Source organism: Streptacidiphilus jiangxiensis, assembly GCF_900109465.1.
Lineage (GTDB): Bacteria > Actinomycetota > Actinomycetes > Streptomycetales > Streptomycetaceae > Streptacidiphilus > Streptacidiphilus jiangxiensis.
Window position 1 is genome coordinate 1 of record NZ_FOAZ01000013.1, and the last position, 55703, is coordinate 55703.

Annotated in this window: 55 protein-coding genes (1 of these 55 running past the window's edge); 29 read left to right on the forward strand and 26 right to left on the reverse strand. The window is 71.8% G+C overall.

What is annotated here, in order from left to right; all coding sequences use genetic code 11:
• Both BMY61_RS23710 and BMY61_RS23715 read left to right on the forward strand, forming a co-directional pair.
• Positions 1–558: amidohydrolase family protein (locus BMY61_RS23710; protein ID WP_143094485.1), on the forward strand; the 558-nt coding region annotated here is incomplete at its 5' end.
• A gap of 114 nt (positions 559–672) precedes the next feature.
• Entirely contained in the window at positions 673–1059 is a 387-nt protein-coding gene (locus BMY61_RS23715) for a hypothetical protein (protein ID WP_042444031.1), read from the forward strand.
• Between the two features lie 93 nt (positions 1060–1152).
• On the opposite strand, the gene BMY61_RS23720 is transcribed toward BMY61_RS23715, so the two are convergent.
• Positions 1153–2064 (reverse strand): LysR family transcriptional regulator, encoded by a 912-nt coding sequence (locus BMY61_RS23720; protein WP_042444033.1) that lies wholly within the window; start codon positions 2062–2064, stop codon positions 1153–1155.
• 193 nt (positions 2065–2257) lie between these two features.
• On the opposite strand from BMY61_RS23720, the gene BMY61_RS23725 reads away from it, so the two are divergent.
• Positions 2258–2815 (forward strand): DUF6817 domain-containing protein, encoded by a 558-nt coding sequence (locus BMY61_RS23725; RefSeq protein ID WP_042444036.1) that lies wholly within the window; start codon positions 2258–2260, stop codon positions 2813–2815.
• A 24-nt stretch (positions 2816–2839) separates the two neighbouring features.
• Here the strand turns inward: BMY61_RS23725 and BMY61_RS23730 are convergent, their stop codons facing one another.
• Both BMY61_RS23730 and BMY61_RS23735 read right to left on the reverse strand, forming a co-directional pair.
• Positions 2840–3400, reverse strand: coding sequence for a TetR/AcrR family transcriptional regulator (locus tag BMY61_RS23730; protein WP_425314704.1), 561 nt, complete (start codon positions 3398–3400; stop codon positions 2840–2842).
• A 173-nt stretch (positions 3401–3573) separates the two neighbouring features.
• Positions 3574–4854 carry an agmatine deiminase family protein gene (locus tag BMY61_RS23735; protein WP_082014821.1) on the reverse strand — a complete coding sequence of 427 codons (1281 nt, stop codon included), beginning with the start codon at positions 4852–4854 and terminating at the stop codon, positions 3574–3576.
• Positions 4855–4969: 115 nt separating this feature from the next.
• Between BMY61_RS23735 and BMY61_RS23740 the strand changes: the two genes are divergently transcribed.
• Positions 4970–5167 carry a twin-arginine translocase TatA/TatE family subunit gene (locus BMY61_RS23740; RefSeq protein ID WP_042444041.1) on the forward strand — a complete coding sequence of 66 codons (198 nt, stop codon included), beginning with the start codon at positions 4970–4972 and terminating at the stop codon, positions 5165–5167.
• A gap of 93 nt (positions 5168–5260) precedes the next feature.
• Here the strand turns inward: BMY61_RS23740 and BMY61_RS23745 are convergent, their stop codons facing one another.
• Positions 5261–6502: a metallophosphoesterase gene (locus tag BMY61_RS23745; protein WP_082014822.1), complete on the reverse strand. Its 1242-nt coding sequence runs from the start codon at positions 6500–6502 to the stop codon at positions 5261–5263.
• Between the two features lie 259 nt (positions 6503–6761).
• Between BMY61_RS23745 and BMY61_RS23750 the strand changes: the two genes are divergently transcribed.
• Positions 6762–8333, forward strand: a complete 1572-nt coding sequence (locus BMY61_RS23750; protein WP_236655905.1) for a helix-turn-helix domain-containing protein — start codon at positions 6762–6764, stop codon at positions 8331–8333.
• Between the two features lie 124 nt (positions 8334–8457).
• Here BMY61_RS23750 and deoD read toward each other — a convergent pair whose 3' ends face one another.
• Complete coding sequence (deoD, locus tag BMY61_RS23755; protein ID WP_042444045.1) at positions 8458–9168, reverse strand: purine-nucleoside phosphorylase; 711 nt, start codon at positions 9166–9168, stop codon at positions 8458–8460.
• Between the two features lie 111 nt (positions 9169–9279).
• On the opposite strand from deoD, the gene BMY61_RS23760 reads away from it, so the two are divergent.
• The 3 genes from BMY61_RS23760 to BMY61_RS23770 all read left to right on the forward strand — a co-directional run bounded on the left by BMY61_RS23760 (position 9280) and on the right by BMY61_RS23770 (position 14129).
• The gene (locus BMY61_RS23760; RefSeq protein WP_042444047.1) at positions 9280–10137 is read left to right on the forward strand and encodes a class I SAM-dependent methyltransferase; all 858 of its coding nucleotides are present in this window, start codon (positions 9280–9282) and stop codon (positions 10135–10137) included.
• 168 nt (positions 10138–10305) lie between these two features.
• On the forward strand, positions 10306–13041 hold the full coding sequence (locus tag BMY61_RS48445) for a helix-turn-helix transcriptional regulator (RefSeq protein ID WP_042444048.1): 2736 nt from the start codon (positions 10306–10308) through the stop codon (positions 13039–13041).
• A 275-nt stretch (positions 13042–13316) separates the two neighbouring features.
• Positions 13317–14129, forward strand: coding sequence for a hypothetical protein (locus BMY61_RS23770; protein ID WP_042444049.1), 813 nt, complete (start codon positions 13317–13319; stop codon positions 14127–14129).
• Between the two features lie 78 nt (positions 14130–14207).
• On the opposite strand, the gene BMY61_RS47840 is transcribed toward BMY61_RS23770, so the two are convergent.
• The 3 genes from BMY61_RS47840 to BMY61_RS47850 form a co-directional block, all read right to left on the reverse strand.
• A complete protein-coding gene (locus tag BMY61_RS47840; RefSeq protein ID WP_042444051.1) occupies positions 14208–14534 on the reverse strand; it encodes a hypothetical protein in 327 nt (108 codons plus the stop codon).
• A 293-nt stretch (positions 14535–14827) separates the two neighbouring features.
• A complete protein-coding gene (locus tag BMY61_RS47845) occupies positions 14828–14893 on the reverse strand; it encodes a hypothetical protein (protein WP_075004052.1) in 66 nt (21 codons plus the stop codon).
• Entirely contained in the window at positions 14890–15072 is a 183-nt protein-coding gene (locus tag BMY61_RS47850; protein WP_052438441.1) for a winged helix-turn-helix transcriptional regulator, read from the reverse strand. The genes BMY61_RS47845 and BMY61_RS47850 overlap by 4 nt, the downstream gene beginning before the upstream one ends.
• 60 nt (positions 15073–15132) lie before the next feature.
• Between BMY61_RS47850 and BMY61_RS23790 the strand changes: the two genes are divergently transcribed.
• The 5 genes from BMY61_RS23790 (at position 15133) to BMY61_RS23810 (ending at position 19852) form a co-directional block, all read left to right on the forward strand.
• On the forward strand, positions 15133–16608 hold the full coding sequence (locus tag BMY61_RS23790; protein ID WP_063773202.1) for an MFS transporter: 1476 nt from the start codon (positions 15133–15135) through the stop codon (positions 16606–16608).
• A 28-nt stretch (positions 16609–16636) separates the two neighbouring features.
• A complete protein-coding gene (locus tag BMY61_RS23795; RefSeq protein ID WP_042444053.1) occupies positions 16637–17011 on the forward strand; it encodes a hypothetical protein in 375 nt (124 codons plus the stop codon).
• Between the two features lie 62 nt (positions 17012–17073).
• Positions 17074–17826 (forward strand): dienelactone hydrolase family protein, encoded by a 753-nt coding sequence (locus tag BMY61_RS23800; protein ID WP_042444057.1) that lies wholly within the window; start codon positions 17074–17076, stop codon positions 17824–17826.
• Positions 17827–18201: 375 nt separating this feature from the next.
• Positions 18202–19023: a GDSL-type esterase/lipase family protein gene (locus tag BMY61_RS23805; protein WP_143094486.1), complete on the forward strand. Its 822-nt coding sequence runs from the start codon at positions 18202–18204 to the stop codon at positions 19021–19023.
• Positions 19024–19045: 22 nt separating this feature from the next.
• On the forward strand, positions 19046–19852 hold the full coding sequence (locus BMY61_RS23810; RefSeq protein ID WP_042444058.1) for a bestrophin-like domain: 807 nt from the start codon (positions 19046–19048) through the stop codon (positions 19850–19852).
• On the opposite strand, the gene cqsA is transcribed toward BMY61_RS23810, so the two are convergent.
• Positions 19785–21026: an alpha-hydroxyketone-type quorum-sensing autoinducer synthase gene (gene cqsA / locus BMY61_RS23815; RefSeq protein WP_042444060.1), complete on the reverse strand. Its 1242-nt coding sequence runs from the start codon at positions 21024–21026 to the stop codon at positions 19785–19787. The two genes, BMY61_RS23810 and cqsA, sit on opposite strands and share 68 nt — an antisense overlap.
• A gap of 140 nt (positions 21027–21166) precedes the next feature.
• Between cqsA and BMY61_RS23820 the strand changes: the two genes are divergently transcribed.
• From BMY61_RS23820 to BMY61_RS23830, 3 genes are all read left to right on the forward strand, one after another.
• Positions 21167–21724, forward strand: coding sequence for an EF-hand domain-containing protein (locus tag BMY61_RS23820; RefSeq protein ID WP_042444358.1), 558 nt, complete (start codon positions 21167–21169; stop codon positions 21722–21724).
• Between the two features lie 61 nt (positions 21725–21785).
• A complete protein-coding gene (locus tag BMY61_RS23825; protein ID WP_236655906.1) occupies positions 21786–22565 on the forward strand; it encodes a maleylpyruvate isomerase family mycothiol-dependent enzyme in 780 nt (259 codons plus the stop codon).
• A gap of 111 nt (positions 22566–22676) precedes the next feature.
• Complete coding sequence (locus tag BMY61_RS23830) at positions 22677–23027, forward strand: VOC family protein (protein WP_042444064.1); 351 nt, start codon at positions 22677–22679, stop codon at positions 23025–23027.
• A 30-nt stretch (positions 23028–23057) separates the two neighbouring features.
• On the opposite strand, the gene BMY61_RS23835 is transcribed toward BMY61_RS23830, so the two are convergent.
• From BMY61_RS23835 to BMY61_RS23845, 3 genes are all read right to left on the reverse strand, one after another.
• Positions 23058–23405, reverse strand: coding sequence for a hypothetical protein (locus tag BMY61_RS23835; RefSeq protein ID WP_042444066.1), 348 nt, complete (start codon positions 23403–23405; stop codon positions 23058–23060).
• A complete protein-coding gene (locus BMY61_RS23840) occupies positions 23402–24601 on the reverse strand; it encodes a hypothetical protein (RefSeq protein WP_236655907.1) in 1200 nt (399 codons plus the stop codon). Before BMY61_RS23840 ends, BMY61_RS23835 begins: the two co-directional genes overlap by 4 nt.
• 219 nt (positions 24602–24820) lie before the next feature.
• Positions 24821–25558, reverse strand: coding sequence for an SDR family oxidoreductase (locus BMY61_RS23845; RefSeq protein WP_042444068.1), 738 nt, complete (start codon positions 25556–25558; stop codon positions 24821–24823).
• A 93-nt stretch (positions 25559–25651) separates the two neighbouring features.
• Between BMY61_RS23845 and BMY61_RS23850 the strand changes: the two genes are divergently transcribed.
• Positions 25652–26539 (forward strand): LysR family transcriptional regulator, encoded by an 888-nt coding sequence (locus tag BMY61_RS23850; RefSeq protein WP_042444070.1) that lies wholly within the window; start codon positions 25652–25654, stop codon positions 26537–26539.
• A 105-nt stretch (positions 26540–26644) separates the two neighbouring features.
• On the opposite strand, the gene BMY61_RS23855 is transcribed toward BMY61_RS23850, so the two are convergent.
• Together BMY61_RS23855 and BMY61_RS23860 are read right to left on the reverse strand one after the other, a co-directional pair.
• On the reverse strand, positions 26645–28294 hold the full coding sequence (locus BMY61_RS23855) for a hypothetical protein (protein WP_063773203.1): 1650 nt from the start codon (positions 28292–28294) through the stop codon (positions 26645–26647).
• A gap of 108 nt (positions 28295–28402) precedes the next feature.
• Positions 28403–29788 (reverse strand): hypothetical protein, encoded by a 1386-nt coding sequence (locus BMY61_RS23860; RefSeq protein WP_052438444.1) that lies wholly within the window; start codon positions 29786–29788, stop codon positions 28403–28405.
• Between the two features lie 587 nt (positions 29789–30375).
• Here BMY61_RS23860 and BMY61_RS23865 point away from each other — a divergent pair.
• Both BMY61_RS23865 and BMY61_RS23870 read left to right on the forward strand, forming a co-directional pair.
• On the forward strand, positions 30376–30777 hold the full coding sequence (locus tag BMY61_RS23865) for a hypothetical protein (protein WP_042444072.1): 402 nt from the start codon (positions 30376–30378) through the stop codon (positions 30775–30777).
• Between the two features lie 578 nt (positions 30778–31355).
• Complete coding sequence (locus BMY61_RS23870; RefSeq protein ID WP_143094490.1) at positions 31356–31925, forward strand: lipocalin/fatty acid-binding family protein; 570 nt, start codon at positions 31356–31358, stop codon at positions 31923–31925.
• 34 nt (positions 31926–31959) lie between these two features.
• Here the strand turns inward: BMY61_RS23870 and BMY61_RS23875 are convergent, their stop codons facing one another.
• The 4 genes from BMY61_RS23875 to BMY61_RS23890 form a co-directional block, all read right to left on the reverse strand.
• On the reverse strand, positions 31960–32598 hold the full coding sequence (locus BMY61_RS23875) for a class I SAM-dependent methyltransferase (protein WP_082014823.1): 639 nt from the start codon (positions 32596–32598) through the stop codon (positions 31960–31962).
• A gap of 108 nt (positions 32599–32706) precedes the next feature.
• Complete coding sequence (locus BMY61_RS23880; RefSeq protein WP_042444076.1) at positions 32707–33603, reverse strand: YwqG family protein; 897 nt, start codon at positions 33601–33603, stop codon at positions 32707–32709.
• A 112-nt stretch (positions 33604–33715) separates the two neighbouring features.
• A complete protein-coding gene (locus BMY61_RS23885; RefSeq protein WP_042444078.1) occupies positions 33716–34264 on the reverse strand; it encodes a hypothetical protein in 549 nt (182 codons plus the stop codon).
• Between the two features lie 300 nt (positions 34265–34564).
• Positions 34565–35161: a TetR/AcrR family transcriptional regulator gene (locus BMY61_RS23890; protein ID WP_042444080.1), complete on the reverse strand. Its 597-nt coding sequence runs from the start codon at positions 35159–35161 to the stop codon at positions 34565–34567.
• A 151-nt stretch (positions 35162–35312) separates the two neighbouring features.
• Between BMY61_RS23890 and BMY61_RS23895 the strand changes: the two genes are divergently transcribed.
• From BMY61_RS23895 to BMY61_RS23910, 4 genes are read left to right on the forward strand one after another with little or no spacing between them, the layout of a single operon-like run.
• On the forward strand, positions 35313–36848 hold the full coding sequence (locus BMY61_RS23895) for an AMP-binding protein (RefSeq protein ID WP_042444082.1): 1536 nt from the start codon (positions 35313–35315) through the stop codon (positions 36846–36848).
• Positions 36849–36875: 27 nt separating this feature from the next.
• Positions 36876–38057: an acyl-CoA dehydrogenase family protein gene (locus BMY61_RS23900; protein WP_042444083.1), complete on the forward strand. Its 1182-nt coding sequence runs from the start codon at positions 36876–36878 to the stop codon at positions 38055–38057.
• A 60-nt stretch (positions 38058–38117) separates the two neighbouring features.
• A complete protein-coding gene (locus tag BMY61_RS23905; RefSeq protein ID WP_201777539.1) occupies positions 38118–39374 on the forward strand; it encodes a M20 metallopeptidase family protein in 1257 nt (418 codons plus the stop codon).
• Positions 39371–40807 carry an MFS transporter gene (locus BMY61_RS23910; protein ID WP_042444085.1) on the forward strand — a complete coding sequence of 479 codons (1437 nt, stop codon included), beginning with the start codon at positions 39371–39373 and terminating at the stop codon, positions 40805–40807. Before BMY61_RS23905 ends, BMY61_RS23910 begins: the two co-directional genes overlap by 4 nt.
• Positions 40808–40850: 43 nt before the next feature.
• Here BMY61_RS23910 and BMY61_RS23915 read toward each other — a convergent pair whose 3' ends face one another.
• The 8 genes from BMY61_RS23915 to BMY61_RS23950 form a co-directional block, all read right to left on the reverse strand.
• A complete protein-coding gene (locus BMY61_RS23915) occupies positions 40851–42032 on the reverse strand; it encodes a Gfo/Idh/MocA family protein (protein WP_042444373.1) in 1182 nt (393 codons plus the stop codon).
• 46 nt (positions 42033–42078) lie between these two features.
• Positions 42079–42951, reverse strand: coding sequence for a carbohydrate ABC transporter permease (locus BMY61_RS23920; RefSeq protein ID WP_042444087.1), 873 nt, complete (start codon positions 42949–42951; stop codon positions 42079–42081).
• The gene (locus tag BMY61_RS23925) at positions 42944–43918 is read right to left on the reverse strand and encodes a carbohydrate ABC transporter permease (RefSeq protein ID WP_201777540.1); all 975 of its coding nucleotides are present in this window, start codon (positions 43916–43918) and stop codon (positions 42944–42946) included. The genes BMY61_RS23920 and BMY61_RS23925 overlap by 8 nt, the downstream gene beginning before the upstream one ends.
• A 2-nt stretch (positions 43919–43920) precedes the next feature.
• Positions 43921–45189: an ABC transporter substrate-binding protein gene (locus BMY61_RS23930; protein WP_042444089.1), complete on the reverse strand. Its 1269-nt coding sequence runs from the start codon at positions 45187–45189 to the stop codon at positions 43921–43923.
• Between the two features lie 182 nt (positions 45190–45371).
• A complete protein-coding gene (locus BMY61_RS23935; protein ID WP_042444091.1) occupies positions 45372–46508 on the reverse strand; it encodes an ROK family transcriptional regulator in 1137 nt (378 codons plus the stop codon).
• A 157-nt stretch (positions 46509–46665) separates the two neighbouring features.
• A complete protein-coding gene (locus tag BMY61_RS23940; protein WP_042444093.1) occupies positions 46666–48369 on the reverse strand; it encodes a class I adenylate-forming enzyme family protein in 1704 nt (567 codons plus the stop codon).
• A 16-nt stretch (positions 48370–48385) separates the two neighbouring features.
• A complete protein-coding gene (locus BMY61_RS23945) occupies positions 48386–49150 on the reverse strand; it encodes a crotonase/enoyl-CoA hydratase family protein (protein ID WP_042444095.1) in 765 nt (254 codons plus the stop codon).
• Positions 49151–49213: 63 nt separating this feature from the next.
• Positions 49214–50389 (reverse strand): thiolase family protein, encoded by a 1176-nt coding sequence (locus BMY61_RS23950; protein WP_042444097.1) that lies wholly within the window; start codon positions 50387–50389, stop codon positions 49214–49216.
• Between the two features lie 154 nt (positions 50390–50543).
• Between BMY61_RS23950 and BMY61_RS23955 the strand changes: the two genes are divergently transcribed.
• The 6 genes in view from BMY61_RS23955 to BMY61_RS23980 are tightly spaced (at most 55 nt apart) and all read left to right on the forward strand, a layout consistent with a single transcriptional unit that may run on beyond the window.
• On the forward strand, positions 50544–51308 hold the full coding sequence (locus BMY61_RS23955; protein ID WP_042444099.1) for an SDR family NAD(P)-dependent oxidoreductase: 765 nt from the start codon (positions 50544–50546) through the stop codon (positions 51306–51308).
• Positions 51309–51340: 32 nt separating this feature from the next.
• The gene (locus tag BMY61_RS23960; RefSeq protein ID WP_042444100.1) at positions 51341–52123 is read left to right on the forward strand and encodes an enoyl-CoA hydratase/isomerase family protein; all 783 of its coding nucleotides are present in this window, start codon (positions 51341–51343) and stop codon (positions 52121–52123) included.
• A 55-nt stretch (positions 52124–52178) separates the two neighbouring features.
• Positions 52179–53300, forward strand: a complete 1122-nt coding sequence (locus BMY61_RS45165) for an acyl-CoA dehydrogenase family protein (protein ID WP_052438445.1) — start codon at positions 52179–52181, stop codon at positions 53298–53300.
• Positions 53297–54295, forward strand: coding sequence for an acyl-CoA dehydrogenase family protein (locus tag BMY61_RS45170; protein ID WP_052438446.1), 999 nt, complete (start codon positions 53297–53299; stop codon positions 54293–54295). The genes BMY61_RS45165 and BMY61_RS45170 overlap by 4 nt, the downstream gene beginning before the upstream one ends.
• 47 nt (positions 54296–54342) lie before the next feature.
• On the forward strand, positions 54343–55500 hold the full coding sequence (locus tag BMY61_RS23975; protein ID WP_042444102.1) for an acyl-CoA dehydrogenase family protein: 1158 nt from the start codon (positions 54343–54345) through the stop codon (positions 55498–55500).
• Between the two features lie 4 nt (positions 55501–55504).
• Positions 55505–55703, forward strand: partial view of a hypothetical protein gene (locus BMY61_RS23980; protein ID WP_042444104.1) — the start only. Its footprint extends 203 nt past the window's final position; 199 of the gene's 402 nt are visible here — the first part of the coding sequence; it begins with the start codon at positions 55505–55507; its stop codon lies off the right edge, out of view.

The window sequence follows — 55703 nt, forward strand, 5'->3', positions numbered from 1 at the left end:
GGCCCCCTCGACGGCGAAGGCAGCTACGGGACCACCGACTCCGGCGACGACAACGAACGCGTCCTGCGCTACATCGCCAAACTGACGATCAACCCCGCCATCGCCCACGGCCTCGCCCACGAGATCGGCTCCATCGAGGTCGGCAAACTCGCCGACATCGTCCTCTGGCGCCCCGACCACTTCGGCGCCAAACCCCAACTCGTCCTCAAGTCCGGGTTCCCCGCCTACGGCGTCACCGGCGACCCCAACGCCTCCACCGACCGCTGCGAACCCCTCGTCCTCGGCCCCCAGTTCGGCGCCCACGGCGCCACCGCCGCCGACATCTCCGTCGCCTTCGTCGCCCGCGCCGCCGTCTCAGGCGGCGACCAACTCCCCACCCGCCGCCGCCGCGTCGCCGTCCAACACACCCGCGGCATCGGCCCCAAGGACATGCTCCGCAACCACCGCCTCGGCGCCGTCGACGTCAACCCCACCACCGGCCTGGTCACCCTCGACGGAGACCCCCTCCAGTCCGAGCCGGCGGACTCGGTCGCGCTCAGTCGGCTCTACTTCCTCTAGACGACGAGAATGGCTGCGGCGAGGGTGTCCTCATCGCTCGTCACAAGACGAGCTTGGACACCCTCGTTCTCGTCTCCGCAGGCCCCCCTTGGACCACACCATCAGGAGGAACCGGTGTCATACCCGCCACCGCTCACCCCCGAGGAGAAGCTCGCCGACGCGAAGCAGCTGTTGAGCCTCCCGCGCATCGTCGTGATCTGCGGCTCCACCCGCTTCATGAGCGAGATGACCCAGGCCGACCTGCGCGAGACCAAAGCCGGAAAGATTGTCGTCAAGCCGGGCTTTGACATGAAGTCGCCGCACGAATGGTCCCACCCCGCCGAAGCCGAGGCGCTGAAGGCTCGACTCGACGATCTGCACCGGGCGAAGATCCGGCTCGCCGATGAGGTGCTCGTGGTCGGCGACTACATCGGGGACAGCACCCGAGCCGAAATCGCCTACGCCCGGTCGCTGGGCAGGCCCGTGCGCTTCACGCACCCCCAGGTCGACCCTGACGCCTGACCACCCGCTGCCACCTCGACGACCAGGCCGGAGTCCCCGGTGCCTCCTGGTGAGTGAGCCGCCTCTCCTGCCGAATTGATCGCGACGCCCACGTCACTCGATTCGGGCTCCGGCGGTCTGCCTGCGCCAGTGGTCCGTCACGGCGTCGGTGAAGGCCCGGGCCAGCGGCGAGAGCGCGTCCCAACTGCGCACCGACCAGCCCACGCTGAGGGCGGGCAGGGCAGGGATGGGGATCAGCCGCAGGTCCGGGTGATCGGCACCGGACCAGGCCGGGAGAGCGGGGACGACGGCGAGGCCGAGCCCGAGTTCGGCCAGCAGGATCGCGGTGTCCCAGTCGGTGACGCTGGTGTCGAACACCGGCCGGATCCCGGCTTCGCCGAGCCAGGCGCCGAGTTGCAGCCGGGAGGTGGAGTTCTGCGGCAACCCGATCAGCCGGGCGTCCTGAAGGTCCGCCGGTTCGACCCGGTCCTTGGCCGCCAGCGGGCTGGACGCCGAAACGGCCAACGCCCAGGGGACTTCGACCACGGGCCGCTGCTCGACGGCACGGTCGGTCGGCCCCAGCGTGATCCAGGCGAGGTCGACGCGGCCCGCGGCGAGCGCGTCGAAACAGCCGCGGCTGGAGGTCGCGGTCTCGAACTCCAGGCTGGCGCGCGGAAAGCGGCGCCGGAAGTCGACGACCGCCGCGGACATGAAGTGGCGGATGGTCGTGGCGCCGGTCGTGACCCGCACCGACCCGCCGTCCGCGCGCGCGGCCCCCTCGATCCGGCGCAGGGCGTGGTCGATGCCGCCGAGGCCCTCGGTGACCGCCGCGCTGAGCATGCGCCCGGCCGGGGTGGGCACCACGCCCCGGGGGTGCCGCTCCACCAGGCTCAGGCCCACCTCCCGCTCCAACCGCTTCACGTGCTGGCTGACCGCGGACTGCGTGCAGGACAGCTCCCGGGCCGCAGCACTCAGGGAGCCGGCCCGGCAGACGGCGGCGAAGACGCGGAGGTCGTCGAGGGTCACGGGGATCCAAGATATTGCTTGGGTGGATCGCAGTAAATCCGCTGATTGACTTGGATCTCGGGCACGCTTGATCATTGCTTCAGGGCCCAGGGCGGCAACCCGCCTGTCGCTCACCGGATCCGGACGTGGTGCGGCGAGGGGCAGGCGGGTGTCGACCCGCCCGCGTTCTGACGACCCGAGAGGCGCGACGACGATGGGGCGATCCACACCGGCCGAGGACCTGCTGCGCGCCCGTGGCGCCGCTGAGACGGAGCATCCGGGCGGCACCCTGCTCGACCACCTGACCCGCGTCACCCGCCTGCTGGCCGGGTGGGGCGCCGGGCCGGACGTGCAGGCGGCGGGTTTGTGTCATGCCATGTACGGGACGGACGGGTTCGACCACGCCCTGATGGGCCCGGACGAGCGCCCCCTGCTGGCCGAGGCGATCGGCGAGCGTGCCGAGGCACTCGCCTACCTCTACGCCAGCTGCGACCGGGGTTTCGTGTATCCGCGGCTGGCCGGCGGCGGCCTGCCGGTCGTCTTCCGCGACCGCTTCACCGGCCGGGAGCACACCCCGCCGGCACCGGACCTGTGTGCCTTCATGGAGATCACCGCCGCCAACGAACTCGACGTCCTGGCACACAACCCCGCTCTCGCCGACCGCTACGGCCCTTTCCTGCAGCGGCTGTTCGCGCGGGCGGGCCATCTGCTGACCGTGCCCGCCCAGGAGGCCTGCGAGCAGCGGCTCGGGCGGTACGCCGCGCCCGGGTGAGCGCCCGCGTCACGCCGGAGCCGGTCAGGCCGCCAGGCGGGCCAGCTCCGCGTCGACGGCGCCGACGACGAGGTCGCGGGCGTGGCGGAGCGGGAGGCTGCCGCTGAGCCAGCGGCTGCTGAGGCCCTCGACCAGGGCCGTGAGGCGCTCCGCGGACATGGCCAGCGCCGCCGCCCCCGCCTGCGGGTGGACGTGGCCGAGCAGCTCGGCGACGTCCTGGACCCAGACGAGGGTGGACTTGGCCACGTCCTCCTGGAGGTCGGGCTCGAAGACGGCGCAGGCCCGCAGCTCACCCCAGGCCGTGCTGTTCTCCCGGACCTCCAGGTCGTCCTGGAACTCCAACAGCAGCGTCTCCAGGAGCTCGCCGCGGGCGTCCAGCGGGGGCGCGTCCGGGTCGCGTTCTCCGGTGTAGCGGTCCGCCCGGTCGTTGATGAACTCCAGCGTGGCGCGGAGGATGCCCATGCGGTTCTTGAAGTGGTAGTAGATCAGCGCCGTGGACACACCGGCCTCGGCGGCGAGCTCCTCCACCCGCAGGCCCCGCACGCCGCGACGGGCGATGACCCGCGCGGCGGCCTCCAATAGCATCGTCCTGCGGTCGGCCACGCCCCGGCCATCCTCTCGCATGTGGTCCTGGTGGGAGGTCTACTCCTTCTGACTGAAATTGTAGTCCGTGTGCGACAGGGATCTCCAGGACGTCTCACGAGCCGGGCGGAGGCCGGGTCACTGCGCGGGTTGCCGCGCGGGTTGCCGCGGGCGGGCTACGGCGCCGGTTGGGGCTGCGTGACGCAGTGGATGCCGCCGCCGCCCAGGCCGATGTAGTCGATGTTGATCTGCTCGATCACCCTGCCGGGGAACATGCCGGCCAGCACCGCCTTGGCGTTCGCGTCGCTCGTGGTGTCGCCGAACTGCGCGGAGATCACCGCTCCGTTGCAGACGTAGTAGTTGGCATAGGAGTCGACGAAGTTCGTGCTGGTCTGCCGGATGTAGTTGTAGTCCGGCGCCTGCAGCTTGGTGACCTGCATGGCGGTGCCCTGGGCGTTGGCGGCCGCCGACAGCAGGTTGTACTGCTGCTGCTCGTCGTTGGACCAGATGTCCGCGGGGTCGGCCGGGTTGGGTGTCTGGACCAGGGCGGTGCCCGCGCCGACGAAGCGCGAGGTCGCGTCCACGTGGTCGTTGGTGATGTCCTGGCCGGAGATGCCCGGGAACCAGATGACCTTGGTGGCGCCGTACGCGGCGCACATGGCGCTCTCCAGTTGGGCCTGGGTCATGTTCGGGTTGCGCTTGGGGTCGACGATGCTGCTCTGTGTCGCCATCAGCGTGCCGAGACCGTCGGCCTCGATGGCGCCGCCCTCGCTGACGAACCCGGCTGCCGTGAACGGCACCCCGGCGTAGGCGGCGACGAGCTGCGCGACCTTGGCGTCGTTGGTGACCGTCTGCTGGCCGCCCCACCCGTTGAAGTTGAGGCCCACCGCGTCGAGGCCGCCCGCGCCGTTGGTCCGGAAGACCGGGCCGGAGTCGCGCATCCAGCAGTCGTTGACGGGGATCGAGGTGATCACGGTGACGTTGGGGTTGGTGCAGGCCGCCCGCGCGGACGAGGCGCTCGCCGGGTTCGCGCACATGATCACGGGCTCGTACTTGGCGATCGTGTTCGCCACCCGGGCGATGTTCGACTGGATCTGGGCGACGGAGGGCGACGAGCCGCGCCGGCCCCCGGCGCCGCCGGTCCAGATGGTCGGGTCGTCCGGCCAGGCCATCCAGGTGCGGGTGTGCTTCGCGCTGTCGATCGGCACCGCGAACGTCCCCGTGCCGCCTCCGGTGGACGTCGGGGTGGGCGTCGGGGTCGGCGACGGCGAGCCGCACGGGTCGGGGACGGTCGCGGCCCGGGCCTGCTGCGAGCCGCTGTTCGCCGCCCACACCACGCCGACGGTCGTCAGTCCCGCGATCGCCAGAAAGCCACGACGGTCCATCCGTCGACCCTGTCGCGCCGCCGGCTCCGGCGTCTCCTCGGCGGACTCCACCGGCTCCACGTGATCGGTCATGTCGTGCCTCCATGTTCGACATCCGACGGGCTTCCCGTCGGCTGCCGCGAAAGCTATAACTGACCAAGCGCTCGGTCAATAGTTGGGACGGGCGGACCGAACGAAAGGGAATCCGATGCTCGAGAACCGCGGGTTGGAGATCGTCGTCATCGCCGTCGTCGTGCTGCTGCTCTTCAGCGCGAAGCGCCTGCCCGACTCCGCCCGCGCCCTGGGCAGATCACTGCGGATCCTCAAGTCCGAGGTCGGCGCGATGCGTCCGGGAAGTCCGGAGAGTCCGGAGAGTCTGGAGCAGCACGACCACACGGCTCGATAGCGCCCGCACGCGCCGGTCAACGCCTCGGTGTGCGGGCGGAACAAGGAGGGACGCGGGCGCTCACTGCGGCAGCCCGCGCACGCCGACCCCGGGCTACTCGCCCGCGCCGGCGCGCAGGGTGAGCAGGGTGATCTCGCTCGGCGCGAAGACCCGGAAGGGCGGACCCCAGAAGCCGGCGCCCCGGCTGGTGTACAGCTGGGTCCGCTCGCCGTGCCGGCTCAGGCCGTGCACCACCGGCTGGTCGATCCGGACCAGGAAGTTGAACGGCCAGATCTGGCCGCCGTGCGTGTGCCCGGAGATCTGCAGGTCGATCCCGGCGGCCGCGGCCTGGGGCACGAACTTGGGCTGGTGGGCGACGAGCAGCACCGGCGCGGCCGGGTCCGCGCCCGTCAGCGCGCCGTCCAGGTCGGTGCGGTGCCCGTCCAGTCCGGAGGACTCGGCGGTCACGTCGTCCACCCCCGCGAGCACGAGGGTGTCCCCGCCGCGCTCCACCACGACGTGACGGTTGTGCAGCGCCTCCCAGCCCAGCTCGGCCATGCGGTCCAGCCAGCCCTGAGCCTCGCTGCCGTACTCGTGGTTGCCGGTCACGTAGACCCTGGCCAGCGTCGACCGGATCGCGCCGAGCGGCGCGGACTGCTCCCGGCGCTGGACGGGCGTGCCGTCGGCGATGTCGCCCGCGTGCACCACGACGTCGGCGTCGAGCGCGTTGACGGCCTCGGTGACGCGTGCCGACCAGCGCGCCCGGTCGATCGGCCCGTAGTGGGTGTCGGCGAGCACCACGACGCGCGTCCCGTCCAAGCCGCTGCCGAGCCGCGGGAGGTGGACGTCCAGCCGCTTCACGCGCGGCACGCGCATCGCCTCGTAGTGGCCCCAGCCCAGCAGCACGGCCGCGACCGCGGCGACCGCCACGGCCACCAGCCTGCCGCGGTCGGCGCCACCGACGCCGAGCCCGGCGAGCACGAGGCCCACCAGGCCGCCCAGCAGCGACCAGGTGAACAGCACCCAGACCACCCCGAGGGAGGTGTCCGCGAAGCGGGCCGCCCGGTCGTCGCGTCGGCGCCCGTGTCCCCTGACCATCAGGAAGGGGAAGGAGACCATCCACGCGACGAGGACCAGAGTGCCGGCCACGACGACCGGGACGGGCCAGCCGGCCCCGGCGACCAGCGTCCACCACGGCGGCAGACACAGCACCACGAGGACGACGACGAGCACGCCGATCCGCCGCCGCAGGCGCCGAGGGCGCGCGGACGCGGTCGGCTCCGCCTCCGGCCGGGGCCCCGGCCCCGCCTCGGACCCCGCCTCGGACCCCGAGCGGATGGATTGGATGTCTGCCACGTCGTCTCCTCACGTCCTGCGCCCGACTCAATCATCCGGCACGCGGGAAAGGAGGGAATCGCCCGGGTGCGGCAAGGGCGTTCAGCAGCAGGTGGCGACGCTCGCGGCCCCGGCGGACCCCCGTACCGCCGGGGACATGCGATCGTGTTCCGAACCTAGCCAACGCCGCGCGGCCCGCCCAGTTCCACTCTGCACAGGCAGAGCGGGGCCGGAGGTTCCACTCTGCACAGTGAGCGGCCTCGACCGGTAGCCTCTCCCCATGCCTCCCCGGTCCGAGCCCGAGCCCGAGTCCGCGTCGGAACGGGCCTACCGGCGGGCCGAGGACATCCTCGCGATGCAGCGGGCGGCACGCGGTGGCGGCAGCGGATCGGTGCTGAACTGGCTGACGGCCCGCACCCACGCCCGGGTACTCCTGGTCGCCCCCGACGGCGACCGGCTCGGTGACGGGGACCGGCAGGGCAGCGACGACCGGCAGGGCGGCGGCGACGAGGGTGTCGTCCTCGCCCACCGGGCGGCCGGAGAGTTGCGCACCCGCGGCCTGGACTCCCTCGTCCTCGACGAGGGCAACCAGGCGGTCGTGATCATCTCCCTGGGTGGGGACGACGCACCCGTGCTGGCCGCGGTCGCGTCGCGGCCGCTGCCGGACGGCCTGTCCACCCTGCTCGCGGACGCGTCCTCGGTGCTGGACCTGTGCTGGCGCACCGAATGCGCCGAGCAGCGGTGGCGGCGCCTGGAGCTCACCGAGGCGAGCAACCGCGAAGCGGTGCTGCACCTGCTGATGAACGGTCACGTCACCACGGCCCGGCAGATCGCCGACCTGCTGGAGCCCACGCTGCCGGACGTGATGCGGTTCCATGTCGTGGAGTCACCGCCGCACCTGCGCGACGACGTGACCCGCCGGTGCGTGGGGCTGGCGCCGGGCGCGTGGGTGGTCCCGTGCCCCGTCTACCACGACCATGTGCTGGTCCTCGCCCCGGCGTCCCTGACCACCTCGGCCTCGGCCCCGGCCTCGACGCTGGCCTCGACACTGGCGTCGACGCTGGCCGCGGCCCTGGACGACTGCCTGGTGGGCGTCAGCGACTGCGTTCCACTGCGGGACACCGCCCTCGGCTACGAGCAGGCGTTCCGCGCCCTGGTCACCGCGCGTGGCCGCGCGGGGCGCTGGGCGACGTTCGCCCACCGACCTGATCCGGTGCTCGTCATCGGCCCGGAGCTGCGACCCTGGGCCCGGGACCTGCTGGCTCCGCTCCGCTCGCACCGGGCCCGACGCCCGCAGGATCCGGACAGCGCCGAACTGGCCGTCACGGCCGCGTCCTGGCTTGCCTTCTCGGCGCAGGCCGCCGCCCTGCTCAAGATCCACCGCAACACCGTGTCGGCCCGGCTGCAGCAGGTCGAGGGCCTGCTCGCGCTCGACCTGGACCGGCTGCCCGACCAGGCCCTGCTCTCCCTGGCGCTGCGCGCCGAGGCGCAGCTCCCCGCTCCACCGGACGACGACGCGCCGCCCGGCCCGCCCGCCGGGCTCGACGCCCTGCTCACCCGCCCCACCGTGCTGGAGTGGGCCCGAGGCCTCCTGGCCCCCCTTGATGAGGCGGGACTCCGGCCCACGCTGGACACCTGGCTCCGTCACGACGCCCGGCTCGCCCCGACCGCCGCCGAGCTGGGCCTGTCGACCACCGCGGTGCGCAAACGTCTCGGCCGGGTCGAGCACCTCCTCGACCGGCCGGTCCTGCGTCCCCCCAGCGACCGGTTCGACCTCTGGCTCGCCCGCCGCGCCCTGCGCCTCGCGGACGCCCCCGCCCCAGCCGCCGACCTCCGGGAGACGCGCGTGTGAACCCCTCGCCCGCCGCGCGAGCGGCGCGCGAACTGCCGGTTGCCGAGCACTGGTTCCGTCGCGGGCCGCACGCCGAACGGGAGAGCGGCCGGGTGAGCCGGGGTCAGCGCGGCCCGGCGCAGGATCATCCGACCGGGCGGGCCAGCAGGGCGCGCGCCGCGATGTCGACCATGCGCTGGTAGCGGGTCTCGCGCGTGGCCGCGTCCATCGCCTCGCCGGTGCGGATGTGGTCGCTGACGGTGAGCACGGTGAGGGCCTCGCGCTGCTCGGCGGCGGCGACGGCGTACAGGCCCGCGGCCTCCATCTCGACGGCGAGGGTGCCGAGTGCCGTCAGCCGGTCGATGACCTCGGGACGGTCGAGGTAGAAGTAGTCGGAGCTCAGCACCGGCCCGACCTGCGCGTCGTCGCCCGCCGCGGCGAGCGCGTCGACGAGGAGCCGCGGGGACGGCGCCAGGGAGAGGGTCACGCCCGGCACCCGGACCGTGGCCGCGGTCGCGTCGGTGTGCGCGGCCGAGACCACGATCACGTCACCGAGGCTCAGCGACTCCTGCAGGGCACCCGCCGTGCCGACCCGGATGATGCGCTGCACCCCGTAGAACCGGAAGAGCTCGGTGGCGTAGATGCTCATGGACGGCGCTCCCATACCGGAGGCCATCACGGACATCGGTTCGCCCCGGTAGGTGCCGGTGAAGCCGAGGATGCCGCGCACGTCCGTCACCTGCCGGGCGTCCGTCAGGAAGTCCTGGGCGATGCGGCGGGCGCGCAGCGGATCGCCCGGCATCAGCACGCGGGGCGCGAAGTCGGCGGGCCCCGCGGCGATGTGCGGCGTGACCATCAGCCGAGGTCCTTCAGGTCGGGGAGCTTGTCCATCACCTCACCTTCGGTCAGGCGGGTCGACCTCGCAACAGCTCGGCTTGATCCGCGTCCCGATGGACAGGAATCCCGCATGACCGACAGCAGCGGTGAACTCACCGTTCCCGAGATGATCCATGCCAACCGGCGCAACTGGGACGCCCGCACGCCCGTGCACACCGCGAGCGCCTTCTACGGCCTCGACGGCAGCCGCCGACCCGACGACTGGTTCGCCCCGTTCGAGTGGACCGATCTCGGCGAGCTGCGCGGGCGATCGGTGCTGCACCTGCAGTGCCATCTGGGGGCCGAGACCCAGGCGTTCTCCCTGCGCGGCGCGGCGCCCGTGGTCGGGCTCGACCTGTCCGGGGCCTCGGTCGCGGAGGCCAGGAAGCTGGCCGCCGGGGCGGGGCTGGACACCGGTTTCGTCCAGGCCGACGTGTACGACGCGGTCGCGGCCCTCGACGGGCGGCGCTTCGACGTCGTCTACACCGGCAAGGGCGCGCTGTGCTACCTCCCGGACCTGGACCGCTGGGCCTCGGTGGTCCGAGAGCTGCTCGCTCCCGGCGGCCTGCTGTACGTCGTGGAGTTCCATCCGCTGCTCAACGCGCTCGGCCCCGTCCCTGACCCGGACGAGCAGGACGGCGAACTGCGGCTGCGCAACGACTACCTGGGGGGCCGGGGGCCCGAGCGCCACGCGTCCGGCCGCACGTACACCGACGGACCGTCGCTGGAGCGGGACCAGGTCAGCTACGAGTGGCGGCACGGCATCGGCGACGTCGTCGACGCGCTGGTGGGTGCGGGGCTGCGGCTGGAGTCGCTGCGGGAGACCGACCTGCTCCCGTGGCCTCGGTTCGCGGCGATGACGCGTGACGAGAGCGGCTGGTGGCGCCTGCCGGGCGACCGTCCGCGCGTGCCGCTGATGTTCGCCCTGCGGGCCACCCGACCGGCCTGAGTCGCCCCGCGCCCCGAGCCCCGGCCGGTCCGGGAGCCGCGCCCCGCGCCGTCCGCCGGGCCGTCCCGGGACGGACCCCGGACCGGCCCCGACCACGGCACCTGAGGTCGCTACACTCTGCCCGGACGCGGCCCGGCGGCATGCGCACGAGCTGCTCGGGAGAGCTTCATGAACCTCAGGTCCTCGCAGTGGCCGCTGACCGCGCGCGACGAACAGCTGGCCGACTTCGACGCCGCGTGGGGCACCTGCCGGGGGCTGGTGGTCTCCGGTCCAGCCGGTGTCGGCAAGACCCGGCTGGCCGAGGAGTTCCTGGCCCGAGCGGTGCGGTCGGGCTTCCGGGGTGGCCGGGCGACGGCGACGGCCGCGGCCGCGGAGATGCCGTTGGCGGCGATCGCCCACCTGATCCCGCCGGGTGTGGACCTGTCGGATCCGGTGGCGGGCTTCACCGCCGTGGCGCGGCGGCTGGCCGGCCCGGGCCGGGACCGACGCTGGGCGCTGCTCGTGGACGACCTGCATCTGCTCGACTCGGCCTCCGTGGTGCTGCTGCGCCAGCTGACGGACGCCGGCGTGGTCCGGCTGCTCGGCACCCTGCGGACCGGACAGCCACTCGGCGCCGCCGTGGTGGCGCTCTGCGGCGATCCCTCGGTGCGCCGGGTGGACGTGGGCGCCTTCACCCCGCAGCAGACCGACGCCGTGCTGCAGCAGGCCCTGGGCGCGCCGGCGGCGCGGCGCACGTCCTTCGAGCTGCACCGCGTCTCCGGCGGCAACGTGCTGTTCCTGCGCGAGCTGGTGGAGGGGGCGTCGGCGGCAGGACGGTTGACCTTCGACGGCGAGCTGTGGTCGCTCACCGACGGGGAGCCACAGGCGACTTCGCGGCTGACCGAGCTGGTCGACGCCCGGTTGGGCGCCGTCCCGGAGCAGGGCCGGGCCGTGCTGGAACTGCTGGCCCTGTGCGCGCCGGTGCCGCTGGCCGACGCGCAGGCGCTGGCGCCGCTCCCGGTGCTGGCCGATCTGGAGGCGGCCGGTCTCGTCCGTACAACGACGGACCGTCGCCGGACCGAGGTCTGCCTCGCGCACCCGCTGTACGGGGAACTCCTCCGGGCCGGCCTCGCACCGCTGCGCCGTCGCCACCATCTCCTGGCCCAGATCGAACGCACCACCGCGGGTGGCGCGCGGCGACGCGACGACCGGCGTCGGCTGGCCGCGTGGCAGCTCGCCGCCACCGGCACCGCCGATCCGGCGCTGCTGCTGGAGGCCGCGTCGCTGGCCCGCTACGCCCACGACTACCCGCTGGCCGCCAGGCTGCTGCGCGCGGCCGAGGCCGAGGGACGGCAGTCGGTCACCACGCGGCACCTGCTCGGCGAGGTCCTGTTCGAGCTTGGCGACACCGTCGAGGCGGAGGCGGTGCTCGCCGACGCGGACGCCGCCGCCGTGAGCGAGTCGGACGTGGTGGCGGTGGCGATCTCGCGCACCATGAACCTGTTCTGGGCCGCAGGCCGCACCGACGACGCGCTGGCGGTGATCGCGCGGGCCCAGGCCCGGGTCACGGGGGAACCGTGGCTGCGGATGCTGCGCTACAGCGAGGCGGCGGTCCGCATCCCGGCGGGCCAACCCGAACACGGGCTGGCCCTGTTGGACGACCTGCACCCCGAGCTCGACGCGCACCCCGACCTCGACCCGTCGGCCGAGCTGCGGCCCGCGGCCGACGCGCGGCCCGGTCCGGACGGCGGCGCGGACCCGGCCCCATGGCTCGCGGGGGCCATGATGAAGGTGGCCGGCCTGGACCTGACCGGTCGCAGTGCCGAGGCCGCCGCGTTCGCCGAAGCCGTCCACCGCAGTCACGAGCGGCTCGACCAGCGGAGCCTGTATCCGCACCCGGCCTCGCAGCTCATCGGCCTGAGCGCGTCGCTGCGCGGACTGGGTCGACTGGCGGAGTCACGCGAGGTCGGCGAGCGGGCGTTCAAGCAGCTGACGGAGGCGGACATATCCGTGCCCGCCATCTGGCTCGCCATCAACCTGGGCCTCACCGAGTGGCTGGCCGGGCGGCCGGCCACCGCCCGGCGCTGGTACGCCGAAGCCGCCGCCCGGGCCCGGACGCAGCGCAGTGCGAACGCCCTGCACGCGGCCCTGCACGGCATCGCGGCCTGCGTCGCCGTCCTCGGCGACGGCGCGGCCGCCCGCCGCCTCCTGGCCGAGGCGGACGCCGGGACGGGGCTTCCCCTGTACCGCGACACGGCCTATCTGGCCCGGGCGTGGACGGCCGCGGCCGGTGGCGACCTGGACGGTGCCCGCCGCGTCCTGCGGGTCGGGGCCGCCGAGGCGGCCGCGGCCGGCATACGGACCACCGAGTCGCTGCTGCTGACCGAGACGGCCCGCCTGGGCGGCGCCCGCGAGGTCGTCGAGCGGCTGCGCGAGCTGGCCCCGTCGTGCCAGGGGGCCTGGCCCGCCGCCCGGCTGTCCCTGGCCACCGCCCTGGCGTGTGACGAGCCGGACCAGCTGCTCGCGGCGGCGGTGGAGCTCCAGACCCTGGGCGCCGACCTGACGGCCGCCGAGGCCGCCAACAGCGCCTCGGTCGCCCTGCGCCGAGCCGGCCGCACCCGTGCCGCCACCGCTGCCGCCCGCCAGGCGGCTTCCTGGGCGGCCCACTGCGAGGGCGCTCGCACCCCACTGCTGCTCCCCGCCGAGACCACCACCGCGCTCAGCGGCCGGCAGCGCGAGATCGCCCTGCTCGCCGCCAACGGTGCGACCAACAAGAGGATCGCCGGAATGCTCTCGCTGTCGGTGCGCACGGTGGAGAACCAACTCCAGCGCGCCTATGTGACGCTGGGCATCGCGGGACGCCAGGAACTCCCCGCGGCGCTGGGCGTATCGGGCGTCACATCCGCAGGGCGACAACCAGAATGATCGCGACGAGCATGGCGCCGACGGCCCAGGCCAGCGTCCGTGCGGATTCGTTGCGCCACAGAGTCCTGACGATTTTCTCGCGGAGCACGGACAATCTCCGTTCAAGTATTCAACGGGGCAAGCGGAAGAAGCCTCACGGTAGGTCTCCGGGATGCGGCCGGGCGTGAGTAGTCGGTACTCACAGTTGCCGGTGAAGTAGCAATTACTCACGCGTGGGCGGATGCGTCCCGCTACTTTTCTCCCGGCAGTTCCTTACTACGCGCCCGGAGGCGCTCGTGAATGTCAGAAAGACCGGACGGCTGCTGGCGGTCGGCGCTTCGGCGACGGCGCTGGCCCTCGGTTTCACCGGAAGCGCCTGGGCGGGCGGCGTCCTGCCGAACGGCACCGCGGTCCAGTCGACGGTGGCCCAGGGGTACAACTACGCCACGTCGTACGCCTACTGGTCGGTGTCCGCGGTCCAGCCGGCCGCGGGCGCGAACGACGGACTCACCCTGCTGAACGCCGGCGGCGGCCTCGCCGGCAGCAGCAACGTGGGCGCGGACCGGACCAACTTCGTCGCCGTGGACTCCAACGCCGGCACCAGCCCGTTCGGCACCTGGTACCCGCAGGTCGTCCAGCACACCGCCGGTTCCTACTGGGTCGAGGCCCAGTACGGCGCGAAGATCACCACCATCCCGACGCCCACCCACCACGGGACGACCGGAGCCGGCGACCCGGACATCGCCTTCTCCGTGCTGAACGGCAGTCAGGTGGCGACCGTCTCCGACATCTACCTGACGGCGGGCGAGTCGTTCTGGGCGTCGTCGCCCACCGCGGCGCAGCAGTTGTACCTGCTGGAGGCGACGCCGGGCCAGGCGTCGACGTACGTGCAGGGCCGCAGCGCGGCCGCCGCGGGGCAGAGCACCAAGGTCGTCGACAACTGCACTCTCTACACGGCCAAGCAGACCGGGTGGCACGCGCTGCTGCTGGTCGGGGACTCCCCGCTGACCGGCAGCTCTCAGGCGGGTATCGCGATCGGGATCCACCAGTACGACCCGACCCAGCCGACGTACTGCCCGATGGCGGACTTCCCCGGTCCCACCCCCTGATGCTTCAGCGCCCGTCCCGGGCCGCCCCGTTCGTTCAGGGCGCGGCCCGGTCCGGGCGCCACCGCCGGGGGCGGGTGCTCAGCAGACGCAGGAGATCGTCAGCGTGATGCTGGGCGGCGGGGGCGGCGAGTTGAGGTAGGGGCCGATCCAGGCGATGACGCCCGGCTGGCCGTCCGTGTCCCGCCACGTCCAGCGCTGGTTCGGGCCGAGCGGGGTGCCGTCGCCGTTGGTGATGGTGACGTTGTCGGCCGGGTGCAGCCCCTGGGGGCACAGGGCGGTGACGCCGCTCGGGGAGCCGGTGGCGGCCACCGTCTCGGGCAGGTTGTCGGCCTGGGCGGGTCCGGCCAGGGTGGCCGCCAGCGCCACCGCCGCCAGGCCCGCGCCGACGAGTCGTCCGGGGAGCATGGATGTCCTCTCGCTCGACGATCCCTCGGATGGGGACCGCGCGGGCACATCCGTAACCCCGAGCGGGCATGCACACACCAAAGGCCGAAGGCTCCACTCGTTTGCGGCAGTGGACCGTCAGCGCCTTCCGGGACGGGACCCTGACGGACCCAAAGGGGTGAGCGGATCTCCAGGGTGACGCCACCGGTCCGCACCGGCACCCCGCAGGTGCGGCAGACCCAGGCCGCGTCGAGGGGGTGGTCCTGGTGGTCCGCAGGGTGGTGCTGCTGCACCACCGGCGGCTCGGCCGAGAGCTAGCGGTCCCCCCATGCGAGCAGCGACTGAACGAGTGGGACGAGGTCCCGCCCGGCTTCCGTCAGGTGGTACTCGTAGCGCGGGGGCCGCTCGCTGTGTCGAAGCGATGGTTGCGGTAGAGCAGTTCACGCACGGCGAGCAGGGCCCACTTCTCGCCGACGATGTGGAGGGCCTCGGCGACGGAGCAGGGGCGGCCGGGCAGGGGCGCGGCGCCGGCCTTGGAGTCGGGACTCGTCGGGGTCACCGCACCAGCCCCCCATAGAGGGTTGCGTATTCAAACTCACTACCGCTAGCGTTTCGCGCCATGGACTCAGTAGGAATATCAAACCTAGTCGCGGAGCCGCCCACCCGGTCCGCGCCGCATCGCCGCGCGGCGTTCCTGGTCGTCGCGGCCGCGGTCTTCGTCGCCAACCTCGACCTGTTCATCGTCAACGTCGCGCTCCCGGCGATGCAGCAGCACTTCCAGGGCAGCAGCCTGGCCACGCTGTCCTGGGTGCTCAACGCCTACGCGATCGTCTTCGCCTCGCTCCTGGTCGTCGCCGGACGGCTGGCGGACCGGGTGGGGCACCGGACCGTGTTCCTCGCCGGGCTGGCGGTCTTCACGGCCGCCTCCGCGCTCTGCGCCCTCGCTCCGGCGGTAGGCCTGCTCGACGGCGCCCGCGTGCTCCAGGCCGTCGGGGCGGCCGCGATGATGCCCACCTCGCTGGCTCTCCTGCTCGACTCCACTCCCCCGGCCGAGCGCCCCGGCGCCATCCGGTCCTGGGCCTCCATCGGCGGGATCGCCGCCGGCCTCGGCCCCGTCCTCGGCGGACTGCTGGTCGAGGCCGACTGGCGCTGGGTCTTCGTCGTCAACGTGCCGGTCGGCGTCCTCGCCCTCGCCGCCGGCGCCCGCGTGCTGCCCCGGCCGCTCGCCAAGGAGGCCGGGCCGCTACCCGACCTCCTCGGGGCCTTGCTGCTCACCGCCGCCATCGGCGCCCTCGCGGTGGCGCTCGTCAAGGGCGACGAGTGGGGCTGGACCTCGGCCCGGGTGCTCGGCGGGCTGCTCGCCTCGGCGCTGTTGACCGCCTGGTTCCTGCGCCGTTCGGCGCACCATCCGGCGCCCGTCGTCGAACTCCCGTTGCTGCGGGTGCCCGCCTTCGCCGCGGCCAACACCGCCGCGCTGCTCTTCACCGTCGCCTTCGCCGGAATGCTGCTGACCTCGGTGCTCTGGTGCCAACACGCCTGGGGCTACTCGGCGCTGCGCACCGGGCTGGCCATCGCCCCCGGGCCCTTGCTGGTCCCGCCCGTGGCGCTGGGCAGCGCCGCGCTGGTCCGCAGGCTCGGCGCCGGACGCCTGGCGGCACTCGGCACCCTGCTGTTCGCGGGAGGCGTCGGCTGGTGGTCGGCCACCGTCGGGCTCCAACCCCACTACGCCACCGAGCTCCTGCCTGGCATGCTGTTCACCGGCCTGGGCGTCGGCCTGGTCCTCCCGACGCTGATCGGCGCCGCCGCGGCCTCGCTGCCCCCGACCCGCTTCGCCACCGGCTCCGCCGTGACCACGATGGCCCGTCAGATCGGCGCGGTCCTCGGTGTCGCCGTGACGGTCAGCCTGCTCGGCACCCCGGGCGGGCCGCAGACCGCCCTGGACGCCTTCCGCCGTGGCTGGGCGGCGGTGATCACGGCGGTCCTGCTGGCCGGCGCGGCCTCCCTCGCCCTCGCAGCCACCCGCCGCACGCAGCGGATAATGGTCGCGACCGGCGAGCCGGCCGCGCCTGCTGCCGCGGCGGCGCCGATCGACTGAGCAGGCGATCGAGAAGGGGAGAGAACGGATGACCCTGGAGGAAGGCCGACGCGTCCGGCTGACGCAGGACCTGGCGATCGGTGAGGCGGTCGCGGACGAGCCCGGGGCCGTCGTCGGGTTCCTCTCGCTGGGCGCGGGGATCGAGGGCACCGTGGAGCGGGTGGACGGGGAACTCCCGGAGAGCGAGGAGGTCCGCGAGTACCAGCGGCTCAAGGCGCTGTTCGACAGCTACGGGCACACCATGCCGACTGCGAGCCGGGAGCGTCTGGGGGCGGAGATCGCCGCGCTGGAGCCGGTGTGGACCGCGCACGAGGCGCGAGGTGCCCGGGTCACGGTCCGGGTCCGGCTGGACAACGGCTTCGTCCTCGACGGGGCCCATCAGGACGTCCTCGCCCCCCTGTGACGGGCCGGGCCGATCCGGGATGACGCCCCCGACGCCCGACCGGCGGGCGTATCTTCGACGCCATGGGCTTGCTCGACTCCTGGACCGAGGCCGACCACACAGCCGACGGCGTCACGCATCCGACGTACCGCAAGGGCAGCGGCCCGGCGGTGATCGTCATCCATGAGATCCCGGGGATCACCCCCGCCGTCGTCGGCTTCGCCGAGGAGGTGGTGGCGCGGGGCTTCACCGTCGTGCTGCCGTCCCTGTTCGGTCGGGACGGGGCCCCGGCCACCACGGGCGAGCTGCTGCGCAGCATCGCACGCGTCTGTGTCAGCAGTGAGTTCACCATGTTCACCCTCGGGCGGACGACTCCGGTGGCGCCATGGCTCCGCTCCCTGGCCCGCGAGCTGCACGCCGAGCTCGGTGGGCCCGGACTGGGAGCCATCGGCATGTGCTTCACCGGCGGCTTCGCACTGGCGATGCTCGCCGACGCACCCGTCGCCGCCCCGGTCCTCGCCCAGCCGGCCTCACCCGCCCCGCTGGGCCGCGCGCGACGAGCCGACCTCGGCCTGAGCCCCGACGACCACGCGGCGGTGCGGGCCAAGGTCGCGGCCGGCTGCCAGGTGCTGGGCCTGCGCTACGCACAGGATCCGGCCGTCGGCACCCGCTTCGAGACCCTGCGGCGCGAGCTGGGCGAGAACTTCATCGCCGTGGAGTTCCCCGGCCGCAAGCACTCGACGCTGACCGAGCACCGGCAGCAGGAGGGCGTGGACCGGGTGCTGTCCTTCCTCGACGAGAAGCTGCGCGTCCCCGAAGGCCCGTCGAACACGTAGCGTGAAGGTCGTCCGCACCGCGGTGGCGACGGGCCGCGACGCGCGGCGCCGTGGGGCCTCGCGATGCCCACGGCTGCTCACCTCCGCCGGCGAGATCGCGGCTCCCTTCGGGTGAAACTCCGGCACCACCACGGGGCGAAGGTCACCGGAACGGCCGACGAGCCGGACGGACGACACTTGCATTCGTGTACGTTCTGAGTCGCCCGTCCCGCACGACTCCGGCACCCGGAGGAGCATTCGTGCATTCTCCCCGTCTCCTCATCCGGCGCCCAGGACCTGTGCGAAGAGCCGGTGTTGATCGGCATTCAGCGGCCGAGCGACCAGCCGGGACTCACCGTGGGCGACGTGATCCGAAGAACGTACAAGGAGAACAGCATGACCACGATGGACCTGGACAACCCCGACACGGTCGACGTCACCCTGATGATGGTCGGCGACTCCATCAGCCACGGCTCGACGGGTGACTTCACCTGGCGCTACCGCTTCTGGAAGCACCTGCGCACCCAGGGCATCGAGGTCGATTTCCTCGGCCCGAAGAAGACGCTCGACACCGTCGCGACCGGGCAGATGGGCGACGAGGACTTCGAGTACGCCGACCCGGAGTTCGACCGGGACCACGCGTGCCAGTGGGGTCTGACCTACGCCAACGCGCAGAAGGAGATCGGGGATCTGGTCTCCAGCTACCGCCCGGACTACCTGCTCGTGCTGCTCGGCATCAACGACATCGTGTGGAACGACGTGAAGCCGGACGAGTTCGAGGCCAATCTGCGGGCCTTCATCGACCACACGCGTGCCGCGCGGCCCGATTCCAACATGATCATCGGCACGGTCCTGGACACCAACCGCGCTCACGACGAAGTCGACTTCAGCCGACGGGTCTTCCAGTGCAACGAGGTCATCCGCAACGTCTGCGCGGAGCTGTCCACCGAGGAGAGCCCGATCGCGGTCGCGGACAGCTGCCGCGAGTTCTTCGCTCCGGACCACACGTGGGACGGCGTGCATCCCAACGGTCGCGGCGAACTGCGCATCGCCGCCGCCTTCGCGGACATGCTGGCGCTGCGCTTCGGCCTGGGACAGCCGTACGCGCGACCGCTGCCGCACGTGGAGGACATCAACGCCGAGTTCAAGCGCAACGCGAAGGCGGAGATGCACTTCGAGGCACCGATGGGCGGACTCTACCGGGCCACCCCCAACTGACCGCGCGAGAGGCCGTCCGCGCATGTCACTGTGGTTGCTCAACCATCTCAGCACCCTCACCCTCGCTCTCGTCACCGTCGGCGGGACCGTTCTCCTGGCCGTCGTCGGCAGTGTGCTGCTGCGCCGGCGGCACCCGTCGCTGGCGCAGGGCGAGCACAACGACATGGTCGGCGTGACGCTGGGGATGTTCGGTGCCATCTACGGGATCATCCTGGCCTTCGTGATCGTCACGTTGTGGACGAATCTGGCCCAGGCCCAGACCGTGGTCGCCACCGAGGCCACCGACGCAGCGCTGATCACCCGTGACGCGGCCGCGTTCCCGCCACCGGTACGGGCAGGGCTCGACTCCGCGGTCAGCGGCTACGTCCATGCAGTCGTCCTGAACCAGTGGCCCAGGATGCGTTCGGGGCAGGCCAGTTACGGCGCCACGGAGACGAATCTGCAGAGCGCCTACCAGGTACTGCAGGCGTACGAGCCGAAGAGCCAGCAGGAGCAGGTCTTCTACCAGCAGACGGTCAACCACCTCGACGACGTGGCCGCCCAGCGGCGCGCCCGCATCACCATGGCCGGGCAGGAACTGCCCTGGCTGCTGCAGGCGTTGGCCTTCGGCGGGGCCTTCGTGCTGATCCCGCTCACCTTCCTGTACGGCACGCGCAGACTGCGGGTCCAGGTGTTGTTCGTCGCCTCCGTCGCCGGACTGATCGGGTTCAGCCTGCTGCTGATCGTCGTCATGGACCGCCCGTTCTCCGGCGACCTCAGCGTCAGTCCCGCGCCTTTCCAGCAAGGAGCCCTGACCCAGTACTGGCACGCAGCAAGCGCCTTGCGCTAGCCGGTGGGCGCCGGCTCGCGCCCACCACCGCCCGGCAGGCGACCACGATGCGTTCGGCGTCGACGTCGGTCAGTGCGGCGTGGAGCGAGAGCCGGACCATGGAGCGCCGTCGCACCGTCGCAGGCGGACAGAAGACCGAACCGAAGATCCCCTCGCGCTCCAGGTCGTCCCGGAGTCGCATGACCTCGCGCTCGCCGCCCGCTTCGATGGAGACGATCTGGCTGCGCGAATCCCGAAGATTCAGCCCGGTGTCGATCAGCCCGCCCCGGACCAGGGCGGCCACCTGGTGCAACCGGTCACGACGCCACTGCTCCGCGCGCACCACGTCCAGGGCCGCGGCCAGACCGGCCACGTCGTGGGGCAGCAGCGTGGAACTGAAGATCGCAGGATAGGAGGACATTTTGAAGTAACGGGCGAACCGGGGCTCGCCTGCGGCGATGATTCCGGCGCGCCCGGCGAACGCCTTGGAAAGGCTGGCCGTGATGAAATGAACATTTTCGGAGATTCCGAGCTCCGCGACCATTCCTGCGCCGCGCGGGCCGTGCGTCCCCAGAGAATGGGATTCGTCCACGACCAGGACGCAGTCGGCGGCGCGGGAGCTCGCGGCGATCTCCGCCAGCGGGCTGACACTGCCGTCGGTGCTGTAGACCGAGTCGACCAGCACCACTCCGCGGCCGTGCCGGGCGACGAGGCGGGCCAGGTGTCCGGGGTCGTTGTGCCGGAACGGGTGCACCGTCGCCCCTGCGGAGCGGGCGCCCGCCCACAGTGACATGTGGGCGAGCACGTCCACGTAGACGGGGGTGTCCGGACCCGCGATCGTCTGGAGCAGTCCGGCATTGGCCGCCCAACCGGACTGGCACAGTACGCCGGTGGGGTAGCCGAGGTGGGCCGCGAGGCGCTGCTCGAGCAGCGCCTGGGGATCTCCGTCGGCAAGGAACACCCCGGACATGAGAGTGGCGCTGCCGCGGGAGGCAAGGGCTCGGGTCATCGCGCAGGTGATCCGGCGGTCGTGCGCCAGCGCGAGGTAGTCGTTGTTCGTCACGCAGACAGAACCCGGCCCGGGGATCGACCCCTCGAAGATCCATCGGCCGTCCCACGCACCCTGCACCCTGGCTGCGTAGAAGTGGTCGATGCGTTCACGGAATCCGGCCGGCAGGCGCGGGGGACGATTCATGTCTTCCTGTCGTCAACGGGCGGATGGGAGCTTCACTCCTGACACGAACGGAATATAGGCGGCCGGCCGCCGGAATTCTCCTAGCGTTTTCCGTGCCGCGCCGAACCGGCCGGAGGAAATAGACCCTGAGGTGGATGGCCATGATCACGGTTGACGGAGTCCTGGACCGCAAGCTCGACCGCGTCTACACGATGCTCGACTCCGACGGGGACGGCGGGCTCGTCGAGACCGACGTCACGGCGCTGGCGGACAACCTGGGCGCCGCCTTCGGGCTCCCCGCCGACTCCCCCAAGGTCCGGGCCCTGCGCGCCTCCCTCGCCGAACTCTGGAACGCGGACGTCCGGTTCATGGACAGCGACGGCAACGGCGTGGTGGACCGACAGGAGTTCATCGCCGGCATGCGCCGCTCGGCCGCCGACGACCGGGAGGCCTACCTCGATCGGCTGGACGTGATGGTCGAAGCATGGATGGGCATCTGCGACGCCGACGACAACGGCCTCATCGACCAGCACGAGTTCGTCACCATGTACACCCGCACCCTGGGCGCTTCTCCCACCGACCTCGTCCTCGCCTTCTCCGAGCTCGACCTCGACGGCAACGGCACCCTCGACCGCGAGGAGATCCGCAAGGCCACCGAGGAGTACTACACCAGCGACGACCCGCAGGCGCCGGGCAACTGGCTCTTCGGCCCCTTCTAGGTCTTCTCGGCCCCGCGCGCGCCCCCTGGGGACGGGGCGAGATTCTTTGAGAATGTCAACCATGTATGCTCTGCAGTTCATGAGGTTCAACAGCACCGTCGACCACCGGTCGGCCCTCGCCGCCGAGACCGCCCGGTTCGTCGCCGTCGTGGAGCGCGCCGACCTGTCCACCCCCGTCCCGACCTGTCCCGACTGGACGCTGAGCGACCTGGTCCGGCATGCCGGCAGCGTCCAGCGCTGGTTCGCCGTGCTGCTGCGCGGACGCATCCAGCAACCGCCGACCAGCCGTGACGTCGAGCTCAAGCTCCCCGAAGAGGCCGCCGGCTACCCGCAGTGGCTGGCCGACAGCCTCGCCGAGGCCACCGGCGCCATCGAGGCGGGGAATCTCGACGAACCGATGTGGGCCTGGGGCATCGACCAGCACGCCCGCTTCTGGGTGCGGCGCATGCTCTTCGAGACCCTCGTGCACCGGGCCGATGCCGAACTCGCCCTGGGCCTGCCCGTCGAGATCGAGCCGGCGTTGGCCCTGGACGGCGTGGACGAGTTCCTGGTCAACCTGCCGAACGCCTTCTTCTTCGCGCCGAGGACCTCCGAACTGCGCGCCGAGAACCGCACCATCCGGTTCAGCTGCCCCGACGGCAGCCGACTGGTCCGGCTCCGCCCCGACGGCTTCGGCCTCGAACCGGACACCGACGCCCCGGCCGACGCCGCCGTCCGCGCCGCCACCGCGGCCGACCTGCTGCTGCTCCTCTACGGCCGTCGCGACCGCAGCACCGCCGCCTTCGAGCTCTCCGGGGACCACGGCCTGCTCGACCACTGGTTCACCCACTCGCAGTTCTGAGGGTGGGCGCAACCTGCCGAGCAGGTTTGGAGAAGCAGGCCGTCCCAGGGGCGCCCTACGGTGAAACCGCTGCCGGAGACACCGGCGGCGGAACCTTCTGGAGCGTTTTCCATGGCTGACAACTTCACCGCGATCATCTACCCCACCAAGAACCTGGAGCAGGCGAAGGCCCTGTTCACGACACTGATCGGCGAGCCGCCGGCCCAGGACACGCCGTACTACGTCGGGTGGACCGTCGACGGACAGAACATCGGCCTGAACCCGCACGGCTTCGAGCAGGGCATGACCGGCCCGATCCCGTACGTGGACGTCGACGACATCAAGGCGCGCTTCGACGCCCTGGTCTCGGCGGGGGCCGCCGTGCTCCAGGAGCCCACCGACGTGGGCGGCGGTGCGCAGATCGCCACGGTCAAGGACGCCGACGGCAACACCATCGGTCTGCGGAGCGCGCCCGCCGCCTGAGCCCCGGCGGCACAGGCCACCCCTGCTGCCTCAGGCGTTCGGCACGTCGAAGGGCTCGTCGTGCCAGCGCCAGCCGGCGGTGCCGTCGTCGTGGATGTGGAGCAGGAACTCCGGGACCGGGTCGCCGTCGGGGAAGGTCATGGTGAGCGCGGCGCGGATCGCGAGCTGGCACTCGTCGACGCGCTCCCAGTCGTCCGTGTCGGCGGCGCGTTCCTGGTCCGCGAAGAGCGGGGCGAACTCCTCGAAGCCGGGGAAGGCCTCGACGCTCGCGTACATCCAGGGCCAATCAGCGTCGATCACCCGCAGGTTGGCGAGCTCCTGCTCGCCGCGGTGCAGCCGCCAGACGCTGCCGGTGGTGGTCGGACGGGAGGCGGTCATGCTCCCTCGGCAAAGAGCTTGTTGACGGCGGCGCGGAGCTGCAGCCAGGTGGGATCCGTCGCATCGGCCTCGGTCACCGTCGAGAGGTCGTCGGCGATCCAGGTACGGATGCCGTCGGTGAGGACGAGGTCGGAGTCCAGGTCGGCGTCGGCGGGGAGTTCCGAGGTGCCGGCCAGGAACGCGCCGACTGCGGCCTCGGCGAGCTCGCGGCTGTCCGGGGTGTCCGCCGTCGTCGGCGCGGGGTCGTCGAGCACGGAGAGCAGGAACAGCAGGCCGCCGTCGGTGGCGGTGAGGAGTTCGCCGGTCGCCGTCACCGCGAGCGCGGTCAGGCGGGAGTCGACCGGAACGTTGTGCTCGGTGGTTTCGCGGGTTTCGACGTCCACTGCGAGCAGGGAGCCGTCGGGCGTCGCGATCCACAGGACGCCAGGGCGGGCCGCGAAGGCCAGGTTCTGCCTCGACCAGGACTCCATCTGGCTCTGATCGCCCAGGGGCGTGAACAGGACGCGGCGCAGCGAGGGGAACTCGAAGACCTCCACGTAGTTGCCGTACGCGTTGCCACGGATCGCGAAGTGGCGTCCGTCCGCGCTGAAGACGGGGGCCTCGTAGCCGTCGCAGTCCAGGATCAGCGCCTGCCGCAGCGGCCGCATCGCGGCAGGCGCGGCGCCCTCGTCGGCCTGGGCGCGGCCCTCGGCTCGGGCCTCGGCTCGGGCGAAGAGGCAGTGAGTGGCCCCCTGGTCGCTGACCAGGGTGGCCACGAGCCCGCCGCCGGGATGCGTTGCGACCCCGGTGTCCCACCCGGGCCCGGCGCCGACAACCCCCGAGCCGAGATCGATCACGTCCGAGCTCTCCCAGTCCTCGCCCTCCTCGTCCGCCGACGGCGAGGCCCACAGGGCCCGCCCGTCTGGGCTGAACGCCAGAGACCGGTAGGAGGACCCGCCGTCCGCGGCGGACACTCCGTCAGGAGTCCACTGCCGCAGCCCCTCCGCCGTTGCCACGACCAGCAGCGGCCGCTGCGGATGCCACGCCGCAGCCGGCGTCAGCTGCATCCGGTCCCACCCGAAGACGTCCCCGTACTCCTCCTCCTCGGCCCCCACGACCCCGAGCTCCCGCAGCTGCCCCCCGCCGCAGTCCCAGACACGGACCGCCGGCCGCTCGGAGTCCCAACAGGCCACCAGCGGCAGCCGCGGATGACTCACCAGCCGCTCCACCGCACGCCCGTCCCCGACAGATGTCCGTGCCACTACCTTGAGATCAGTCACACCGGCACGGTAGCCAGCGGCACTGACAGCACGGCGATCACGGCCTCACCCCGCCTCCTGAGCGACCGCCAGATGATGCACGACCAGCGACGACTGCGGCGACGCGGAACCGCATCCGGGGCGGAGAGCGTCGTCAGGACGGTTCGTGGCGCGGGTCTACCAGGGGATGGTCCCGTTGTCGTCGAAGAAGGACCCGCTCGGGCCGCCGTCCGGCAGGGTGGCGAGCCGGATCGCGGTGGCCGCGCCCTGCTCGGGGGTGCGGGGCCCGTGGAAGCCCGTGAAGTCGGTCGCGACCAGGCCGGGGCAGGCGGCGTTGATCAGGATGCCCGTGCCGGCGAGCCGGCGGGCGTACTGCACGGTGACGGCGTTGAGGTACGTCTTGGACGGCGCGTAGGCCGCCATGACCGGGCCGATGTCGATGTTCGGGTCCGCCTGCAGGGTCAGGGAACCCACCGAGCTGGAGATGTTGACGACACGCGGCGACGCGGAGCGCCGCAGCAGCGGCAGCATCGCGTTGGTCACCTGGATGACGCCGAGCACGTTGGTCTCCACCACCGCCCGGACCACGTCGAGGTCGAGAGTCGTCGGATCCTGGTCCCACCCCGGCCCCATCTCCCCGGGGACACCGGCGTTGTTGACCAGGACGTCGAGGCGCCCGGCCTCGGACTCGACCAGTTCGGCAGCCTCGGCGACGCTGCTTCGGCTCGTCACGTCCAGCGCCACGCCGAACGCGTCGACCCCGGCGGCGCGCAGCTTCCCGACGGCGTCCTCGCGCCGGGCCTCGTCACGGGCTCCCACGCCCACGCGGTGTCCTCGGGCGCCGAGGCCGGCCGCGATCGCGTACCCAATTCCCTTGTTCGCGCCGGTCACCAGCGCGATCCTCGCTTCGTTCATGTCGACGATGCTCGCCCCCGGCCGAGGAGAGCGTCCAACACCGAAGCGGTATTCTGTGATACCCGCCAGGTATCAGCCCGGGGAGGGGACGGCATGGACACCTTGGAGACGCGCGAGCTCAGGTACTTCGTGGCCGTCGCCGAGGAGCTGCACTTCGGCCGCGCCGCCGAACGCCTGGGCATGGCCCAGCCGCCGCTGTCCAGAGCCGTCCAGCAGCTCGAGAGACGCCTCGGGGTCTCTCTGCTGGAACGCGACCGCCGCGGCGTGCGCCTGACCGGCGCCGGTCAGGTGCTGCTGCACGAGGGCCGCACGGCCCTCGACGCGACCGCCGCCGCGGCTCGACGCACCCGCCGCTTCGGCAGCGCAGACCATCCGGACGGGCCCCGAGAACGCCTGGTCATCGGCGTGAAGGCCGCCGCATCCCACGATCTGTTGCAACGGCTGCTCGACGCCTACGCCGCCGAGCCCGACGCCGCCGAGATCGAGGTGCTGGCCGGCGGTTTCAACGAGCAGGAGCAGATGCTGCGCGACGGTCGCGCCGATGTCGCTCTCCTCATCGTGCCGTTCAACTCCCTGGCGGGGTTCGACAGCGAGGAGTTGCTGACCGAAGGGCGGATCGCCGTCCTGCCCGCACGGCACCCGCTCGCGGCGCGCAAGGTTCTGTCCATGGCCGACATCAGCGACGTCCCCGATCTCCCGATCGCCCGCTGGCCACGGCATGGCAGCTACGAACCCGGTCCAGGCCCGGAAGTCCGCGACCACACGCAGCTGGCCCAGCTGATCGCCCTTGGACGCACCGTGGCCGTCGTCCCGGAATCAGCCCGCACCTGGCTGTGGCACGAGCACGCCGCCGTGCCACTGAGCGACGCGCCTCCCGTCTCCACCCACATCGCCTGGCCCGCGCACAGCCGCTCGCTCGCCCTCGCCGGCCTGATCCGCACCGCGACGCGGCTGATTGCGGACCCCGCGCCGACGCACTGAACCGCCGGACCGGACAGGGCTGGCGCCAGGAACAAGCCGGTTCCGTCCGGCCGGAGGGCGTGAGGCCGAGCCCCCGACCGGACGGTCACGTCAGGCCTCGCCGGCTCACCACCTCATGTGGCGCCGGTGCTTGCCGTTGGTGGTGGCGGACGCCGTGGGGATGGGAGAGCCGTTGGCGGCCGTGTCCGTCGCAACAGGCGCGGGAGGCGCGACAGCCGTGGCGGAGGTGGCGGACATCGGGGTGGGGCAGGCCGACGCCGGGGAGGATGCCGCGGGGTTCGCCGGCGTGGACGGGCCGGTCGGCGCGGGGTTCGCCGGCGTCGTCGGGCCGGTCGGCGAGGCGGAAGTGGTGGTCCCTGCGGCGGGGTTCGGGGAGACGACTGCGCAGGTCGTGGTGGGAGTCGCCGCGCCGACCGCGGGGGCGGGAGGGGTCTGGCCCAGCGGGGTGAACGTCGCGTTGACGACGACGCCGTTGCCGTCCGTGGTCAGCGTGATCGGGTTGGCCGCCTTGAGCAGCCCCCCGCAGTTGAGGTTGGTGAAACTCTGGTTGGCGCGCATGGCCAGGAAGGTGAAGAGGTTGTTCGCCATGGCTGCGTCGACCGAGGGGCCGTTCATGAAGAGGGCCTGGTCCTTGAAGACCCGTTGGATACCCATCGCGTTGCCGAACAGGTTCTGGCAGTAGGTCGTGCCGTTGCCGTTGTCCGCCGCGCCGATCGGGGTCATGTCGACGCCGGCGCGGTAGAGGTTGACCTTGGTGCGGTTGGCGTTGTTGTTGTTCAACGTCATCGGGTCGGTCAGCGGGACCAGCGCGATCGGTGCCTGCTGATTCGCGGCCGCGGAGAGCTCGTCGAGGGGCAGCGCCGCGCTCGCCGTACCGTCGCTGGACTGGTCGGGTCGGGTCCAGGGGGTGCACCCCAGGGCCGGGTCGATGAACTGGGTCAGCAGGAGGTTGTCGCTGCCGTTGGCCAGGTCCACCAGCTGCTGGTTCTGCAGCGTGGCCTTGTTGGCGGCGTTGTTCTGCGCGGTCCGGCCGTTCGCGGTGGCCAGGTAGTGGGTGACCACGTTGTCGCTCTGGTCCTGGTCCACCACGGAGAAGTCACGGGTCGTCGGGCAGGGCAGGCCGTCCTTGGCGGTGCCGGCGGCGGGAATCTGCAGCTGCCCGGCCGCCACCTGCCGATTCGCGTTGCGGAAGAACGCCGGGGCGTTGCAGTCGGCGAACTGCCCGAAGATCGAGCCTCGCAGGCCGTTCACGCATCGCCCCTGGCCCAGGGAGTTGGTGCCGTTGGTGCTCTTCAGGGTCAGACTGGTGCCGTTGAAGCCGAACCAGATCCCGACGGTGGAGCCGGCCGGAACGGTCGCGGGCGCGGTGGGCGCAGCGGGCTGGGTGCCCTGGTCGACCACCAGGGGGTCGTACAACGTCACCTGCCCGCCGGGCGCGACGATCGCGGCCTCGACGAATGCGGACTGGTTGGCGTTGGCCTCGTTGCACGGACCTGCGGCCGGGTCGGTGGCCACCAGCTGGTACGGAGTGGCGAGGCCCTGCGCGCCGAGCGGGTTCGGCGGCACCACCAGGGTGCAGTTGGGGTTGGCGGCCGCAGCCGCCTGCTGGTTGTTCGCGGCCAGCGCGCTGGCCAGCCCGCCCGCGATCAGGGGCAGTCCGACGAGCAGGGCGATCCAGGTGAACTTCCTCCCACGGCGTCGGCGGCGCCGGTCGGGTGTGAGGCGCGGGCGTCGGGACGTGTCCGAATGGCGCATGTGCGAGTCAACTCCAATCCGGCCCGCGGTCGGCGGGCCGCGATCCACCCGGCTCTACGGCCGGAGCCCTGGCCCCCGTGGTTCGGGGGCCAGGGTCGGGCGAGCCGGTCAGAAGTGCGTGCCGACCGCCGTGCTCGGTGCCGTGCTCGGTGCCGCGGGGAGGCTCGGCATCGATGTCGGCATCGAGGTGGGCGTGGGCGTCGTCGTCGGAGCGGGCGTGGGGAAGGCCGAGCCACCCACGACGAGGCTCACGTGCAGGTGGGCCAGGAAGAGCGAGGTGACGGTCGGCCACCGGTTCATCCGATGCCCGTAGAGGGGCGTCTGCCGCACGAACGCCCAGACCAGGTCGCCGTTGGCCAGCACGCCGATGGGACCGGAGACGTGCACGCCGAGCACGAGATCCGGAGTGAGGAACCGGCCGTTGAGGTCGACCAGTCGGAAGTGGGTGCCGGTGAAGACCCCGTTCCGGACGGACTCCCAGCTGACCAGCAAGGCCGTCCTGCCGTACGGCGCCAGGTGGACGTTGATGTTCTCGGTCCCGGCCGTAGTGGTCAGGACGACGGAGCGTGCGGTGCGCGAGCCGGTGTCGACGAAGAACAGCACGGTCCGGTGGCTGCTCCAGCGCGGGGTGATGTCCCAGGTGAGGAGGTTCTTCCGGGAGGAGACCGGCCCGCGCGAGGAGAGCGCCGTCACCCAACTCCCGTTGCCGGTCCGCACCATGTCGTCGCCGCTGGTCAGCGCCGAACCGGCGGCGGTTCCGTCGTCGTAGCAGGTGTACGCCGCCGACGGGCCCGACCAGCCGAGGGTGCGCCCGGTGTCGCCCCGGCACCCCCACGCACGCCCTCCGGGCAGGATCCGCCCGGCGTCACTGACGTAGACCATCTTGTCGCCCCAACGGCCGTTCTGGGCGCCACCCGCTCCGTGCACGGTGAAGACGGCGGCGTAGCGGCCACCGCTCCAGGCGAGTTGACCGTCGAGCATGGGGGCGGTGTCGTGACTGGTGGCGCCGGTCAGTTTGACGACGAACGCGACACGACCGTCGCGTACGCGGATCAGCGCGGCAGCGGTCTCCCCCCAGCGGTTGTGGTCCGCCACGCGGGTGAGCAACGCGAAACCGTCGTCGAAGGCCACCAAGCCGCCGATCTCGCGTGCACCGGTGATCACGGTGTCCGGGCCGGTGCGCCGAAGCCGGCCGTCGACGCGGGTGACGTGGATTCCGTTCGCAGCCTGCCAGGCCACGTCCACTGTGCCGCCGGGGGCGACCGCGGTGACCGTGCGCGTCCACTGCGGCATCCCGGCGCCGTTGGGGGAGAGGTAGTTGAAGGCGCTGCTCAGCTTGATGGTGGAGACCGAGATGTTCGCCGCGATGACGCCGGCGTTCATCATCGACGGGGCGTTGACGGCCGTCCGGCTGGTGACCGCGCCCCAGTTCGTGGGCGTGGCGGCCACCCCGGTGCCGGGAGGGGTTGTCGGGGTGACGTCGGCGAAGGCCAAACCTCCGCCGACGACCACCGCCAGGGCCAGGGGTAATCCGAACAGGAGACGGTGCTTGCGCCGCTCCGATCGAGCCCTGACGGCTGTGAGTCGTTTGCCAGGCATGTCTGCTCCTTTCCGCTCGGGTGGGGAACAGACTGCCGCCGCGGGGGGTGCGCGGTCTGCGGTGCGCAAGCCGCTGTAAGAGACGTGTAATGCCTTACGTGGTCGGAGAAACGCAAGGTGCGGATGATGCGTCCCCGAGGCCCGTCGGCGGCGCGCACGCGGCCTGCCTGGGCGTTTGCCGCCCGCGGCGGCACCGGCGGCAACTCCCTGGGCGGGGGCCAATGTCCGCCGAGATTCCGGCTTCCGTCGGCGAGTTCCCCGGCGATGTCGAGGTGCCCGGAGTAGGCGACCGTCTCCTCGATCATGTGCAGCACGACCCGGCGCACGCCGTCCGGTCGGGCGAAGGCCACGGTGTACTCTGCGGCTCGGCGGTCTCGACGCGGTGCGGTCGTCGCGTGGAGCGTCGCTGCTTGCCATGAGGCACGCGCATCCCATCAACGCCTGCAGCCGCCCGCCCGTGGCCGGCGCGAGAGGATCTCGGCATGTTCGACAAGCTGCTGCACCACAAGCTGCTGCACGAGGGTCTCGAGAGCCAGGGAGTGATCACCAAGCAGAAGGTCGAGGGGATGAAGGGCGACAGGGCCTTCTCCGGCTTCTACCTCGGCATCGAGGGGCACATGAAGTTCGAGGACGGCACCGAGGGCGCGTTCTCGTCCATGGGCCTCGACACCTCGAAGCTCGGTGACCTCGAGGTCGGGATGATCGTCCCGGTCCGCTACAGCGCCGACCACAAGCATGTGGTCCTGGACGTGCTGAAGCTGGAAGCCAGGCACAAGGCCTGGAAGCAGTCGGCGGCCGATTTCGACGAGCAGCGCCGGCAGCAGGAGATCGCCGCTGCCGAAGCCAAGTTGGCCGAGGCGAACAAGCACCGCCACCACGACTGAGTCCTGACCCGGCCTGACCCGGTGCCACCCCGGCGGGTCGCGGTGGCGGCCCGGCGGTGCCGCCGAGCCACGTCTCGACCGTCGCCATGCACCCTGTGTATTGAAGTGACTGCGGAGAGTAGGGCGGATCGGGCAAGCTACGTTCGACGCTGGGTCCTCCGTGATCGGCCGACCGTGCGCATCGTCCGACCGCTCCCGCCAGGGTGCGAAAGCGAGGTCCAGTGATGTCCTTACGCCGAGCAACGCCTGTTCTTGCCCTGCTCGCCGCGCTCGTGACCGCCATAGCCGCTTTGGTGTTCGCCGCTCCGGGCTCAGCGGCCCTGGACCGGCGGGTGCGCGAGTGAGACAAGCCCGAAGTGCGTGCCCTACTCCTGGGGTGCCGGCCACGGCGTGAAGCCCGGCCCGTCGATGGGTCAGTGCGAAGCTTGGACCCGGCCCAAGGGCGCCCCGAAGACACTGCTGGCCGGTCCCCGGTGCCAGGCCTCCACGGCCCACCCCATGGGGACGTCCTGGGCAACGGGAACAACAACTCGCAGCGGGTCATGCCCCACATGGTCAAGGTGCCCACGGCGCAAGCCATGCCCGGAGATCTGGCGTACTTCGAAGGACACGTCGGGATCCTGATCGGCAAGTCCGCAAAGACGGTCCAGATCCTGGCCGCGCCACACGCCTACGACCACGTCCAGCGCACCAACACCTGGACCCTGGCCTATGTCCGCACCAACCATGCCGGGCTCTCCACCGTCCAGGGCTTCTACCGTTACGTCCCCCCGACGACCGGGCCGAGCCCGTCGCCCAGCCCGTCCCTGCCCCACTTGGCGGCGTCGTACAGCGGCACGGTGCACAACATCACCTACAACATCGACTCCACCTTCGGCCTGAGCTCGATCACCGAGGACGCGCAGGGGCACATCGCCGGCCAGATGACGGTCGCTCCCCCGCTGTACGGCAGCGGCAGCTTCTCGGGCACCGTCACGGCCACGTCCATCAACTTCACGGTGACCAGCACGACGCCGAATCCTGCCGGAGCAGTCTCGATCGCGTTCGTCGGAACGATCAGTCCGACATCCATGGCCGGCACCTACACCGTCCAAGCGACGGGTGGCACCCAAACCGGTTCGTGGCAGCTGAACGGATCCACCGGCTGACCGCGGACCCGCTTCCCACGCAGTAGAGCCCTCTTCACCCTCCGGCGCGGCTCAGGATCCAGACGCCATAGGTGTCGTTCGCGGGGTGCAGTTCGTAACTGCCCGCCCGCAGGTCGACGCGCAGGCCGACGGAGGCCACGTCCGCCTCGAACTCCGCCGCCGTGTAGACGCGGGCGTGCGGCGGCGGGTCCTGGAGGTGGAAGCCGACCAGGATGCGACCACGCTCACCGAGCACGTCGCGCATCGCCGCCAGCGCCGTCCGCTCCGTACCCTCGGCCAGGTAAACGATCACGTTGCCGACGCAGACGACCAGGTCGAATGGACCGTCATCCGGACTGAGATCGAGGATGTTCCGCTCCTCGATGGGCAGTCCGGGGTACGTCTCCCGGGCCTGCTCGACCAGCGCCCCGTCAGGCTCGATCGCGACCACGTCGTGCTCACGCTGCACGAGCGCCGCGGCCACCCGGCCCATGCCCGCGCCGGCGTCGAGCACCCGGGCGCCACGGGGCAGGAGCGCGTCGGCGAGCCGAGCCTCGCCGTCGACATCCTTGCCGGCGGCGATGAGCTCAGCGAACCGCTTGCCGAAGTTCCCGCTCGCCCCCGCCTCCTGCCAGCGGGTCGGCCGCGCGGTCATCGGCATGCCGCCCGCGCGCGGCGGTGTGACCTTGTCCATGTCCGCATCCTAGGAGCTCGTGACACGATCATGGTGCGGCGGACGGTGACGAGGCCGTCGTGGCGGTCGTGTGGACCACGGCGCCGGTCACCAGTGGATTCCCGCCCTTCAGTGGCAGTCGCTGCGAAAGTCCAGCGGCATCTCCTGGCAGGCGGTGCAGGCGAAGACGTAGAAGCCGCCGTTGTCGCCGAAGCTGACCTCCAGCGGGTCGCGGTTGGCCCGCGCCTCGGGCCCCTGGTCGGCGGCGCGTTCGATTCCGCCCGCGTAGCCGTTGAGGGCCCACTCCTCGCGCGGTATCCAGTTCCGGTCGCCTTCCCAGCCGGTGAGCGTGACCAGGTGTTCGGTCTCGCCTCCGCAGCGCCCGCAGATGGGCCAGTCCGGGTCCTGCGTCCAGGAGGGGAAGCCACCGACCTTGCAGCCGCGGACGATCAGCAGGTCCCACATGCTCCACCCCTGCTCATCCTCGACAAAATGCTCGTCGTGGGCGAAGAGCTGCGCGCGCAGCTCCTCCGGGGCGTCCGCGTAGGGGTAGTCGGTGACCGGCTCGGGGTCGAGCACACACGGGTGCGGCACCACGTTGTCGTCCGCGTCCGGGTGCAGCGCGGGCGGGAGTTCGAGCAGGGGGCCGAGCGCGGTCGAGTCTCGCCACAGCAGGAGCGGGCGGTCCAGCGCGTGGAACTCCTCCACCGGGCACCACAGCACCTGCAGCAGGTCGGCTCCGGCCGGGTGCGGCAGTGCCGGCACGTCCCGCACGAACAGCTGCAGCACCGGCACCAGCGGCACCGGCCCGGCCACCTCCCGCCCCCACACGGTCTGGTGCGAGGCTTCCGGGCACACCGGCCAGGACTCACCCGCCGGCCACAGCACCGGGCCGCCGATGGAGCTCTGCTCGACTGTCGGCGTCCCGCGCCGCGGGTGCAGCCGGGTGGCGTTCCGGGCGAGCGGCGCGAGTGCGGGGAACCGCGCCCCGACATCAAGGGGGCGCGGCGGGGTAGTGCGGGTCATGACGGCACTCCTGACAGCGGTTCAACAACTACGCTGATCGTCTCGGCTGGCAGACGGCAGCCTAGATCACTCCGCTGACACACCGGCCGGCCTTGGGGGCGCGCCCTCGACGTCAGAGGCTGGTGGTGCTGCTCCAGCCTGTGGGGAGCACGGTGAAGTACTGGTTGGGCACCTGCCAGGCCGGATCGGGAAGGTTCGCCAGCCGGGTGCTGTAGGCCTTGAAGATGTCGACGGCCTTGGTCAGGCAGTTGTTGGTCGGCAGGCTGTAGCCGTTGGTCGCCTCATCGGCCGCTTGCTGGGCGGCGCCGCCCGAATTGTCGTCCGGCGTGGTGTCGCACCGGTAGCGGGTGTAGAAACCCGCACCGTGGCCGGACTCCCCGCTCCGGAACGCGGCGAGCATCTGATCCCAGCCGCCGTCCCGGGTCCAGCTGCCGGTGACGGCGGGGTCGGAGCTGGGCGGGACGGACCAGGCACCGCCCGGGTTGTCGGTGGAACCGAACCGCCAGGTGCCGTCGTCGCGGCGGAATCCCCAACCGATGTGCCCCAGGCCGTCAGCGCCCGACGGCGCGCTGAACATGCAGACCTGACCCGCGTTCTGGGCGTGCGCCACCGGGGCGTTCGCGACGGCCAGGCCCGCGCCGCACAGCAGGGCAGCGGCCACCGCCCTGCCCGCCCGCGCGGGACGAGGGGCGACCAAGCCGGGGGTACCAGGGCTCGCGGGCATCACGCAGCGCCTCCAAGGGGTGGGCGTGGGAACTCTGCTCCCAGTCTGTCGCCGACCGGGGCGCCACCCCGGCTCTGTGGGACGGCGATCGACTCTTTCCACCCGGACGGGCCACCCGGCGCCCGCCAGATCCCGGTGGCCCTCGCATGGAGCGTGTACGCGGAAGGTCTGCCCGGGTGAGGTCTTCCGGGGTGAGGTCTTCCGGGGTGAGGTGCCCTCGGGCAGGCAGCGGGAGGGTCAGGTCGAGGCGTCGTAGCCGCTGGCCCAGAAGCGACCGTGGACCGCGAGGTCCAGCAGCATCCGGGTGGCCTCCTCGGCCGGCATGGGCGCGGGGTCCTGTTCGAGCCACCAGTGCAGGACGGCGAGCTGTTCGCCGACCCAGGCGCGGGCGAGCAGCTCGGCAGGGAGCCGGGGTTCGGCGCCCGTGTGCGCGGCGCGCGCCGTGAAGACCTCGGCGACCCGACGCACGGACTCGTCGTGGAAGGTGCGCAGGGCCTTGCCGTCGCCCTCGCCGCGCAGGATGACGCGGTACAGGTCGCGTTCCTGCTCGGCGTGGCGGAACAGCTCCAGGAGCGGCTTGCCCGTGAAGCCGATCTCGGTCTCCTCGGCGAGCGGGTGCATCCGCTCGTCGAGTTCCTGGAGCAGCTCGGTGGTGACCCTGGTGAACAGGTCGTCCTTGTCGCGGTAGTGGCTGTAGAAGGTGGCCCGCGCGACATCGGCACGCTCGGTGATGTCCTCCACGGTCAGGCCTGCGTAGCCGCGCTCCAGGACGAGCGCGACCAGCCCGTCACGCAGCGAGCGCCTGGTCCGTCGTGTGCGCCTGTCCTCGGCCAACGTCACCCTCCGTATTCGGACGTTCTCGTGTCGGATGACAGCCTAGCCGACTCTTGACAGCAAATACGTTACTGGACACTCTGTCTGGAACTGGTCTCTGAGTCGTGTTTCTAGGGAGCCCCATCCGGCTCCCGGTTTCGGATGGTGTGTCGTGAACCTCGGTGTGTACCTGACCCGTAGCGCTCGTTACTGGCCCGACCGGCCGGCCGTGGTCTGTGGCGAACGGAGCTGGACCTTCCGACAGTTGGAGGAGGACGCGAACCGGCTTGCCGCCGCGCTGCTGGCCCGCGGGCTGGGCGGGGGTGACGCGGTGGCGAGCCTGGCGTGGAACCGCGGTGAGCTGATCGTGGTCGAGTTCGCGCTCTACAAGGCCGGGTTGATGCGGGCCCCGATCAACGCCCGCCTGGGCCGGGCCGAGATCACGCACCTGCTGGGATACGCGCCGGTCAAGGCGCTGCTGTTCGACGCCGCCCATCGTGCGGACGCGCTGGCGGCGATCGACGCGTCCGGCGTGGACTGCCTGCCGGTGGAGTTCGAGTCCGGCTTCGCCACGCTGCTCGCCGAGGGCGGCACGGCGCCGGTGCGGGTGGAGGTCGGCGAGGACGGCCCGTGCGTCCTCAACTTCACGTCCGGATCGACCGGCGCGCTCAAGGCGGCCGTGCAGACCTTCGGCAACCGGCTCGCGAACCTGCGCAAGCAACTGATGACCGAGCCACGCCCGCACGCGGGCTCGCGCTACCTGGCCTGCGGGCCGATCACTCACGCCACCGGCATGCCGCTGCTGGCCTGCGTCTTCGCCGGCACGACCATCCATGTCCTGCCCACCTGGGAGCCGGAGGCGTTCCTCGCCACCGTGGAGCGGGAGCGGATCGACGCCACGTTCCTCGTCCCGGCCATGCTCGCGACCGTGCTGGCGCACCCGGCGCTCGGCCGGTACGACACCTCCACCCTCCGGGATCTCCGCGTCGGCGGCGCGCCGATCTCCCCGCAACGGCTGCGCGAGGCGGTCGCCGCCTTCGGGCCGGTGGTCGGCCAGGGCTACGGGCTCGCCGAGACCACCTCCGTCGTCGCGGGACTCACCGCCGCCGAGATCGCCCGCGGCGTCGCGGAGGACCCGGAGCTGCTGCAGTCCTGCGGACGGGCCGGCTACGACACCGAGATCCGCGTCGTCGACGAGCAGGGAGGCGAGGTCGCACCGCGCGAGATCGGCGAGATCGTCGTGCGCGGCCAGGACTGCGTCACCGCCTACTGGCGCGAGCCGGAACTCAGCGCCGAGACCTTCGAGGAGGGCTGGGTGCACACCGGCGACCTGGCCTGGATGCGGGAGGACGGCTACCTGTTCATCGTCGACCGCAAGAAGGACATGATCATCTCCGGCGGCTTCAACATCTACTCCACCGAGGTGGAGGCCGCCCTCGACGAGCACCCCGCCGTGCAGGAGTCCTGCGTGGTCGGCGTCCCGGACGAGCGCTGGGGCGAGGCCGTCCAGGCCGTCGTCGTCCTGCGCGCCGGAACGCAGGCGGACGCCGACGAACTCATCGCGTTCTGCGCCGAGCGGCTCGACCGCTTCAAGAAGCCCCGCGCCGTCGACTTCCTCCCCGCACTCCCCCACAACCGCAACGGCAAGCTCGACCGCAAGGCCGTCCGCGAGTCGTACTGGGCCGGCGTCGCCCGCCGCGTCAACTGACCAGACCCCCCGTCGAAAGGCCGTCCCATGCTCTTCTCGCTGCGCCCCGACTACGCCCACGATCCGCTCCTGGCCGACCTGGTGGGCAAGCTCCGCACCTACCTCGACGGTGAACTGGCCGACTACGAGCGCGCGCACGACGTCACCCCGGAGACCCCGATCACCCGCGCCCTGCTGGAACCGGTCTGGCGCCGCAGCCGCGAGCTGGGCTTCTACGGCATCCACCTGCCCACCGAGCTCGGCGGGCAGGGCCTGACCTACACCCAACTCGCCGCCCTGAAGGAGGAGCTCGCCGCGAGCGGCCGGGTCCTCGCGCACAGCGTGCTGGGCGAGATGGGCGGCCCGCTGCGCGTCGGCGACATCCTGGCCGCCGCCACTCCGCACCAACTGGAGCGGTACTTCCTGCCGGTGGTGCGCGGCGAACGCGCCTGCTGCTTCTCCCTCACCGAGACCGACGCCGGCTCCGACGTCCGCGCCATGCGGACGGTCGCCGTGCGCGACGGCGACGCCTACCGGCTGACCGGGCACAAGGTGTTCTCCAGCGCCGGGCCGGTCGCCGACTTCGCCATCGTCATCGCCCGCATGGACGGGACGGAGAAGACCTTCTCGGCGTTCCTCGTCGACCTCGACGCCCCCGGCTGCGAGGTGCTGGACGGTGCGACGCCGATGTCGGGCGAGCACATCGAGAGCGACATCGTGCTGACCGACTGCCGTGTCCCGGCCGCCAACCTGCTCGGAGGTGAGGGCGACGGACTGCTCCTCGGGCTGGGCCGGGTCAACGTCAACCGGTTGCTGCACTGTCCGAGCGTGCTCGGCCTGGCCCGTCGCGCCCTGGAGCTCACGCTCGAGCGGGCCCGCACCCGGATCGTCGGCGGCGCGCCCCTGGCCGAACTGCAGTCCGTCCAGCACAAGCTGGCCGACATGGCCACCTCCTACTACGCGGCGCGTGCCATGACCTACGCGGCGCTCGCCGCACTGGACACCGGCACGGTGCCCCGGCTGGAGGCGTTCATGTGCAAGCTGAACGTCGCCGAGGCCGCCTTCGAGATCCTCGACGAGGCCGTGCAGATCCACGGCAAGGAAGGCCTGACCCAGGGCAACGAGGTCGAGTTCCTCTTCCGCAAGGTGCGCATGTTCCGGGTGCTGACCGGCACCTCGGAGATCCAGAAGAACGGCATCGCCAAGCTGCTGCTCCGACAGGCGACGTGACGACCGCGCGCAGCAGGCGCAGCTGAGCACACCCCACCCCCACCCGAAGGAGTGCCTGTGATGTCCGCCCCCGTCCTGTCGGTCCGGGACCACGCCCGCACACTGGCGCCCGAGCTGACCGCTCTGCGCCGGGAGCTCCACGCCGAGCCGGAACTCGGCCGCCACCTGCCCCTCACCCAGCAGCGCGTGCTGGACGCCCTCGCCGGAATGCCGCTGGAGATCACCACCGGATCGGCGCTCTCCTCCGTCACCGCCGTGCTGCGCGGCGCCCGACCAGGGCCGACCGTGCTGCTCCGTGCCGACATGGACGCCCTGCCGCTCACCGAGGACAGCGGCCTGCCCTACGCCTCCCGCGTCCCGGGCGTGATGCACGCCTGCGGCCACGACCTCCACACGGCGATGCTCGTGGGCGCGGCCCGGCTGCTGGCCGAGCGGCGGGCGGACCTGGCCGGGTCGGTGGTGTTCATGTTCCAGCCCGACGAGGAGGGCACGGACGGCGGCGGCGCCGTTCCGATGCTGGCGGAGGGCCTGCTGCACGCCTCCGGCGAGAAGCCCGCCGCGGCCTACGCCCTGCACGTGGCATCGAACCGACTCCCGTTCGGGGTCTTCGCCAGTCGCCCCGGAACCGCGGCGGCCGCCTCCGACGGGCTGACGGTGACCGTGCGGGGCAAGGGCGGGCACGGCTCCGCCCCGCACAAGGCCGCCGACCCGATCCCGGCGCTGTGCGAGATGGTGACCGCTCTGCAGACCTTCGTCACCCGCAGCTTCGACATCCACGACCCGGTCGTGCTGGGCGTCGGCGTCATCCGGGGCGGGACCAAGCGCAACGTCATCCCCGACCACGCGGGGTTCGAGGCGACCGTGCGCACCTACTCGACGGCCGCACGCGACCGGATGCGCGAGGGCACCCGCAGGCTGCTCACCGGCATCGCCGCCGCGCACGGGCTCACGGCGGAGGTCGACTACCAGGACGGCTACCCGGCCCTGGTCAACGACCCGGCCGAGACGGCCCTGGCCGCACGCACCGTCACCGACCTCTTCGGCCCCCGGCGCTACCTCGACGCCTCCGCGCCCACCCCGGGCGCGGAGGACATGGCCTTCGTGCTCGACGAGGTACCCGGCACCTATCTCATGCTCGGCGCCTGTCCGCCCGGGGGCGACTTCGCCACCGCGCCCTACAACCACTCACCCCAGGCCGTCTTCGACGACTCCGTCCTGCCCGACGGCGCCGCCCTGCTGACCGAACTGACCCTTCGCCGCCTCGCCCTCGCCCTCGCCCTCGCCCCCGCCGACGGCGACCGGACCACCGTCGGATGAGCGCCACGCCCCTCCCGCTGGCCGGGGCGCGCTCCCGCCCCGGCACCTCCGACGCACGGGAGCTGCGCCGGAGCCTTGCGGTCCTGCTCTTCGTCGAGCTGTTCAGCGGCTTCCAGCAGAGCTACTTCGTTCCGCTCCTGCACACCGTCGGCGGGCAGTTCCACGTCGGCGTCACCGCGCTGGCCTGGACCGTCACCGGTCCGGCCCTGGCGGCGGCGGTCGCCACCCCGCTGCTCACCGCCCTCGGGGACCGGCACGGACACCTACGGCTGCTTCGCGCGACGGTGGCCGTGGTGGCCGTCGGCGCGGTCCTCATCGCGACGGCCCCCGACTACCCGCTGCTGGTGACCGGGCGAGTCCTGCAGGGCTGCCTCGCCGGCTTCCTGCCGCTGATGTTCGGCTTCGTCCGCCACCGACACGGGATCGGGCAGACCCGGCGGGCCATCGCCCACCTGTCCGCGGCGCTGATGCTCGGGCTGCTTCTCGGCAGCGCCTGCGCGTCCGCGCTGCTGCGTACCACCGGCAGCGGCGCCGTGCTGTGGACGCCGGCCGTCGGCACGCTGGTGGGGCTCGGCCTGCTGTGGACCGGCCCGCGCGGCCAAAGCGCCGCGTCGGGTCCCGCGGCTTCCTGCGGCACCGACCGCATCGACTGGACCGGTGTCGTGCTGCTGTCCTCCGGCCTGGTCCTGCCGGTGCTGGCCCTGCACGAGGGCGCGACCTGGGGCTGGAGCTCACCCGCGACGCTTCTCTGCTTCGGTGCGGGCGCGCTCCTGCTCGCCGGCTGGGGTGCGAGCCAACTGCGCGCCCCCGCACCGCTGATCGACGTGCGGCGACTACTGCGCCCGCAGTTGCTGCCGGTCTTCGCGGTCGGCTGCGGTGTCCACTACATCGTCCTCGGCGGGCAGGTGTCGTTCTCGACCTACCTCACGTCCCACGACGGACTCGGCCTGCCCGCCTCCGCCGTGGGCCTGGTGCTGCTGCCGGCGTTCTGCGGGATGACCCTCTTCAGCGCCGTCACCAGCAGACTCGGACGCATCCTCGGCTACCGCAACGTGACCGTCCTCGGATCCGTCCTCCTTGTTCTGGGCACCGCGGGGCTTCTCCTGCGGCACTCGAGCGCGGCCGACTTCGCCCTCACCCTCGCCGTCACCGGCGCCGGGATGGGCTTGATCTCGGGCGCGTCCCGCATCCTCGTGGTCGACCACGTGCGGGCCGAGGAGACCGCGGCAAGCGAAGGGCTGTTCGAGCTCCTGGTCAGCCTCTCCGCCGCCGTCGGCTCCGCGGGCACCGCGTCCGTCCTCGCGGCCCACGGTGGTGGAACGCACGCCTACCTGACCGCCTGGGCCATCAGCCTCGGCATCGCCGCGCTGGGCCTGGCCGCCTCGCTGCTGCTGCCACGCCACCGCCCTCCCGTGCGAAGGGACAGGCCGTGATCGATGCAGCACCGAGGCGCCCCCCGCAGAGGGCCCGACGGCCCTACCGCTGCTGCGCACCCGCGAAATAGGCGACCAGGTCCGGGTCCAGCGGCGGAATGTCGTACGGCCTGCCTCCGTCGCGCAGGGACATCGTCGCCATGTAGCCGGCGGCCACGCTCATCCGCGCCGCGACCGGAGAGGTGTCCGTCGGGCCGCCCTCGCGGACGAAGCGGGCGAACTCCTCCATGATGGCGACGTCGCTGCCGCCGTGCGTGCCGGAGACGTCGGGCACCAGGTAGGAGATGTCGCAGTCGGGCCGGTAGCGCGAAGGTCCGGTGTTCCAGACCCGGACCTCCGCGCCGGCCTCGTCACCGAAGTTCTCCAAGCGTCCCTCCGTGCCGATCACGGTGTAGTTGCGGAAGTAGTCGGGACTGAAGTGACACTGCTGGTAGGCGGCAATGACGCCGTTGTCGAGCCTCATGTTCATCACCGAGACGTCCTCGACGTCGATGTGGTGGTGCAGGCCGGTCCGGGCGGTCGGCGGCCACTCGTACTCCTTGAGCCAGTTGTCCGGACGCGGCGTCCCGGGCTCCCGGCGCGGCAGGTCGCCGTGGAGCATCAACGAGCCGAAGGCGTTGACGCGTTCGGTGTAGCCGCCGGCCAGCCAGTGCACCACGTCGAGGTCGTGGGCGGCCTTCTGCAGCAGCAGGCCGGTGGTGCGACGGCGGTCGGCGTGCCAGTCCTTGAAGTAGAAGTCACCGCCGTAGGAGACGAAGTGCCGCACCCAGACGGTCTTCGGCTCCCCGATGTCGCCGCGCGCGATCACCTCCCGCATCTGCCGGACCACACCCATGTGCCGCATGTTGTGGCCGACGTAGAGGCGGGTCCCCGTCTCGTACGCGGCCCGCAGGATGGCGTCGCAGCCCTCCACCGTGATGTGCATAGGCTTTTCGAGATAGACGGGCTTGCCCGCGCGCAGGCAGTCGACGGCGATCCGCTCGTGGGTGTCGTCCGGGGTCACCACCAGGACCGCGTCCAGGTCGTCGCGGGTGAGCAGCTCCCGGTGGTCGGTCACCGCGTCCTGCGGCTTCAGCGAGTCGAACCGCTCCAGGCCGCGGCGCAGCGCCGCGGGGTCGTTGTCGCAGACGGCCGCGACCACGGTGCCGCGACCGGGACGGTGGGCGGCGGCGGGCAGGGAGATGCGCAGGCCCAGACCGATGACGCCGAGGCGCACGTCTTCCACGGTCACAGAGTTCCTTTCACGAAGGGGTGCCGCTCCGGACGGGGTGTCACTTGGAGCCGGTGAAGGCGATGCCTTCGGTGATGCGGCGCTGCGCCATGATGAACAGCAGGATCATCGGCAGGCTGGCCAGCAGCGAGCCGGCCATCAGCACGGGGTAGTCGGTGCTGTGCTCGCCCTGCAGCGTGGCCAGGCCGACCGAGAGCGGCATCTGGTTGGCGTCGTTGGCGACCACCAGCGGCCAGAGCAGGTCGTTCCAGGACCAGAGCACGGTCAGCACGCCGAGCGAGATCAGTCCGGGCCTGGCCAGGGGCAGCATCACCGACCAGAAGATCCGCACCGGTCCCGCGCCGTCGAGCCGGGCCGCCTCCTCCACGTCCAACGGGAGCGAGAGGAAGAACTGCCGCAGCATGAAGGTCCCGAAGGCGCTGAAGAGGCCGGGCAGCACGATGCCGGTGAGGGTGTTGAGCAGGCCGAGGTGCATCAGGATCTGGTACTGCGGCAGCAGGTAGACCTGGCTGGGCACCATCAGCACGGCGAGCAGCAGCACGAAGATCGTGTTGCGTCCGGGGAACCGCAGCCGGGCGAAGGCGTAGGCGGCCATCGAGCAGAAGAGCAGTTGCGCCGCGACCCGGACCACGGTGATCAGCACGGTGTTCAGGAACTGCCGCAGGAACGGCATGCTGGTGAACACCTCGGAGTAGTTGGACCAGCGCCAGCCGGGAACGAAGTCCGGTGGCACGCTGGTCGCCTGGGCGGGCGACTGCAGCGAGGTCAGCAGCTGCCAGAAGAACGGGGCGATCATGGCCGCCGCGCCGATCGCCAGGACGACGTGGACCGGCCAGAGCCGCTGCCCACCGAGCCGTTGCCCGCCGAGCCGCCGCCCACCCAGCCGCTGCCCGCTGATCTGCGGACTACTCATAGTGCACCCACTTCTTCTGCAGTCGGAACTGGACGGCGGTGAGCACCAGCAGCACCGCCATCAGCACGACCGCGATCGCACAGCCCATCCCCTGCCGGTTGTCGAGGAAGACGTCCTCGTAGAAGAGGTAGGCGATGGTCTTGCTGCCGGCCAGGGCCGGGTTGGCCCGGCCGAGCATCATCAGCACGGTGTCGAACATCTGCAGCCCGCCGATGACGGTGAGCACCGAGACGAAGAAGATGCTCGGACTGAGCAGCGGCAGCGTGATGGAGAAGAACTGTCGGACCCGGCCCGCGCCGTCGAGCTCCGCCGCCTCGTAGTAGTGGCGCGGGATGCCCTTGAGACCCGCCGAGAAAATGATCATGTTGTAGCCGAGGCTGGACCAGATGCCGACCACGGCCATCGCGTACACGGTGAACCTGGGGTCCGAGACCCAGTGCGGGCCGTGGACGCCCACCAGCGACAGCAGGTAGTTGATCAGGCCGTAGTCGCCGTTGTAGAGCCAACGCCAGACCATGGCCACCGCGGCGGGCATGCTGACCACCGGCAGGAAGTAGAGCGTCCGGTAGAGCCCGACATGCCGGCCCCGCAGTTGGTTGAGCAGAGCCGCGAGGACGATCGAGAACGGGATCGCCAGCAGCATCAGCAGCGAGTAGAGCACCGTGTTCCAGGCCGCCTTGGGCAGCTGCGGATCGCTCAGGAAGGCACGGTAGTTGGCAAGGCCGACCCACTGCTGACCGCCGAAGACGCCCCAGGTGGTGAAGCTGTAGTAGCAGGACTGGGCGATGGGCCAGAGATAGAAGCAGGCGAGCCCGGCGACCAGCGGCAGGATCATCAGGTAGCCCCAGATCCATTCGCGCGGGTGCCCGTTCTGCTCGCCCACCCGCACGCCGAGCCTGCGGCGAGGCCCCGTGGCCGCAGCCGCGGGAACGGCGGCGGGGGCGGAGGGTGCTTTGGCGAGGGCCACGGTCACCCCTTCGCCAGGTCGGCGTTCATCGTGGAGGTCAGCTGCTGCGCGCCCGCGCTCAGGCTGAGCTTGCCGCCCCAGATCTGGTCGAGCAGGGCCTGGTTGTCGGTGATCCAGGGGCCGCTGTTCGCCGAGACCGGGTACGGCACCGCGTACTTCAGCTCGTCGACGAAGGTCTGCAGGTGGAACTGGGGGACGGCCTTCACCCAGCCGTCGGAGAGGCCCTGGTAGGCCGGGATGACCGCGCCGCTGGCCGCCTGGATCCGGTTGGCCTGCTCGCTGCCGAGGAACTTGACGAACTGCCAGGCAGCGGCGGCATGCGGGGTCTTGGCGTAGATGACGTTCGCCAGGCCGTTGATCACGGTGGCCCGGCCGGCGGGCCCGGCGGGCAGCGGCGCGACGTCGGCGTCGAGACCCGGTGCGTTCTTGTAGGTCAGCGTGTCCCAGTCGCCGTCGGTGAACATGGCCACCTTGCCGGAGGCGAACAGCTGGGAGGGGTCCGTGTCGGTCATCTGCTGGGCGGTGGGCGAGGTCTTGTACTTGGTGATGAAGTCCAGGGCGTACTGGAGCCCGGCGAGGGTCTTGGCATCGCCGAAGCCGGCGGACTTCTTGTCGGCGGAGATGACGTTTCCGCCCGCCTGGTAGATGTCGTTGTACAGGTTCTCCTGGGTCCAGTCAGGAGAGGCGATGCCCCAGACACCCTTGGCCGGACTGGTCAGCTTCTGGGAGGCGTCGATGACGTCCTGCCAGGTCCAGGAGGCCGTGGGGTACTTCACCCCGGCGGCGTCGAAGAGCTTCTTGTTGTACCAGAGCCCGATGGTGTCGAAGTCCTTCGGCATGCCGTACTGCTTGCCGCCGACGGTGTAGATCGAGTTCAGCGAGGCCGGGAAGGGCTTGTTGTCGAAGCCCGACTCGTCCGAGAGCGGCAGCAGTTGGCCCTGGCCGGCGTAGAGACCGATCCGGGTGGTGCTCATCCAGAAGACGTCCGGGGCGGTGCCGGAGGCGGCCTCCGTCTGCAGCTTGGTCCAGTAGTCCGCGTTCGGCGTCAGCTCGACGTCGACGGTGATGTTCGGGTGCAGCTTCTCGAAGGCGTGGGCGATCTGCTGCATCGCGGGCTTCTGGTTGGGGTCCCAGATGCCGTAGGTGAGGGTGACCGGACCGTTGGCGTCGCTGCCGGATCCCGCGCCGGCCGACGAGCAGCCGGAGGCGGCGGCCACGAGCACGGCGGCGCAGAGCAGCGCCGGCACGGTTCTGGTGATCTTCGATCCCATGGTTCGGTCCCATCGGTCGTTGCGGTGAGGGCGTGACCGGGACAGTAGCCGAGCATTTATGCTGAGAACTAGCGTTAATTGAGCAAGAGTGCGCAGCCGAGACCTCGTCGAGACATTTTCGTGACCCTACCGCCTGGTTAATATCAAAGTTATTGACGAAAGTACGCAAGCGGTCGAGCGTCTCAGGACGCGAAGAGCCGCCGTTCGGCCTCGTTGAGCCCGTGTCGGACCGCACCGAGGCAGACGGCGTCCGCGCCGAGCTCCGAGACCACGACCTCCGGCGGATAGAGGCAGACCGCGCTCAGGTGGTCGCCGACCGGCCCGGTGATCCACTCCCCCGCCTGGGCCAGCACGCCGCCGATCACCACCAGCTCCGGATCGAGCGGCGTCACCAGCGTGACCAGGGCCTCGGCCAGGTCCTTCGCCAAGGCCCCGAGAGCCCGCGCCGCCTCCGCGTCGCCCTGCTCGGCCCGGGTGAGGGCGAAGAGCGCCGCCTGCGCGGGAGCCCGCAGCTCCCCCGGGTCGACGGCCAGCGCGTACTCCATGACGTGCTGGAACGCCCGCCACTTGCCGTCGGGGTGCCCGCCCAGCTCGCCCGCCGCCGCGTTCGAGCCCCGGTACGGGACGCCGCCGAGCAGCAGCCCGAGCCCGATCCGACTGCCGGTGTGCAGGTAGAGCACCTCCGACCGGCCACGCGCGGCGCCGAGCCAGTGCTCCGCCAGCACCGCCAGCCGCATGTCGTTCTCGACCAGCACCGGCACCGCCAGCCGCCGGGCCAGCTCGGCCTGGAGCGCCACCCCGGTCCAGTCGGCCAGCACCACGCTCTTGACCACCCGGCCCTCGCCGTCGATCACCCCGGTGGTGCCGACACCGACCACGGTCAGCTGCCCGAGACCGATCCCGGCCTCCGCACAGGCCTCGGCGACCAGCCGCGCCACCGCGTCCAACCGATCCGCCGCCGGAAGGTCCCGAGGAACGCCGACGCTGCCGCGGGCCGTGACCCGCCCGCGCAGATCGGAGACCATCACGGTCAGGTGCGCCGCGCCGATCCCCACGCCCGCGACGTGACCCACCCCCGCCCGGAAGGCGAACCGCCGGGCAGGGCGGCCGCGCAGCCCTTCCGCCGCGCCGGCCGCGAACTCCTCGGCCTGCCCCTCCCGCAGCAGCGTCTCCATGACCGCCTCGGCGGTGGCCCGGGAGACCTGTGCCGACCGGGCCAGCTCGGCCATCGTGGCGCTCTCGGTCTCGTGCAGGGCGCGCAGGATCGCCACCTGGTTCAACCGGCGCAGGAAACTCGCGTCACCGCTCTCCCGTGCCACGAACCCTCCCGCTGCCTCGCCCGGCTCGCGCCGCTCCCGGCCGCGACTGTTGATCCTAAACGCAGCTCGGCACCGCGAGGCCCACCGATGACGTTCCGCGAGTGGCGCGAGGAGCGCCGGCGCCCGGTCCTGTTCGGCGGCGCACCACCGATCGGGCTCAGCTGTCGTCCGTCAGCCGCCTCCGCAGTTCGGTCTTGAGGACCTTTCCGGCCGGTGAGAGCGGGAACGCGTCCAGGAACTCCACAGCCCTGATGCGCTGGTAGGGCGCGACCCGTTCGGCGACGTAGGACATCAGCTCCTGTGCCAGGGCCGAGGTGGCCGCGCCGGCCTCGGACTTGAGGACGACGAACGCGACCGGGACCTCTCCCGCGTCCGCGTCCGGCCGGCCGACGACCGAGGCCTGGGCCACCGCGGGGTGGGCGCGCAGGATGTTCTCCAGCGGGCCCGGATAGACGTTGTAGCCCTTGTAGATGAGCATGTCCTTGGCTCGGCCCACCAGGGAGAGCCAGCCCTCCTCGTCGACCGTGCCGAGGTCGCCGGTGCGCAGCCAGCCGTCGGCGTACTGCCCCGCGGTGAGCTCCGGGTGGCCGTGGTAGCCGCCGGTCGTCTGCGGCCCGCGCACCCACACCTCCCCCTGCGCGCCGCTCGGCACGGGAGCCGCGCCGTCGACCGAACGGATCTCGATCTCGGTGTCGAAGATCGGCAGTCCGGTGCTGCCCGGCGGACGGGGCTGCGCGCTGTCCAGCGGGCTGATCGCCACGCCCATGGTGGCCTCGGTCAGCCCGTAGCCGTCGCTGATGACGGCGTTGGGCAGGATCTCGCGCAGCTCGTCGAGCACCGCCGGACTGATCGGCGCCGAGCCCGTGGTGACCAGACGGACGCAGGACAGGTCGCGCTCGCGGACGCCGGGGACCGCCAGCAGGGCGTGGCACAGGGCGGGCGCCCCGTTGATGGCGTGGACCCGGTGGCGCTCGACCGCGTCCAGGTAGCGGACCGGGTCGAACCGGCCGAACACCACCACGGTGACGCCGACGGCGGCGAAGCAGGACTGGGTCACCATGCCCATGCCGTGGAACAGCGGCGAGACCGAGATGCCGGTGGCGCCGCCGACCGGGATGTGGTGCTCGGTGACGGCCTCGGGCACGGGGCGCAGGTGGATCCGGCCCTCGGGGTCGGCGTGCGGGGTGGCGGCGCTGCGCCAGCAGGCGACCTGCAGCACGTTGGTGATGAGGTTGCGGTGCAGCACCCGCACAGCTTTCGGCACGCCGGTGGTGCCGCCGGTGAAGGCCAGGTGCGCGACGGAATCACCGTCCAGCTCCGCCGGGGGCATCGGCTCGGACTCCAGGAGTTCCGCGAGGGAGACCGCGGAGCCGGGGAACCGCGGCACCTCCCGGAGTGAGGGGCCGGGCGCCGCCTCGGTGGTCGGGGCCACCACCGCCAGGCGCACCGCAGGCAGGTCGGCCACGGCCGCGACCAACTGCGCCGCGACCGCCGGGTGGGTGACGGCGGCGACGGCGCCGGAGTCCTGGAGTTGTTGCCGGACCGCCGACGGTGGCTGCGTCGGGTTGACCGGCACCACAACCGCACCGGCGAACAGGACGCCGTAGTAGGAGACGGTGAACCAGAGTGAGTTGGGCAGGTGGACGGCGACGGCCTCGCCGGGGCGCACTCCCCTCTCCCTGAGCCCCTGCGCGACCCGCAGGGCACGGTCGTACAGCTCGGAGTAGGTGAGCTGCTCCGCACCGTCGATCAGCGCGATGCGGTCGGAATAGCGGTGCGCGCTGCCGGCGAGCAGGTCGGCGACCGTGCCCGCCGGATAGTCGAGGCTGCGCGGCAGGCCCTTGGGCCAGGCGGTGCTCATGGTCGGAACTCCCTGGTCAGTTGCTGCTCCAGCGGGGGGCACGCTTCTCGGCGAACGCGAGGGCGCCCTCCTTGGCGTCCGGTGAGGCGAAGACCTCGGCGCAGGCGGCGGTGTTGCGGGCCCACACCTCCTCGGCCGGCCAGTCGCCGGACGAGGCGAGGATCGCCTTGCTGACCCGCACCGCCAGCGGGCCGTTGGCGGCGATCTGCCGCGCGAGCGCGAGCGCGCCGTCCAACGCCTCGCCCGTTGAGGTGAGTTCGTTGACCATGCCGAGCTCGTACGCGCGCCGGGCAGGCATGAAGTCGCCGGTCAGGGCGTACTGCATGGCCACCGCGTAGGGAATGCGCCGGGGCAGTCGGACCAGGCCGCCACCGGCGGCGACCAGCCCGCGCTTGGTCTCCGGCAGGCCGAAGACCGCACTCTCGGCGGCGACGATCAAGTCGCAGGCGAGCGCCAGCTCGCTGCCGCCGCCCAGGGCGTAGCCCTCGACCGCGGCGATCAGCGGCTTGACCGGCGGGGTCTCGGTGACGCCGCAGAAGCCCCGGCCCGGGATGCCCGAACGCTCGCCCGCCGCCAGCGCCTTGAGGTCCGCGCCGGCGCAGAACGAGCCGCCCGCGCCGGTGATCACGCCGACGACGAGGTCGTCCCGGGCGTCCAGCTCGTCGACGGCGGCGGCGACCGCCTCGGCCACGGCGCGGTTGACGGCGTTGCGCGCCTCGGGGCGGTTGATGGTGATGACGGCGACGCCGTCCTCGAACGACGTCAGAACCGGATCCGACATGGGTACCTCTTCGATCTCACGTGAGCGGGTGGTCAGTTGGTGCGGGCAGAGCTTCTGGTGCGGTCAGAGCAGTTCGAGGATGGTGGCGTTGGCCATGCCGCCCGCCTCGCACATCGCCTGCAGCCCGTAGCGGATGCCGTTGTCACGCATGTGGTGGACCAGGGTCGTCATCAGCCGGGCACCGGAGCCGCCGAGCGGGTGGCCGAGGGCCATCGCGCCACCGAGCGGGTTCATCCGCTCGTAGTCGGCGCCGGTCTCCTTGAGCCAGGCGAGCGTGACCGGGGCGAAGGCTTCGTTGATCTCGAACGCGCCGATGTCGCCGATCGACAGGCCGGACCGCTTGAGGGCCTTGGCGGTGGCCGGTGCCGGGCCGAGCGCCATGGTGACCGGGTCGCAGCCGGCGAGGACCGCGGTGTGGACCCGGACGATCGGGGTCCAGCCGTTCTGCCGTGCGATCTCGGGAGTGGTGATCAGCAGGGCGGCGGCGCCGTCGGAGATCTGCGAGGAGTTCCCGGCACTGACCAGGCCGTCCTGCTTGAAGGGGGTCTTCAGGGAGCCGAGCTTCTCCAGGGTCGACCCGCGCCGGACACCCTCGTCGGTGTCGAAGACGTGGGCGCTGCCGTCCTCGCGGGTGACGGTGACCGGGGTGATCTGGGCGGTGAAGCGGCCCTCGTCGATGGCGCGGGCGGCGCGCTCGTGCGAGTCCAGGGCGTGCTGGTCCAACTGGGTGCGGGTCAGACCGTACCGTTCGGCGATCAGCTCGGCGCCGATGCCCTGGTCGAACGTGCCCGTCCCGTCGGGGAAGTACCGGCCGAGCACGGTCGGGCCGTAGGCCTCTCCGGCACCGGGGACGCTGCGGGACGCGCCCATCGGCACCCGGGTCATCGACTCGACGCCACCCGCGATCGCGATGTCGTACTGGCCCGCGGTGACCAACCCGGCCGCGAAGTGCACGGACTGCTGGGAGGAGCCGCAGGCCCGGTTGACCGACACACCCGGCACCGACTCAGGCCATCCGGCGGCCAGCACCGCGTACCGGCCGACGACGCCGGCCTGCTCGCCGACCTGCGAGACCGTCCCCCAGACCACGTCGTCGACGGTGGCCGGGTCCAGGTCGTTGCGCTCGGCCAGCGCCGTCAGGACGTGGGCGGAGAGATCCACCGGGTGGATGCCGGAGAGGGAACCGCCGCGCTTTCCGATCGGGGTCCGGACGGCGTCGACGATGACTGCGTCACGCATGGGGTGCTCCTTGGAGCAGTAGGGCCAGGGCAGCAATAAGTTAAGTCAAGCTAACCTTGCTGTCCAGGGCCCATTCACCATTGACAGAGCAGCACAGGCGCGCAAAAGTGAAGCCACACTAACTGTTGCAGAACTTCACAAAGGAGCGGCACCCATGCAGATCAGCGGAGTCTCCGCCGTCGTCACCGGTGGCGCCTCGGGCCTGGGTCTGGCCACCGCGACCCGGCTGGTCGAGCGCGGCGCGCACGTCGTCGTCCTGGACCTGCCCACCTCGAACGGCGAGGCGGTCGCCAAGGAGCTCGGCGAGCGAGCGCACTTCGTCGCCGGAGACGTGCGCAGCGCCGACGACGCCGCGCGCGCCGTGGCCACCGCGGCCGCGCAGGCGCCGCTGCGCATCGCGGTCAACTGCGCCGGTCTCGGCAAGGGCGGCCGCACCGTCGGGCGCGACGGAACGCCCTACGCACTGGAGGACTTCGAGTTCGTCATCGGCGTCAACCTGGTTGGCACCTTCAACGTGCTGCGCCTCGCGGCCGCCGAGATGGCGAGGACCGAGGAGGTCGACGGCGAGCGCGGCGTCATCATCAACACCGCCTCCGCCGCCGCCTACGAGGGCCAGATCGGCCAGTGCGCCTACTCGGCCTCCAAGGCCGGCATCGTCGGGATGACCCTGCCGATCGCCCGCGACCTGGCCGCCGCCAAGATCCGCGTGATGACCATCGCCCCGGGCCTGTTCTCCACCCCGCTGCTGAACCGCAAGCCGCAGGAGTTCCTGGACGCCCTCGGCGCCCAGGTGCCGCACCCCTCGCGCCTCGGCGACCCGACCGAGTACGCCCACCTGGCGCTCGCCATCGTCGAGAACCCGATGCTCAACGGCGAGACCATCCGCCTGGACGGCGCCATCCGGATGTCCCCCAAGTAGAGCCAGTGGCAACCACGTCGAAAGGAACGGCCATGGCCGACCTCGAGTACACGGTGCGCGACGGGATCGCGACCATCCTGCTCAACCGCCCCGAGCGCAAGAACGCCTTCACCATGGCGGTGGTCAACGCCTGGGCGGACGCCCTGCTCCAGGCCGATCAGGACCCGGAGGTCCGGGTCGTCGTGGTCACCGGCGCCGGCGGCTCCTTCTGCTCCGGCGTGGACCTGTCCGAGTTCAAGGGCGAAGAGCGCACCCCGCTGGCCGAGAAGCAGCTGCTCACCCGGAACGTGCACCGGGTGGCGCTCGCCCTGGAGGGGCTCGACAAGCCGGTCATCGCCGCCGTCACCGGCCCGGCCGTGGGCGCGGGGATGGACATGGCGCTGCTGTGCGACCTGCGTTTCGCCGGGCGCAGCGCCCGCTTCTCCGAGGGGTACATCAAGGTCGGCCTCGTCCCCGGTGACGGCGGCTGCTGGCTGCTGCCCCGGGTCGTCGGGACGTCGACAGCGCTGCGGCTGCTGTGGACCGGCGACTTCGTCGGCGCCGACGAGGCGCTGCGGATCGGCCTGGTGGACGAGGTCCACGAGGACGAGGACCTGATGGACGCCGTCCACGCCTACGCCGCACGGCTCGCCGAGCGCCCGCCGGTCGCCGTTCAGACGATCAAGCGCGCGGTCCGCCAGGGGGCCCGGCACGACCTGCGCACGCACCTGGACCTGATCTCCTCCCACCTGGCCGTGATCACCGCGACCGAGGACTCGAAGGAGGCCTTCGCGGCCTTCCAGGAGAAGCGCCCCGGCGTCTTCACCGGTCGCTGAACCCGACCCCCCGTTCCACCGCCCAACCGCACCACCGATCGAGAGGCCCGCTGCTGTGCCCCACTCCCCCGGCCCGGACTCCTGCGCCGAACTGCGCACCCAGGTCCGGCAGCTGACCGCCGAGTGGCGGTCGGCCGGACGCTACGTCCCGCGCAGCGACTCCTGGCTGCGCTCCTTCGACCTGGAGTTCAGCAAGGAGCTCGCCGCGCGCGGACTGATCGCCATGACCTACCCGGTCGAGTTCGGCGGCGCCGCCCGCACCCACGTCGAACGCCTGGCCGTCACCGAGGAGTTGCTGCGCGCCGGCGCTCCGGTCGCCGCCCACTGGATCGGCGACCGGCAGATCGGCCCGGCGATCCTGCGACACGGCACGCGCGAGCTCCAGGAGGAGATCGTCCCGGCGATCGCCTCCGGCAAAGCCGTCTTCTGCCTGGGCATGAGCGAGCCCGAGGCGGGTTCCGACCTCGCCTCCGTGCGTACCTCGGCCGAGGCCGTGGCCGGAGGCTGGCGGATCAACGGCCACAAGATCTGGACCACCCAGGCCCACCACGCCACCCACGCCTACCTGCTGGCCCGAACCGAGCGCACCGGCCGCAAGCACGAGGGACTCACCGAGTTCGTCGTCGACATGCACGCCGAGGGCGTGACGGTCACCCCGATCGTCGACCTGAGCGGCGAGCACCACTTCAACGAGGTGCGCTTCGACAACGTCCTGGTCCCCGCCCACCGGGTGATCGGCGAGGTCGGCGGCGGCTGGCGGCAGATCGTCGAACAGCTCTCCTTCGAGCGCGGCGGCGCCGAGCGGGTGCTCTCCAGCTACCCCGTGCTGGTCGAGTTGATCGCCGAGACGGCGCGCCAGGCCGGCGACCGCGAGCTGCGGGCGCTGCTCGGCTCCCTGGTCGCCCGGCTCGCGGTCCTGCGCCGGCTCTGCTTCGAGGTCGCCCAGGCGATGGACGACGGCCAGGCGCCCGTCCAGCAGGCCGCCGCCCTCAAGTACCTCGGCAACGCCTTCGAGCACGACGTCATCGAGGCGCTGCGCCTCACCGACCTGTGCCAGGACCCCGCCTTCGACAGCACCTTCGGCCAGGCCTTGCTGGCCTCGCCCGCCTTCAGCCTGCGCGGGGGCGCGGCGGAGGTCCTGCTCTCCCTCATCGCCCGCCAGGAGGCCCGCTCATGAGCCAGATCGCCGACGAGCTGCGGAGCCTGGTGGACGAACTCGCCTCGCGCGACGACAGCAGCACGAGCGCGGTGGACGGCCTGTGGGCCCAGCTCCGCGAGCTCGGTCTCCCCCGGGTGGGCATCCGCGAGGAGCGCGGCGGCTCCGGCGGCAGCCTCGACGACCTGCTCGTCCTGGTCCAGTCACTGGCCACGCACGGCAAGGGCGTCCCCCTCGTCGAGTCCGCCACCGCCGACTGGGCGCTCGCCCACGTCCAGGACCTCGACGAGAGCCTGACCACGGTCCTCCTGCTGGAACACGCCCTCGACGCGAGCGACGGCACCGTCACCGCCGAGCTGACGGCCGTGCCATGGGCCCGCGACGCGGACCGACTGCTGCTCTGCGCCCCGGGCACCGCACCCCTGCTGGTGGACCTGCGCCACCCGTCCGTGCGCGTGCTGCCCGGCGAGAACCTGGCCGGGGAGCCGCGCGACACGGTGGTCCTCACCGCCAGCCCGGCGGCGCGGCTCGCCGCAGCTCCTGACCACGACGCCGTCCGGGAGCGGCTGGCGCTGCTGTGGTCGGCGGCCGTGCTCGGTGCCGCGCACGGCGCCTACCGGCTGACGAGGACCTACGTCTCCGAGCGGCGCCAGTTCGACGCCCCGCTGGTGAAGATCCCGGCGGTCGCCGGGAACCTGGCCCTGATGCGCGTGCAGCTCGTCCAGGCCGACGCGGCCCTCGCCCTCGCCCGCGAGGCCGACGCGTTGAGCGGCGCCGTCGACATCGCCCGGATCACCACCGCTGCCGCAGCCACCGAGATCGCCCGGATCGCCCACCAACTGCACGGCGCCATGGGCATCACCGAGGAGTACCCGCTGCACCGCCTCACCCGCCGCCTCTGGTCCTGGCGCGACGCCGTCGCGACCGAGCGCCACTGGGCCGAGAACCTGGGCCGCCGCGCGGCCGAGGCCGGCGAGAACGGCGTCTGGACCCGCCTCACCGCCACCGGCTCATAGCCCCGCCGACCACTCACATCCCGCACACCCAAGGCAAGGACGCCCGTATGAAGCGCACCCTCTACACGGAGGAACACGAGGACTTCCGGATGATGATCCGGGACTTCATCGCCAAGGAGGTGACGCCGCACTTCTCCGAGTGGGAGACCGCGCGGCGCACCCCGCGCGAGCTGTTCCACAAGCTCGGCGCCCTCGGCGTGATGGGCTTCGACATCCCGGAGGAGTACGGCGGGCCGGGCGAGACCAGCTTCAAGTACCAGGCGATCATCACCGAGGAGTGCGCGGCAGCCGCGGTCTCCTTCGCCCACTACTCGGTCACCACCAGCATCGTGCTGCCCTACCTGCTGAAGCTGGCGTCCGAGGAGCAGAAGCAGCGCTGGCTGCCCGGGATCGCCTCCGGCGCGATCGCGCTCTGCATCGCGATGACCGAGCCGGGCACCGGCTCGGACCTGGCCGGCATCCGCACCACCGCCAGACTCTCCGAGGACGGCACCCACTACGTCCTCAACGGCGCCAAGACCTTCATCACCGGCGCCCTCAACTCCGAGCTCTGCGTCGTCGTCGCCCGCACCTCCCCCGCCACCGACGAGGACCGCCGCGCGGGCCTGACCCTGCTGGTCGTGCCCACCGACAGCGAGGGCTTCGCCTTCGGCCGTCAGCTGGAGAAGCTCGGGCTGCATGCCCGCGACACCTCCGAGCTGTCCTTCACCGACGTGCGCGTGCCCGTCGCGAACGTCCTCGGCGAGGTCGGCCGGGGCTTCTCCTACCTGGGCCAGAACCTGCCCCGGGAGCGGCTCTCGATCGGGGTCACGGCCGTGGCCTCCGCAGCGGCCGCGATCGAGTTCGCCAAGGCCTACGTGAAGGACCGCCAGGTGTTCGGCAAGCCGGTCGCCGCGTTCCAGAACACCAAGTTCGTGCTGGCCGAGTGCGCCGCCGAGGTCGAGGCCGCGCAGGCGATGACCGACAAGGCCATCGAACTGGACGACTCCCGCGAGCTGAGCGCCGCCGACGCCGCGCGGATCAAGCTGTTCTGCACCGAGGTCGCCGGCCGCGTCATCGACAAGTGCCTCCAACTGCACGGCGGCTACGGCTACATGACCGAGTACCCGATCGCGCGCCTGTACGGCGACATCCGCGTCGCGCGCATCTACGGCGGCACCAGCGAGGTCATGAAGACCATCATCGCCAAGGACATGGGTCTGTAGAGCATTGGAGAGACAGCAAGGAACCCGGGTCGGCATCGACCCGGGTTCTCCGTTCTGCCGGCTCATCGACGCGGCGATCGAGGCCTGCCGTGACTCCCGCGAGTCGTTGGCCCAACTGGAACAGGGCCTCGTCGAGTTGCGGGACGATCGGTTGGGCGGCGCGGCGCCGCGACCCCTCGGCGGACCCGAGCGAAAGCTGCACT

What these genes read in the sequence shown, in the direction of transcription:
- BMY61_RS23725 (WP_042444036.1), top strand. Translation starts at nt 2,258, where the DNA reads ATGGGGCGATCCACACCGGCCGAGGACCTGCTGCGCGCCCGTGGCGCC.
- BMY61_RS23730 (WP_425314704.1), bottom strand. Translation starts at nt 3,400, where the DNA reads ATGCTATTGGAGGCCGCCGCGCGGGTCATCGCCCGTCGCGGCGTGCGG.
- BMY61_RS23735 (WP_082014821.1), bottom strand. Translation starts at nt 4,854, where the DNA reads ATGACCGATCACGTGGAGCCGGTGGAGTCCGCCGAGGAGACGCCGGAG.
- BMY61_RS23740 (WP_042444041.1), top strand. Translation starts at nt 4,970, where the DNA reads ATGCTCGAGAACCGCGGGTTGGAGATCGTCGTCATCGCCGTCGTCGTG.
- BMY61_RS23750 (WP_236655905.1), top strand. Translation starts at nt 6,762, where the DNA reads ATGCCTCCCCGGTCCGAGCCCGAGCCCGAGTCCGCGTCGGAACGGGCC.
- deoD (WP_042444045.1), bottom strand. Translation starts at nt 9,168, where the DNA reads ATGGTCACGCCGCACATCGCCGCGGGGCCCGCCGACTTCGCGCCCCGC.
- BMY61_RS23760 (WP_042444047.1), top strand. Translation starts at nt 9,280, where the DNA reads ATGACCGACAGCAGCGGTGAACTCACCGTTCCCGAGATGATCCATGCC.
- BMY61_RS48445 (WP_042444048.1), top strand. Translation starts at nt 10,306, where the DNA reads ATGAACCTCAGGTCCTCGCAGTGGCCGCTGACCGCGCGCGACGAACAG.
- BMY61_RS47840 (WP_042444051.1), bottom strand. Translation starts at nt 14,534, where the DNA reads ATGCTCCCCGGACGACTCGTCGGCGCGGGCCTGGCGGCGGTGGCGCTG.
- BMY61_RS23790 (WP_063773202.1), top strand. Translation starts at nt 15,133, where the DNA reads ATGGACTCAGTAGGAATATCAAACCTAGTCGCGGAGCCGCCCACCCGG.
- BMY61_RS23795 (WP_042444053.1), top strand. Translation starts at nt 16,637, where the DNA reads ATGACCCTGGAGGAAGGCCGACGCGTCCGGCTGACGCAGGACCTGGCG.
- BMY61_RS23800 (WP_042444057.1), top strand. Translation starts at nt 17,074, where the DNA reads ATGGGCTTGCTCGACTCCTGGACCGAGGCCGACCACACAGCCGACGGC.
- BMY61_RS23805 (WP_143094486.1), top strand. Translation starts at nt 18,202, where the DNA reads ATGACCACGATGGACCTGGACAACCCCGACACGGTCGACGTCACCCTG.
- BMY61_RS23810 (WP_042444058.1), top strand. Translation starts at nt 19,046, where the DNA reads ATGTCACTGTGGTTGCTCAACCATCTCAGCACCCTCACCCTCGCTCTC.
- cqsA (WP_042444060.1), bottom strand. Translation starts at nt 21,026, where the DNA reads ATGAATCGTCCCCCGCGCCTGCCGGCCGGATTCCGTGAACGCATCGAC.
- BMY61_RS23820 (WP_042444358.1), top strand. Translation starts at nt 21,167, where the DNA reads ATGATCACGGTTGACGGAGTCCTGGACCGCAAGCTCGACCGCGTCTAC.
- BMY61_RS23825 (WP_236655906.1), top strand. Translation starts at nt 21,786, where the DNA reads ATGTATGCTCTGCAGTTCATGAGGTTCAACAGCACCGTCGACCACCGG.
- BMY61_RS23830 (WP_042444064.1), top strand. Translation starts at nt 22,677, where the DNA reads ATGGCTGACAACTTCACCGCGATCATCTACCCCACCAAGAACCTGGAG.
- BMY61_RS23835 (WP_042444066.1), bottom strand. Translation starts at nt 23,405, where the DNA reads ATGACCGCCTCCCGTCCGACCACCACCGGCAGCGTCTGGCGGCTGCAC.
- BMY61_RS23845 (WP_042444068.1), bottom strand. Translation starts at nt 25,558, where the DNA reads ATGAACGAAGCGAGGATCGCGCTGGTGACCGGCGCGAACAAGGGAATT.
- BMY61_RS23850 (WP_042444070.1), top strand. Translation starts at nt 25,652, where the DNA reads ATGGACACCTTGGAGACGCGCGAGCTCAGGTACTTCGTGGCCGTCGCC.
- BMY61_RS23855 (WP_063773203.1), bottom strand. Translation starts at nt 28,294, where the DNA reads ATGCGCCATTCGGACACGTCCCGACGCCCGCGCCTCACACCCGACCGG.
- BMY61_RS23865 (WP_042444072.1), top strand. Translation starts at nt 30,376, where the DNA reads ATGTTCGACAAGCTGCTGCACCACAAGCTGCTGCACGAGGGTCTCGAG.
- BMY61_RS23870 (WP_143094490.1), top strand. Translation starts at nt 31,356, where the DNA reads ATGCCCGGAGATCTGGCGTACTTCGAAGGACACGTCGGGATCCTGATC.
- BMY61_RS23875 (WP_082014823.1), bottom strand. Translation starts at nt 32,598, where the DNA reads ATGGACAAGGTCACACCGCCGCGCGCGGGCGGCATGCCGATGACCGCG.
- BMY61_RS23880 (WP_042444076.1), bottom strand. Translation starts at nt 33,603, where the DNA reads ATGACCCGCACTACCCCGCCGCGCCCCCTTGATGTCGGGGCGCGGTTC.
- BMY61_RS23900 (WP_042444083.1), top strand. Translation starts at nt 36,876, where the DNA reads ATGCTCTTCTCGCTGCGCCCCGACTACGCCCACGATCCGCTCCTGGCC.
- BMY61_RS23905 (WP_201777539.1), top strand. Translation starts at nt 38,118, where the DNA reads ATGTCCGCCCCCGTCCTGTCGGTCCGGGACCACGCCCGCACACTGGCG.
- BMY61_RS23910 (WP_042444085.1), top strand. Translation starts at nt 39,371, where the DNA reads ATGAGCGCCACGCCCCTCCCGCTGGCCGGGGCGCGCTCCCGCCCCGGC.
- BMY61_RS23920 (WP_042444087.1), bottom strand. Translation starts at nt 42,951, where the DNA reads ATGAGTAGTCCGCAGATCAGCGGGCAGCGGCTGGGTGGGCGGCGGCTC.
- BMY61_RS23930 (WP_042444089.1), bottom strand. Translation starts at nt 45,189, where the DNA reads ATGGGATCGAAGATCACCAGAACCGTGCCGGCGCTGCTCTGCGCCGCC.
- BMY61_RS23940 (WP_042444093.1), bottom strand. Translation starts at nt 48,369, where the DNA reads ATGAGCACCGCCTGGCCCAAGGGCCTGCCGCGCAGCCTCGACTATCCG.
- BMY61_RS23945 (WP_042444095.1), bottom strand. Translation starts at nt 49,150, where the DNA reads ATGTCGGATCCGGTTCTGACGTCGTTCGAGGACGGCGTCGCCGTCATC.
- BMY61_RS23950 (WP_042444097.1), bottom strand. Translation starts at nt 50,389, where the DNA reads ATGCGTGACGCAGTCATCGTCGACGCCGTCCGGACCCCGATCGGAAAG.
- BMY61_RS23955 (WP_042444099.1), top strand. Translation starts at nt 50,544, where the DNA reads ATGCAGATCAGCGGAGTCTCCGCCGTCGTCACCGGTGGCGCCTCGGGC.
- BMY61_RS23960 (WP_042444100.1), top strand. Translation starts at nt 51,341, where the DNA reads ATGGCCGACCTCGAGTACACGGTGCGCGACGGGATCGCGACCATCCTG.
- BMY61_RS45170 (WP_052438446.1), top strand. Translation starts at nt 53,297, where the DNA reads ATGAGCCAGATCGCCGACGAGCTGCGGAGCCTGGTGGACGAACTCGCC.
- BMY61_RS23975 (WP_042444102.1), top strand. Translation starts at nt 54,343, where the DNA reads ATGAAGCGCACCCTCTACACGGAGGAACACGAGGACTTCCGGATGATG.